Origin of the sequence: Pseudomonas auratipiscis (assembly GCF_036324085.1) — a bacterium.
Classification (GTDB): Bacteria; Pseudomonadota; Gammaproteobacteria; order Pseudomonadales; family Pseudomonadaceae; genus Aquipseudomonas; species Aquipseudomonas auratipiscis.
In genome coordinates this window covers 1-56661 of the sequence record NZ_JAZDCU010000009.1, presented here as the reverse complement: position 1 = coordinate 56661, position 56661 = coordinate 1, and the positions used below count along the sequence as shown (strand labels likewise).

At 59.0% G+C, this 56661-nt stretch carries 51 protein-coding genes and 5 pseudogenes (1 of these 56 only partly in view); 23 read left to right on the top strand and 33 right to left on the bottom strand.

All coding sequences use genetic code 11. The annotated features are described in order from the left end of the window. The 4 genes from cysB to V0R60_RS14370 form a co-directional block, all read right to left on the bottom strand. Nucleotides 1-755, bottom strand: the 5' portion of a protein-coding gene (gene cysB / locus V0R60_RS14385; RefSeq protein ID WP_038609205.1) for an HTH-type transcriptional regulator CysB. The gene continues 220 nt to the left of window position 1, outside the view; 755 of the gene's 975 nt are visible here — the first part of the coding sequence; its start codon is at nt 753-755; the stop codon falls past the left edge of the window. A 124-nt stretch (nt 756-879) separates the two neighbouring features. Beyond that, nucleotides 880-1377, bottom strand: coding sequence for a universal stress protein (locus V0R60_RS14380; protein ID WP_136475385.1), 498 nt, complete (start codon nt 1375-1377; stop codon nt 880-882). A gap of 93 nt (nt 1378-1470) precedes the next feature. After that, entirely contained in the window at nt 1471-2379 is a 909-nt protein-coding gene (locus tag V0R60_RS14375; RefSeq protein WP_136475384.1) for a 5'-nucleotidase, read from the bottom strand. A 19-nt stretch (nt 2380-2398) separates the two neighbouring features. Continuing rightward, nucleotides 2399-3355, bottom strand: a complete 957-nt coding sequence (locus V0R60_RS14370) for a putative 2-dehydropantoate 2-reductase (protein ID WP_136475383.1) — start codon at nt 3353-3355, stop codon at nt 2399-2401. Between the two features lie 116 nt (nt 3356-3471). On the opposite strand from V0R60_RS14370, the gene V0R60_RS14365 reads away from it, so the two are divergent. Both V0R60_RS14365 and V0R60_RS14360 read left to right on the top strand, forming a co-directional pair. Next, a complete protein-coding gene (locus tag V0R60_RS14365; protein ID WP_330079415.1) occupies nt 3472-3918 on the top strand; it encodes a PilZ domain-containing protein in 447 nt (148 codons plus the stop codon). Between the two features lie 169 nt (nt 3919-4087). Next, nucleotides 4088-5164, top strand: coding sequence for a 3-deoxy-7-phosphoheptulonate synthase (locus tag V0R60_RS14360; protein WP_330079414.1), 1077 nt, complete (start codon nt 4088-4090; stop codon nt 5162-5164). A gap of 84 nt (nt 5165-5248) precedes the next feature. Here the strand turns inward: V0R60_RS14360 and V0R60_RS14355 are convergent, their stop codons facing one another. Continuing rightward, entirely contained in the window at nt 5249-5530 is a 282-nt protein-coding gene (locus tag V0R60_RS14355; RefSeq protein ID WP_136475380.1) for a GNAT family N-acetyltransferase, read from the bottom strand. A gap of 507 nt (nt 5531-6037) precedes the next feature. Here V0R60_RS14355 and oprI point away from each other — a divergent pair. After that, nucleotides 6038-6289: an outer membrane lipoprotei OprI gene (gene oprI, locus V0R60_RS14350; RefSeq protein WP_003259780.1), complete on the top strand. Its 252-nt coding sequence runs from the start codon at nt 6038-6040 to the stop codon at nt 6287-6289. A gap of 130 nt (nt 6290-6419) precedes the next feature. Here the strand turns inward: oprI and V0R60_RS14345 are convergent, their stop codons facing one another. The 3 genes from V0R60_RS14345 to V0R60_RS14335 form a co-directional block, all read right to left on the bottom strand. After that, the gene (locus V0R60_RS14345; RefSeq protein WP_203476604.1) at nt 6420-7391 is read right to left on the bottom strand and encodes a L,D-transpeptidase family protein; all 972 of its coding nucleotides are present in this window, start codon (nt 7389-7391) and stop codon (nt 6420-6422) included. 121 nt (nt 7392-7512) lie between these two features. Further along, on the bottom strand, nt 7513-7794 hold the full coding sequence (locus V0R60_RS14340; protein ID WP_136475378.1) for a hypothetical protein: 282 nt from the start codon (nt 7792-7794) through the stop codon (nt 7513-7515). 56 nt (nt 7795-7850) lie between these two features. Continuing rightward, nucleotides 7851-8456, bottom strand: a complete 606-nt coding sequence (locus V0R60_RS14335) for an arylesterase (RefSeq protein WP_136475377.1) — start codon at nt 8454-8456, stop codon at nt 7851-7853. Nucleotides 8457-8466: 10 nt separating this feature from the next. On the opposite strand from V0R60_RS14335, the gene V0R60_RS14330 reads away from it, so the two are divergent. Both V0R60_RS14330 and V0R60_RS14325 read left to right on the top strand, forming a co-directional pair. Continuing rightward, the gene (locus V0R60_RS14330; RefSeq protein ID WP_136475376.1) at nt 8467-9150 is read left to right on the top strand and encodes an ABC transporter ATP-binding protein; all 684 of its coding nucleotides are present in this window, start codon (nt 8467-8469) and stop codon (nt 9148-9150) included. Next, entirely contained in the window at nt 9150-11660 is a 2511-nt protein-coding gene (locus V0R60_RS14325) for an ABC transporter permease (protein WP_330079413.1), read from the top strand. Before V0R60_RS14330 ends, V0R60_RS14325 begins: the two co-directional genes overlap by 1 nt. On the opposite strand, the gene greB is transcribed toward V0R60_RS14325, so the two are convergent. From greB to V0R60_RS14310, 3 genes are all read right to left on the bottom strand, one after another. After that, nucleotides 11661-12134, bottom strand: a complete 474-nt coding sequence (greB, locus tag V0R60_RS14320) for a transcription elongation factor GreB (RefSeq protein WP_136475374.1) — start codon at nt 12132-12134, stop codon at nt 11661-11663. Between the two features lie 61 nt (nt 12135-12195). Beyond that, entirely contained in the window at nt 12196-12504 is a 309-nt protein-coding gene (locus tag V0R60_RS14315) for a hypothetical protein (RefSeq protein ID WP_136475373.1), read from the bottom strand. 218 nt (nt 12505-12722) lie between these two features. Beyond that, nucleotides 12723-14132 carry an MltF family protein gene (locus tag V0R60_RS14310; RefSeq protein WP_136478902.1) on the bottom strand — a complete coding sequence of 470 codons (1410 nt, stop codon included), beginning with the start codon at nt 14130-14132 and terminating at the stop codon, nt 12723-12725. A 158-nt stretch (nt 14133-14290) separates the two neighbouring features. Here V0R60_RS14310 and V0R60_RS14305 point away from each other — a divergent pair, with 158 nt between their 5' ends. The 3 genes from V0R60_RS14305 (at nt 14291) to V0R60_RS14295 (ending at nt 17103) form a co-directional block, all read left to right on the top strand. After that, nucleotides 14291-15097 carry a TatD family hydrolase gene (locus tag V0R60_RS14305; RefSeq protein WP_330079412.1) on the top strand — a complete coding sequence of 269 codons (807 nt, stop codon included), beginning with the start codon at nt 14291-14293 and terminating at the stop codon, nt 15095-15097. Nucleotides 15098-15186: 89 nt separating this feature from the next. Beyond that, nucleotides 15187-16665 (top strand): methyl-accepting chemotaxis protein, encoded by a 1479-nt coding sequence (locus V0R60_RS14300; protein ID WP_330079411.1) that lies wholly within the window; start codon nt 15187-15189, stop codon nt 16663-16665. A 75-nt stretch (nt 16666-16740) separates the two neighbouring features. Beyond that, entirely contained in the window at nt 16741-17103 is a 363-nt protein-coding gene (locus V0R60_RS14295) for an Mpo1-like protein (RefSeq protein WP_136475370.1), read from the top strand. A 17-nt stretch (nt 17104-17120) separates the two neighbouring features. On the opposite strand, the gene V0R60_RS14290 is transcribed toward V0R60_RS14295, so the two are convergent. The 3 genes from V0R60_RS14290 to V0R60_RS14280 form a co-directional block, all read right to left on the bottom strand. After that, entirely contained in the window at nt 17121-17921 is an 801-nt protein-coding gene (locus tag V0R60_RS14290) for an acyl-CoA thioesterase (protein WP_330079410.1), read from the bottom strand. 81 nt (nt 17922-18002) lie between these two features. Beyond that, a complete protein-coding gene (locus V0R60_RS14285; protein ID WP_330079409.1) occupies nt 18003-18770 on the bottom strand; it encodes a CHAD domain-containing protein in 768 nt (255 codons plus the stop codon). Between the two features lie 14 nt (nt 18771-18784). Continuing rightward, the gene (locus tag V0R60_RS14280; protein ID WP_136475367.1) at nt 18785-19063 is read right to left on the bottom strand and encodes a hypothetical protein; all 279 of its coding nucleotides are present in this window, start codon (nt 19061-19063) and stop codon (nt 18785-18787) included. A gap of 157 nt (nt 19064-19220) precedes the next feature. Here V0R60_RS14280 and V0R60_RS14275 point away from each other — a divergent pair, with 157 nt between their 5' ends. Continuing rightward, nucleotides 19221-20261, top strand: coding sequence for a patatin-like phospholipase family protein (locus V0R60_RS14275; RefSeq protein ID WP_330079408.1), 1041 nt, complete (start codon nt 19221-19223; stop codon nt 20259-20261). Between the two features lie 16 nt (nt 20262-20277). Here V0R60_RS14275 and V0R60_RS14270 read toward each other — a convergent pair whose 3' ends face one another. The 7 genes from V0R60_RS14270 to V0R60_RS14240 form a co-directional block, all read right to left on the bottom strand. Beyond that, complete coding sequence (locus tag V0R60_RS14270; RefSeq protein ID WP_330079407.1) at nt 20278-20970, bottom strand: response regulator; 693 nt, start codon at nt 20968-20970, stop codon at nt 20278-20280. Further along, nucleotides 20967-23627: a sensor histidine kinase KdpD gene (locus tag V0R60_RS14265; RefSeq protein WP_330079406.1), complete on the bottom strand. Its 2661-nt coding sequence runs from the start codon at nt 23625-23627 to the stop codon at nt 20967-20969. Before V0R60_RS14265 ends, V0R60_RS14270 begins: the two co-directional genes overlap by 4 nt. 9 nt (nt 23628-23636) lie before the next feature. Further along, nucleotides 23637-24197 (bottom strand): potassium-transporting ATPase subunit KdpC, encoded by a 561-nt coding sequence (gene kdpC, locus V0R60_RS14260; protein ID WP_136475363.1) that lies wholly within the window; start codon nt 24195-24197, stop codon nt 23637-23639. A 16-nt stretch (nt 24198-24213) separates the two neighbouring features. Beyond that, on the bottom strand, nt 24214-26268 hold the full coding sequence (gene kdpB, locus V0R60_RS14255; protein WP_330079405.1) for a potassium-transporting ATPase subunit KdpB: 2055 nt from the start codon (nt 26266-26268) through the stop codon (nt 24214-24216). 10 nt (nt 26269-26278) lie between these two features. Then, entirely contained in the window at nt 26279-27973 is a 1695-nt protein-coding gene (gene kdpA / locus V0R60_RS14250; RefSeq protein ID WP_330079404.1) for a potassium-transporting ATPase subunit KdpA, read from the bottom strand. Between the two features lie 8 nt (nt 27974-27981). Further along, complete coding sequence (gene kdpF, locus V0R60_RS14245; protein WP_136475360.1) at nt 27982-28071, bottom strand: K(+)-transporting ATPase subunit F; 90 nt, start codon at nt 28069-28071, stop codon at nt 27982-27984. Nucleotides 28072-28186: 115 nt separating this feature from the next. Next, on the bottom strand, nt 28187-29884 hold the full coding sequence (locus V0R60_RS14240; RefSeq protein WP_136475359.1) for a putative bifunctional diguanylate cyclase/phosphodiesterase: 1698 nt from the start codon (nt 29882-29884) through the stop codon (nt 28187-28189). A gap of 465 nt (nt 29885-30349) precedes the next feature. Between V0R60_RS14240 and V0R60_RS14235 the strand changes: the two genes are divergently transcribed. From V0R60_RS14235 to V0R60_RS14220, 4 genes are all read left to right on the top strand, one after another. Then, a complete protein-coding gene (locus V0R60_RS14235; protein WP_330079403.1) occupies nt 30350-31660 on the top strand; it encodes a C4-dicarboxylate transporter DctA in 1311 nt (436 codons plus the stop codon). Nucleotides 31661-31729: 69 nt separating this feature from the next. Next, nucleotides 31730-32434, top strand: coding sequence for a FadR/GntR family transcriptional regulator (locus V0R60_RS14230; RefSeq protein ID WP_330079402.1), 705 nt, complete (start codon nt 31730-31732; stop codon nt 32432-32434). Nucleotides 32435-32450: 16 nt separating this feature from the next. Further along, nucleotides 32451-33149: a GntR family transcriptional regulator gene (locus tag V0R60_RS14225; RefSeq protein ID WP_330079401.1), complete on the top strand. Its 699-nt coding sequence runs from the start codon at nt 32451-32453 to the stop codon at nt 33147-33149. A 109-nt stretch (nt 33150-33258) separates the two neighbouring features. Then, nucleotides 33259-34302, top strand: coding sequence for a hypothetical protein (locus tag V0R60_RS14220; protein WP_330079400.1), 1044 nt, complete (start codon nt 33259-33261; stop codon nt 34300-34302). A 6-nt stretch (nt 34303-34308) separates the two neighbouring features. On the opposite strand, the gene V0R60_RS14215 is transcribed toward V0R60_RS14220, so the two are convergent. Next, a complete protein-coding gene (locus V0R60_RS14215; protein ID WP_203543149.1) occupies nt 34309-34755 on the bottom strand; it encodes a PACE efflux transporter in 447 nt (148 codons plus the stop codon). A 125-nt stretch (nt 34756-34880) separates the two neighbouring features. Here V0R60_RS14215 and V0R60_RS14210 point away from each other — a divergent pair, with 125 nt between their 5' ends. From V0R60_RS14210 to V0R60_RS27005, 3 genes and pseudogenes are all read left to right on the top strand, one after another. Beyond that, nucleotides 34881-35762 carry a LysR family transcriptional regulator gene (locus tag V0R60_RS14210; protein WP_136475354.1) on the top strand — a complete coding sequence of 294 codons (882 nt, stop codon included), beginning with the start codon at nt 34881-34883 and terminating at the stop codon, nt 35760-35762. A gap of 159 nt (nt 35763-35921) precedes the next feature. Then, nucleotides 35922-36953: pseudogene (locus tag V0R60_RS27010) on the top strand (HAMP domain-containing protein); the annotation flags it as partial. A gap of 69 nt (nt 36954-37022) precedes the next feature. Then, a complete protein-coding gene (locus tag V0R60_RS27005; RefSeq protein ID WP_371922314.1) occupies nt 37023-37808 on the top strand; it encodes a methyl-accepting chemotaxis protein in 786 nt (261 codons plus the stop codon). Nucleotides 37809-37856: 48 nt separating this feature from the next. Here V0R60_RS27005 and V0R60_RS14200 read toward each other — a convergent pair whose 3' ends face one another. The 3 genes from V0R60_RS14200 to V0R60_RS14190 all read right to left on the bottom strand — a co-directional run bounded on the left by V0R60_RS14200 (nt 37857) and on the right by V0R60_RS14190 (nt 40523). Continuing rightward, complete coding sequence (locus V0R60_RS14200) at nt 37857-38921, bottom strand: YkvI family membrane protein (RefSeq protein ID WP_330079398.1); 1065 nt, start codon at nt 38919-38921, stop codon at nt 37857-37859. 75 nt (nt 38922-38996) lie between these two features. Next, nucleotides 38997-39374 (bottom strand): RidA family protein, encoded by a 378-nt coding sequence (locus V0R60_RS14195; protein ID WP_136475351.1) that lies wholly within the window; start codon nt 39372-39374, stop codon nt 38997-38999. An 18-nt stretch (nt 39375-39392) separates the two neighbouring features. Next, nucleotides 39393-40523, bottom strand: a complete 1131-nt coding sequence (locus V0R60_RS14190) for an NAD(P)/FAD-dependent oxidoreductase (protein ID WP_330079397.1) — start codon at nt 40521-40523, stop codon at nt 39393-39395. A gap of 126 nt (nt 40524-40649) precedes the next feature. Between V0R60_RS14190 and V0R60_RS14185 the strand changes: the two genes are divergently transcribed. Both V0R60_RS14185 and V0R60_RS14180 read left to right on the top strand, forming a co-directional pair. Then, the gene (locus tag V0R60_RS14185; protein WP_203476665.1) at nt 40650-41270 is read left to right on the top strand and encodes a helix-turn-helix domain-containing protein; all 621 of its coding nucleotides are present in this window, start codon (nt 40650-40652) and stop codon (nt 41268-41270) included. A gap of 143 nt (nt 41271-41413) precedes the next feature. Beyond that, on the top strand, nt 41414-42199 hold the full coding sequence (locus V0R60_RS14180; protein WP_330079396.1) for a sulfite exporter TauE/SafE family protein: 786 nt from the start codon (nt 41414-41416) through the stop codon (nt 42197-42199). Nucleotides 42200-42221: 22 nt separating this feature from the next. On the opposite strand, the gene V0R60_RS14175 is transcribed toward V0R60_RS14180, so the two are convergent. The 5 genes and pseudogenes from V0R60_RS14175 to V0R60_RS14160 all read right to left on the bottom strand — a co-directional run bounded on the left by V0R60_RS14175 (nt 42222) and on the right by V0R60_RS14160 (nt 47344). Further along, nucleotides 42222-43202: a hypothetical protein gene (locus V0R60_RS14175; RefSeq protein WP_330079395.1), complete on the bottom strand. Its 981-nt coding sequence runs from the start codon at nt 43200-43202 to the stop codon at nt 42222-42224. 139 nt (nt 43203-43341) lie between these two features. Next, nucleotides 43342-44289, bottom strand: a pseudogene (locus V0R60_RS27000) (methyl-accepting chemotaxis protein); the annotation flags it as partial. A 312-nt stretch (nt 44290-44601) separates the two neighbouring features. After that, nucleotides 44602-44907, bottom strand: a pseudogene (locus V0R60_RS26995) (PAS domain-containing protein); the annotation flags it as partial. Nucleotides 44908-45026: 119 nt separating this feature from the next. Then, nucleotides 45027-45995 (bottom strand): LysR substrate-binding domain-containing protein, encoded by a 969-nt coding sequence (locus V0R60_RS14165; protein ID WP_136475346.1) that lies wholly within the window; start codon nt 45993-45995, stop codon nt 45027-45029. Nucleotides 45996-46825: 830 nt separating this feature from the next. Further along, complete coding sequence (locus V0R60_RS14160; protein ID WP_136475345.1) at nt 46826-47344, bottom strand: Hcp family type VI secretion system effector; 519 nt, start codon at nt 47342-47344, stop codon at nt 46826-46828. 716 nt (nt 47345-48060) lie between these two features. On the opposite strand from V0R60_RS14160, the gene V0R60_RS14155 reads away from it, so the two are divergent. The 5 genes from V0R60_RS14155 to V0R60_RS14135 all read left to right on the top strand — a co-directional run bounded on the left by V0R60_RS14155 (nt 48061) and on the right by V0R60_RS14135 (nt 53851). After that, complete coding sequence (locus V0R60_RS14155) at nt 48061-48546, top strand: sigma-70 family RNA polymerase sigma factor (RefSeq protein WP_136478900.1); 486 nt, start codon at nt 48061-48063, stop codon at nt 48544-48546. After that, complete coding sequence (locus V0R60_RS14150) at nt 48543-49484, top strand: FecR domain-containing protein (protein ID WP_136475344.1); 942 nt, start codon at nt 48543-48545, stop codon at nt 49482-49484. Before V0R60_RS14155 ends, V0R60_RS14150 begins: the two co-directional genes overlap by 4 nt. Nucleotides 49485-49570: 86 nt before the next feature. Next, a complete protein-coding gene (locus V0R60_RS14145) occupies nt 49571-52039 on the top strand; it encodes a TonB-dependent siderophore receptor (protein ID WP_330079393.1) in 2469 nt (822 codons plus the stop codon). A 510-nt stretch (nt 52040-52549) separates the two neighbouring features. Continuing rightward, complete coding sequence (locus V0R60_RS14140; RefSeq protein ID WP_330079392.1) at nt 52550-53038, top strand: DUF2199 domain-containing protein; 489 nt, start codon at nt 52550-52552, stop codon at nt 53036-53038. 321 nt (nt 53039-53359) lie between these two features. Continuing rightward, a complete protein-coding gene (locus tag V0R60_RS14135; RefSeq protein ID WP_136475341.1) occupies nt 53360-53851 on the top strand; it encodes a GNAT family N-acetyltransferase in 492 nt (163 codons plus the stop codon). A gap of 337 nt (nt 53852-54188) precedes the next feature. On the opposite strand, the gene V0R60_RS14130 is transcribed toward V0R60_RS14135, so the two are convergent. From V0R60_RS14130 to V0R60_RS14120, 3 genes and pseudogenes are all read right to left on the bottom strand, one after another. Beyond that, nucleotides 54189-54722 (bottom strand): GNAT family N-acetyltransferase, encoded by a 534-nt coding sequence (locus V0R60_RS14130; protein ID WP_168198445.1) that lies wholly within the window; start codon nt 54720-54722, stop codon nt 54189-54191. Nucleotides 54723-55610: 888 nt separating this feature from the next. Further along, nucleotides 55611-56106 (bottom strand): annotated as a pseudogene (locus V0R60_RS14125) (DNA adenine methylase); the annotation flags it as partial. A gap of 52 nt (nt 56107-56158) precedes the next feature. Beyond that, nucleotides 56159-56455: pseudogene (locus tag V0R60_RS14120) on the bottom strand (site-specific integrase); the annotation flags it as partial. Nucleotides 56456-56661: the final 206 nt, after the last annotated feature.

Sequence of the window (56661 nt, the reverse complement as noted above, 5' to 3'; positions counted from 1 at the left end):
AGCTTGGTATCGACTGCCATCTTGGCCACGATACCCACGCCCAGGCCCAGGCGTACGTAAGTTTTGATGACGTCGGCGTCAGCAGCGGTGAACACCACTTTTGGCGTCAGGCCGCGATGGCTGAAGGCCTCATCGAGCTTGGAACGACCGGTGAAACCAAACACATAGGTAACGATCGGGTATTCGGCCAGGGCTTCCAAGGTCAGCTTTGGCAGCTTGGTCAGCGGGTGTCCCTGCGGCACCACCACACAACGATTCCAGCGATAGCACGGCATCATCACCAGGTCACCGAACAGTTCCAGCGCTTCGGTGGCAATGGCGAAATCCACGGTGCCGTCGGCAGCCATCTCGGCAATCTGCATCGGTGAGCCCTGATGCATGTGCAGGGCCACTTCCGGGTATTGCTTGATGAAACTGCTGATCACGGGCGGCAGTGCATAACGCGCCTGCGTGTGGGTGGTTGCGATCGACAGCGTGCCCTTTTTCTCGTTGGAGAATTCCTGGGCAATCTGCTTGATGCTCTCGACTTTGCGCAGGATTTCACCTGCGGTGGTGATAATCCGCTCACCTGCCGGCGTCACCCGGGTCAGGTGCTTGCCGCTGCGCGCGAACACTTCAACGCCCAATTCGTCCTCGAGCAGGCGGATCTGCTTGCTGATGCCCGGCTGGGACGTATACAGGCTCTGCGCTGTCGCGGAGACGTTGAGGTCGTGGTGCGCCACTTCCCAGATGTAGCGCAATTGTTGAAGCTTCATATGTATCCCTCAAATCAGCTGGGCGTCACCGGCAGCAGCGACGATTTATAACTATATTAGTGGTTTGAAGAATAAATCTAGAACTATTTTAACAGTCTAGTAGGAATCCACCGACAAGGCTGCGTTATGCCTTCCGACGCCCCAAGTGCTGGGCCAAGGGCACCATGTACACCGGTACCGGCGACAACTGCAGCAAGCGCACAGCGGTGCGCCCCAAGGGAATATCGACCCCCGCCCCCTGGCTATGACTGCCAAAGATCAGTAAATCAACGTTCAAACGCTGAGCTTGCTCCAGAATCACTTGAGCAGGATCGCCCTGACGCACACGCACTGCCTTGATCAAGGCCAGATCCGCTTCTTCGCCCAATTCATCGCGAAAATTTTCCAGTACCTGCTGCTCGATATTGGCCATGACCGTGTTCACCCCCTGGCTGTGCAACTGATCCAGGGTGCGCTCGTCCAGGTAGCTTTGTAGCAGCGATTCAGCAAACTGCCCCATCGGTTCGACGGCATGGATGACATAGAGCTCTGCATTGAATGTACGCGCCAACGCCAGCGCGTGTTGCATGACAAAAGGCGCGTATACACCGAGGTCAGTGGCATACAGCATGGAACGGATCATTCGACCTCCTCGACTGCCGCGGGGGCAGAGCAAGCTTCAGCTTAGCAGCGCGCCGCCCACGCGCTGCTCCGTCCGGCGCTCGGCCCAAACGGCCTAGCCCAAGCTCGGTTCGTTGCTGATGCCATGAGGCACATGACCTGTTGCCACCACACTGCGCGCCCGCTCGCAGTGACCGGCCTGATCATCGAAGAACACATCGGCGGCGAAGGCTTCAAGGAACGCCGACTTGTCCAGGCCACCCAAAAACAGCGACTCGTCCAGGCGGATATCCCACTCGCGCAATGTCCGAATCACCCGCTCGTGGGCCGGTGCCGAGCGTGCCGTGACCAAGGCGGTACGAATCGGGCATGCGCCTTCTGGGAACTCCTTCTGCAGCAGGTTGAGTGCGGCGAGAAATGGCTTGAATGGACCACCGCGCAGCGGCTCGCGGGCCGATTGCCGCTCGCTGGCCTGAAAGGCCTCCAACCCACCCAACTGATAGACACGCTCGGATTCGTCGGAGAACAGCACGGCATCTCCGTCGAAGGCGATGCGCAACTCATCGCTGGCGGCTCGACGCGCACCTCCTGACAGGATGGTCGCTGCAGCGAACCCGGCGTCGAGGGCGCTGCGAACATCATCGGCATCGGTGGAAAGAAACAGGTGGCAACCAAAAGCCGCCAGATACGGATAGGGACTGCGCCCTCCAACAAAGGCTGCACGGTAGATACCCAGACCGTGGTGTTCAATTGAGTTGAAAACGCGCAGGCCCGTGTCGGCACTGTTGCGCGACACCAGAACGACTTCGACGCGAGGCTGGCCAAGATGAGCATTGAGCCCCAACAACTTCTGCACCAACGGAAAAGCATCACCGGGTTCCAGCACTTCGTCTTCGTGCTCGATCTGATACTGGCGGTAAGCCTCCACTCCTTGCGCCAGGTACAAACGGTGGCTCTCACTGAGGTCGAACAGCGCCCGCGAGGAGATCGCCACCACCAGTTTGTCGCCAAGACTCTTGCCCATGTGCTGTCCTCTGAACGCGCTAGTGCGCCGGCAGATTATGTCGATCGATGAAAGCCAATGCCTGATACAGGCTCTCTATACGCGGCAGGCTGCAGCCGGCTGCGCGTGCCTGCCTCAACGGCTCGGCGTAGATAGCCGCAAGTTCCAGGGGCCGCTGATGGGAAAAATCGTGGTACATACTGGGCCAGTAATCAGGCATCTGTTCAGTCATTGCGAACAGATGCTCAGCATAGCCTTCGGGCAACGCGTGACCACAGCTATGCGCCCCCTGCACGACCTCCGCCATCAACGCACGAATCAATTCCCGGCCCTGCTCGTCGGCCATCAGCGCCGAGGTACTGGCCCTGAGCAACACGGACAAGCCGTTGTAAGGCACATTCCACACTAACTTCTGCCAACGCGCCTGGGCCAGATTCGCCATCGCCTGAGCCTCGATACCCGCTGCACGGAACAGCTCGGCACACGCCTCGACAACACCCTGACGTTCAGCAGCATTGACCTGTGGGCCACTGTGATAGCCCAAGTGCACAGCGCCGAAAGCCTGGTGACGAACGACCCCCGGCGCCTCTCGATTGGCGCAAACAAAGCACAGGCCACCAAGTAGGTGCAGGTCGCCAGGCAATAGCGGACGCAGGGACTCTTCTACTGCCAGACCGTTCTGCAACAGCACGACCTTGCAATCGCTGGCTGCGGCCTTGGCGATCAGTGGCGCAAGCTCGGCGTTGCTGGTGGCCTTGGCGCCCACCAGCAACCAGTCGCACGCAGGCATATCCGCGGCGTCGGCGTAGGCCTGCAGCGGCATCTGTATCACCCCGTGTACCGCGCTTTCAACGCGCATGCCGTGAGCGCTGACCGCTGCGAATTCGCTACGCAGGAGAAAATGCACATCGAACCCGGCCCGGGCCAACATCACGCCGTAGAAACCGCCAATGGCACCGGTACCGAGGATGCCAATACGCGGACTGCTGGTGTTCATCCTGCCTCCTTCAACCGTTCATTTTCTGTTCAATTTTTTTACACACAAATCAAGCGCTTTACGATCTTTCACTATACTCAGGCGAACAAGGTCAAAAAATCGACATGGAGTCGATCATGCGCGGATTCCTGCCCCACCCGGACGATGTCCCGGTCGAACTGTCCCTGCGGCCCTCGCCCAGCCTGTTCCGCCAGCGCTTGCACACTATCAGCCTGGGCGGTATCGCCTGCAATCATCCTCGCGCCTACCGGCGCGGCATGGCTATCGAAATGATCATTCCCTCCCTGGGTGACTCGGCACGCTTTTCCGGCTACGTGGCCTGGTGCCAGAAGCAGCAAGACGGTTACCGAGTCGGCATTGCCTTCATCGATGAACAAGCCTTGTTCGGCGCCAGAATGAGCGAACAGGTTTGCCAGATACAGCACCTTTACCAACAGCACACCCGCGAACAAACCACCCCGCCCGACCTCGAAGCACTCGCTCAACAATGGGTCAGCCTGCACGCTGGCGAGTTCTCCGAAGCCAATCTGGAAGCCACCTACACCCGGCAGATTCTTGTTTAACGCGAAAAACCCCGCCCCTACGGGCTTTTACACGCAGGAAAGCAGGCTCTGCCCATTGTCGAGCCACCGTGTAACGCGCTAAGGTTCTGCTCCCCGCTGCGTACAATCTTGCTGCTCCGCCGCACGGGGATCGCTGGCGGCCGGCACCCGTGACCTGACGAGTAACACGATGGCTGATTTACCGATCGATGACCTAAACGTTGCCTCCAACGAGACCTTGATCACCCCAGATCAGCTCAAGAAGGAAATTCCCCTGAGCGCTGCGGCGCTCAAGACCGTAACTGCGGGCCGCGAAGTGGTGCGCAATATCCTCGATGGCAAGGATCACCGCCTGTTCGTGGTTATCGGCCCTTGCTCGATCCACGACATCAAGGCGGCGCATGAGTACGCCGAGCGCCTCAAGGTTCTCGCTGCTGAGGTGTCCGACACCTTGTACCTGGTCATGCGTGTGTACTTCGAAAAACCACGCACAACGGTCGGCTGGAAAGGCTTGATCAACGATCCTTACCTGGACGACTCGTTCAAGATCCAGGATGGCCTGCACATTGGTCGCCAACTGTTGCTGGACCTGGCAGAGATGGGCCTGCCCACTGCTACCGAGGCCCTTGACCCGATCTCCCCGCAATATCTGCAAGACTTGATCAGTTGGTCGGCGATCGGCGCACGCACCACCGAATCCCAGACTCACCGCGAAATGGCTTCGGGCCTGTCTTCGGCCGTAGGCTTCAAGAATGGCACCGATGGCGGCCTTACCGTCGCGATCAACGCCCTGCAGTCGGTCTCCAGCCCACATCGTTTCCTGGGTATCAACCAGGAAGGTGGCGTATCCATTGTTACCACCAAGGGCAACGCCTATGGTCACGTGGTATTGCGCGGTGGCAATGGCAAGCCGAACTACGATTCGGTCAGCGTCGCTCTGTGCGAACAAGCACTGGCCAAAGCCAAGATCAAACCCAACATCATGGTCGACTGCAGCCACGCCAATTCCAACAAGGACCCGGCACTGCAACCGCTGGTGATGGAGAACGTTGCCAACCAGATCCTCGAAGGCAACCAGTCGATTATCGGCCTGATGGTCGAGAGTCATCTGAACTGGGGCTGCCAGGCAATTCCGAAGGACCTCAACGACCTGCAGTACGGTGTATCGATCACCGACGCCTGCATCGACTGGGATGCCACCGAGAAAACCCTACGTAGCATGCATACCAAGCTCAAGGACGTCCTGCCCAAGCGCGACCGCGCCTGACAGACACACACAAAAACGCCGGGCAATGCCCGGCGTTTTTGTGTGTGTGCGTTAAATGACAGCTGCGGCTGCCCTTCGCGATTCTCAGGCCTTGGTGGAGTGACGCTGCTGACGCTCCATGTAGCGCTCAACATACGAGCATGACGGAATCACGGTGTAACCCATGTCTTCGGCATACTGCAGCGCCTTTTCGGTCAGCGCAGCAGCAATACCCCTGCCCCGCAACGCATTGGGAACAAAGGTGCGGTAAATATCCAGGGTTTGCTTACCCAAGTCCATGTAGGTCAGGTAAGCACGATGACCGTCCACATTGGTCTCGAACTGATGACCAGCCTGGTCATGGTGGATGGACAACGCCTCGCTCATCATTACTCCTCGCGGGTCTTGTAATCTGACCCTACCTTACCGATGTTTGTCCGGCGAAGGAACCTCTACGCCACCCCGTGCCCGTTTGGACAGCAAGAACAGCCTGGTCGTTCTCTGGTAAAAGAGCACGTACAAATAGTAGGCGCCCAAGGCCCGTATGCTCAAGGCATCTGGTCATAAATTTCATGTACTTCTAGCCAGTGGACCAGGCAGCGGGCAGCGGCCTGAACAGTTGCCGGATGTTGTAATGCTAAGACGTTTGATGACACTTAAAGTCACCGCTAGTTCAACAAAAAAACACACTTGCTACACTTGAATACAGCCGCTACGGCGGCGCCTTCACGGTTTTTTTTCAAAAACTGGGTAGGCCCCAGGACAGGCGTATTTTTTTGCAGTTCTTGCGCTCTGTCAGTTTACTTACTACAAGTAATGGGTACTATGTACACCGGCTAGTTTCTCTTTTCTGAGAGATGGCTATTTAATAGAAAGTCCTTGAAGGGGAACACGATGAACAACGTTCTGAAATTTTCTGCTCTGGCTCTGGCCGCAGTTCTGGCTACCGGTTGCAGCAGCGTATCCAAAGAAACCGAAGCTCGTCTGACCGCTACCGAAGACGCAGCTGCTCGTGCACAAGCTCGCGCTGACGAAGCCTACCGCAAAGCTGACGACGCTCTGGCTGCTGCTCAAAAAGCACAACAGACCGCTGACGAAGCTAACGAGCGCGCTCTGCGTATGCTGGACAAAGCCAGCCGTAAGTAATTATCCCTCGGGATTTTTATTTGGAGCCGACCCACTTGTGGGTCGGCTTTTTTATTGCCGACAAGAAAGTAAGCCGATAGAAACGACGAGGCCTGCACAATGGCAGGCCTCGGGTGCGAACTCTTGCAGGTTATTGCATGTCTAGCGGCACGCTAGAAACCATAGGCTGCTGACCTGTGGTTGGTACGGCGATTTCTACCGGCATGCCGTCTTCCGCAGCAACCACGTCGCGCACCATGTCCCAGTTCATGCGCAGGTTGTTAGCCAGGTCTTCGCGCTTGAGCAATGTGTTGATTACCGCAGTGTGCTTGTCGACTACCGATGGATCACCCTTGTCATCCAGCGGCGTGTGCGCCTCGAGGTAGACCTTGCCCGCGCTGACACCGAACTTGTACGGCTCGTTGATAATGCGCACCGCGACACCCACCGGCGCCATTTTGGCCAACTCCAGCACGTTGTTGTTGAACATGCGGAAGCAACCGTGGCTGGTGCGCATGCCAATACCGAACTTCTTGTTCGAACCATGGATCAGGTAGCCCGGTACGCCCAACGTAAACTTGAACGGGCCTAACGGGTTGTCCGGGCCTGCCGGCACTACTGTAGGCAGAATGTCACCGTCTTCTGCGTGTTCCTTGCGGATGGACGCCGGTGGTGTCCAGGTCGGGTTCGGCGTTTTGGCCGTGACCTTGGTGTTGGCAATCGGCGAACCCCAGCCTTCACGGCCGATACCCAACGGATAGGTGTGCACTACGTTTTGCCCTTTCGGGTAGTAGTACAGGCGGTATTCGGCCAGGTTGATGACAATGCCTTCACGCGGGCCCGGCGGCAGGATGAAGCGGGTTGGCAGGATGATCTCGGTGCCAGCGCCAGGTAGCCAGGGGTCGACCCCCGGGTTGGCGGCGATCATTTCCAGGTAGCCCAGGTCGTTGGCAGTGCCGATATCGGCGAAGGTGTCTTCGTACTTGGCTTTTATCACCTGAACCTGGCCAATGACGTCCTCGCCTGGAGGAGGCAAGGGAAACTCCAGCGCGGCAACGGGACCTGCCGCCAGCAGGGCGGCCAGGGACAGGCAACGGGTGACGGCGGGAAAGCGCGGCAACATCCGGGAAATCCTTCGCAAATTCATTGAGGTCAAGAGAGCGATTGTACACCGCCCCCAGCACAATCGGGAGTCATCCCGGACGCAGAAGGCGATGCAGGGGATGAAAGGCTGTTTTGAGCTATTACAGCTGCGGCCAGATCGGCCGGGTTCCACGACGCTGGGCATCGAGAATCGCCCGACACAACGAGCACAGGCGCTGATCGCGGTAGATCGCGCGCTCGACCGCCGACCAGCGCGGCTGCGCCGGCAGCAAGGTGCCACACAGGGTGCGGTCGGCCGAACCTCCCAGCTCAAGCTGACGGGCCACCAGGTGAACGCGGATCTCCTGGCAGGCGAACAGGTCAAGCTGTTCGTCAGGCTCGATCAATTGATAGGCAAACAGGGACCAGGCGGGACGCGGCATCGGGGGCTCCAAATCGGGGGCGCCACATTAGCCGAAAGCCGGTCAGTATAAAAGCGTCAAAGCAGCGGTTTTAGCTGCGGCCAGGCATTTTCCAACAAACGGGCCTGGGCACTCTGCCCTGGATGAATGCCATCCGCCTGCATCAGTTCGGGCACTCCGCCCACGCCTTCGAGGAAAAATGGCACCAGGGGCACCTTTTTTTCACTCTGCAAGTCGGTGAAGACCTGCGCAAAGGCCTCGGTGTAGCGTTTGCCGTAATTAGGCGGCAAACGCATACCCAACAAGAGTACCTTGGCACCTGATTGGCGAGCGCTGTCGATCATCGAGGCAAGATTTTGTTGCAATTGTTTAGGCAACTGTCCACGCAAGCCATCGTTGCCCCCCAGCTCCAATACCACCAGCGTCGGCTTGTGCTCTGCAAGCAGCGCCGGCAGCCGCGCCTGGCCGCCTGCGCTGGTATCCCCACTGATCGAAGCGTTGATCACTTTTGCATCAAAACCCTCGGATTTCAGGCGTTGTTCCAGCAAAGCAACCCAACCTTGGCGGGTATCCAGGCCGAAAGCGGCACTGATACTATCGCCAACAATCAGCACGGTACCCGCTGCTGCGCCCTGCGCCATGCACATCAAGGCCAGGCCAGCACTCAATAACCACACTCGCATCGGATTCTCCATGGGCCCCAGCATTCTCACTGCGCGGAACCTTAGCAAAGTGGTTCCCAGCGCGGAAGGCGACCTGACCATCCTGCACGAACTTTCACTGGAATTGAAACAAGGCGACAGCCTCGCCATCGTCGGAGCCTCGGGTTCGGGAAAATCGACACTACTGGGCCTGCTGGCTGGCCTGGACTTGCCCAGTGCCGGCTCCGTCACCCTCGCAGGGCAAGACCTCGGCCAACTGGACGAAGACCAGCGGGCCCGGGTACGGGCCGAACATGTAGGGTTTGTGTTCCAGTCGTTCCAACTGCTCGACAGCCTCAATGCCTTGGAAAACGTCATGCTACCCCTGGAACTCGACGGTCGCCGCGATGCACGTGAGCATGCTCGCAGCCTGCTCGAACGGGTCGGCCTGGGCCAGCGCCTGAGCCATTCGCCGCGCCAGTTGTCCGGTGGCGAGCAGCAACGCGTTGCCATTGCCCGGGCCTTTGCCGCCGAACCTGCAGTCCTGTTCGCCGATGAACCCACCGGTAACCTCGACAGCCACACCGGCGAACGAATCAGTGACCTGCTGTTCGAGCTGAACAAGGAGCGTGGTACCACCTTGGTACTGGTCACCCATGACGAGCGGCTGGCCCAGCGCTGCCGTCGCCTGATCCGCCTGGACGCCGGCCATCTGGTCGCGCCGTTGGAGCCCTGATGGCCCGCCTGCCGTTGTTCCGTTTATTTGCCCTGGCCTTGCGTCAGCTCCTGCGCGACGCCCGTGCAGGTGAACTGCGGGTATTGTTTTTCGCTCTGCTGGTAGCAGTCGCCGCCAGTACAGCCATCGGCTACTTCGGTGCGCGCCTCAACGGCGCCATGCTGCTACGCGCCACCGAGTTTCTTGGCGCCGACCTGGTACTGCAAGGCAGCTCGCCAGCCCAGGCCGAACAGATAACCAGCGGCAAATCCGTAGGCCTGTCGCATGCTCAGGTTGTCGAATTTTCCAGCGTGATTGCCACCGACAACGGCATCCAGTTATCCAGCGTCAAGGCCGCCGACAACGCCTACCCCCTGCGCGGCGAGTTACACAGCGCCGCCGAGCCCTATGCCAGCGAAATCAGCGGCGGCGGTCCCGCCCCTGGTGAAGCCTGGGTGGAGCCGCGTCTGCTGGCCGCGCTGAACCTGAACATCGGCGACACTATCGATGTTGGCATGAAAACCCTGCGCATGAGCCGGGTGCTGACTTTTGAACCTGACCGTGCTGGCAACTTCTACAGCCTGACGCCGCGCGTGTTGATCAACCTTGCCGACCTCGATGCCACGGGCGTGGTGCAACCAGGCAGTCGTGTCACTTACCGTGACCTCTGGCGCGGCGAGTCCGAGGCCTTGGCCAGTTACCGGAACAGTGTCAGCAAAACCCTGGCACCCAACCAGCGACTGCAAGACGCTCGCGACGGCAACCGGCAGATCGGCGGCGCGCTGGGCAAGGCCGAGCGCTATCTGAACATGGCCAGTCTGGTCGCGGTGCTGCTGGCCGGGGTAGCGGTGGCCTTGTCGGCCAGTCGCTTTGCCGCTCGTCGATTTGATGCCAGTGCCCTGCTGCGCTGCCTGGGGCTGTCACGACGCCAGGCCCTGAGCCTGTTCTGTCTGCAATTGGCAATACTCGGAAGCCTCGCGGCCCTGGGGGGCGCTGTGCTTGGCTGGCTGGCCCAACTGGGTCTATTCAAGCTACTGCAAGGCTTGATGCCCGCACAAATTCCGCCCGGAGGCCTGGCGCCGGCATTGGCCGGAGTCGCCACTGGACTGGTCGCCTTGGCAGGCTTTGCCTTACCGCCTCTGGCTGCACTGGGTCGGGTACCGCCGCTGCGGGTGCTGCGCCGCGATCTGCTACCGGTTCCGCCGAGCAGTTGGCTGGTTTACGGTGCAGCGCTGTTGGCACTGGCCCTGATTATGTGGCGCTTGAGCCTGGACCTTTTGCTGACCTTCGCCTTGCTCGGTGGTGGCCTGGTCGCCGCAGTGCTACTGGGTGGCTTGTTATTGCTTGGCCTGCGCAGCCTTCGACGCCTGCTTGCCGGCGCGCCCTTGGCCTGGCGCCTGGGCCTGGGTCAACTGTTGCGCCACCCACTGGCAGCCGCCGGACAATCCCTGGCCTTCGGCCTGATCCTGCTGGCCATGGCGCTGATCGCACTGCTGCGCGCCGAATTGCTCGACACCTGGCAAAACCAGCTTCCCAAGGACGCGCCGAATTATTTCGCACTGAATATCCTGCCCGACGACAAGAATACTTTCGCTCAGCGCTTGCATGAGTTCACTACCCAGGCTGCCCCTCTCTTTCCCGTAATTCCGGGGCGCCTGACCGAAATCAACGGCCAGGCCGTGCAGCAGATCGTCAGCAAGGAATCCACCGGTGACCGCGCAGTGCAACGCGACCTGAGCCTGACCTGGGCAGCCGAGCTGCCACAGGGCAACGCCCTGAGCGAAGGCCAGTGGTGGCAGGCCAGCCCCGCTATCGACAGTGACCTTCCTGGGGTGTCGGTGGAAGCCGAACTGGCCCAGAGCCTGAAGCTGAAAATGGGCGACCAGCTCACGTTCAGTATTGGCGGCCAGCAACGCCAGGCAGTGGTCAGCAGCTTGCGCACGGTCAACTGGGACAGCTTCCAGCCCAACTTCTACATGATCTTCCAACCCGGCACCCTGCAAGACCTGCCCACTACCTACCTGACCAGTTTCTTCCTCGCGCCGGGTCATGATCAGCAGGTGGTAGCCCTGTCGCGGGCGTTCCCGGCAGTCACAATCCTGCAGGTTGATGCATTGCTCGAACAATTACGCAGCATTCTCGCCCAGGTCACGCTGGCGGTTGAGTATGTGCTGTTGTTCGTGCTTGCCGCAGGGCTGGCCGTGTTGTTTGCCGGACTGCAAGCCACGCTGGACGAGCGCATTCGCCAAGGTGCACTGCTGCGCGCCCTCGGTGCTGGGCGCAGCCTGTTGATCAAGGCGCGGCGTATCGAGTTCGGTCTACTGGGCGCAGCCAGCGGATTGTTGGCGGCGATCGGCTGCGAATTGATTACCCTGCTGCTATATCGCTACGCCTTCGACCTGAGCTGGAGCCCGCATCCATGGCTACTGCTGTTGCCAGTGATCGGTGCGCTGCTGATTGGCGGCGCCGGGGTGTACGGCACTCGTCGTGCGCTCAATGCCAGTCCGTTGGCCGTGTTGCGCGAAGGGTGATCACTTCTCGTAATCGATGGCGTTGATCCACCAACACATTTCTCCGGAAGGGGTCTGGACCACGACTTCGTCGCCGACCTCCTTCTTCAACAATGCCCGGGCCATGGGCGAGTCAATCGAGATGTAGTCCATGCGCCCGTAAATCTCGTCATAGCCGACGATTCGAAAACGCTTGGTCTGGCCTTCTTCGTTCTCGATCTCGACCCAGGCGCCAAAAAACACCCGCCCCTCCTGCTCTGGCGAATACTCCACCACTCGCATGTCTTCCAGGCGCTTGCGCAGGTAGCGCACACGCCGGTCGATTTCTCGCAACAGTTTTTTGTTGTACTGGTAATCGGCGTTTTCACTACGGTCGCCCAGCGATGCCGCCCAGGTCACTTTCTGGGTGATATCCGGGCGCTTGACCCGCCATAGATGGTCCAGCTCCTGCTTCAGGGCTTCATGACCTTCCTTTGTGATGATTTGGGTGCTCAACGATTCTCTCGCTTGTAGGTGAAGGATCGACCCCGCACCGATGCTGCGGCGAAGTTCGGACTCAACCGCGGGTGATCAAGCCTTGCCGCGCAACGCGGGTCAGGTGAGCGATCACCTCGGCGGCGTCTTCGGCACTTGGCGACTGAATTACAGCCAAGTCGAAGCGGTCGCTGGCAAACTGGTCGAGGGAAGCGCGGGTATCGGCGAACTGGATCAAAAATGCAGTGGCGCTGCCTTTGCGGCGCGGCCAACCATCGAGAAAGCGAAGAAGTGTAGGCTGATGGCTACCGCCCAGCAGGATGCGCGGCACGCGAGTGGCCTGGCTAGCAGGCAGAGGGGTCAAACAGACACTGGTACGTGGACAACTCATGGAGTATTTCTCCGCCTCGCAGATCCCGCTGGGCTGCGGTGGGAGGCGTCACCGAACCAGCGCTTTAGCGGTATTTGGTGAAACCTTTTTGGTTCCTCCTGCGCCCCGCAAGTAGCTGTTTAAATCGGCGCAAGTCAGCATCCTAGAGAAGCTGCGGGCAGAATGTCAACCCGGATAAAGCGTCCCCAGTGATCTGCACGCATACGGACAGACGCCAATCACTTGCGCCGTTGTTGCTCAAGCGACAGCCGCTCGCGATCAAATGCCAGGAAATATTTGTTCACGCTGTTCACATAACTGACCGGCCCCATCCCCACCTGCTCCATGGCGATACGCTCGGTCTGGAAAAACCACTGGTTGCCGTTGAGCCCACGCCTGCGAGCTTCGGCACGCATGGCTTGAACCCGCTCCGGCCCCAGGTTGTAGGCAGCCAGGGTGAACGCCATGCGCTCACGCTCGTTGAGCTGGTTGCTGGAAAAGAACTTGCGCCGAATCAGTGCCATGTACCGCGCGCTGGCCTGCACATTACCGTCGACATTGCTGATATTGCTCACACCCACCCGCTGGGCCGCACTCGAGGTAATCTGCATCAACCCATGGGTTCCCCCGGCACCTCGGGCCGCGGGGTTCAACGAGGACTCCTTGAAGGCTACGGCAGCCAGGTTCAACCAATCGATATTCTGCTCGCTGGCATGGCGTTGCAACACTGGACGCAACGCTTCCAGGCGTTTGCGATCCTTGCGCGCCAGCGGGTTGTGAACCCGGTACAGGCGCCGGTAGATACGCTCAAAAGCCGCGTCCTGGTTCGCCGGTGGTCGATAGCCTTGGAGGAAGCGGTCAACACTGGCGTGCAGCATTACCGCATCGCGTCGCACATACCAGCGCATGGCCTCGGGAGCGGCTACCTGCACTTTGCGATCGATACGCAGCTTGGGCATGACCCTGGCCCAGCGTTCGGCAATCGGCTGTTCGACCACCGTTAGATGAAAAATGCCGGCTTGAACCATCTCGAGTACATCTTCCACCGCCAACGTAGGATCGACCCATTCGATTTTGATCGGCGGCAACTTGCGTAAGGCCAGCTTCTGGTTGATCTCATGCAAGGTATCTCCGGCGGCGCTGGCACTGGTCAGGGCCAAGGTTCGGCCAGACAACTGTTCGACCCGCTGGAAACTGCGCTCCCCCTTGCGTCCGACCAACACCATCTGAACGTTATCCACCACCGGATCGCTGGCGACCAGCCCGCGTGTGGAAGTCGGATCGAGCAACTCGCCCGGCGCCGCTAAGTCGGCCTCACCACGCTGCAATGCAGCCAACAACTGCTCCTTGGCTCGGGGGATGATTTTCAGGCGAATTTCCTGACCATCGCGTGCGCGAGCGTTAAGGTAATGCTCCAAGGCACGCAGGCGATGGTATTCAACCCCCACCGACTCGCCTTTGACTTCACCGGAACTATTGCGACTCTGATTGACCAGTACCTTGAGCACCCGGCTGCTGCGAATCTGTGCAAGGTCTCGAACCTGGGTCTTGACCGTCGACTGTTGTGGCCCGGGCAAACGCGCACTCGCAGGCCCTGCCTGCAGCAGCCCTAGGCTAAGCACAATCAACAGAAACAGCGCTCGGGTCATCCGATGCAAGGTCCGCGCGTGTGGGGTTGGCGCCATAGTGTGCGGTCGTTCCATGACAATTGACCGCAAAAGACCACGACAACTCATTGAAGTTCTTCGATTTATCGAAATCCTTCGAGCTTTGCTATGCTGGCCGGCCACCGGCCTGAGGTAGCACCATGCAACTCATCGACATCGGCGTCAATCTGACCAACCCAAGTTTTGCCGACAAGCACCAAGCGATTCTCGATCGTGCCCAAGCCGCCGGTGTGGTGCAAATGCTGGTCACAGGCACCAGCCTTGAGGGTAGCGAGCAAGCGTTGGAACTGTGCCTGGCGCTGGATGAAAGCGGCCAGCGCTTGTTCAGCACCGCCGGGGTACATCCCCATGACGCCAGTAGCTGGAACGCTGCTAGCGCGCCCAACTTGCGCGCTTTGCTGGTGCAACCGCGCGTGCGTGCAGTGGGTGAATGCGGGCTCGACTTCAACCGTGACTTTTCGCCGCGCCCTCAACAAGAAAAAGCCCTGGAGGAGCAACTGGCCCTGGCGGCCGAACTGCAGATGCCGGTGTTTCTCCATGAGCGCGATGCCAGCGAGCGGCTGTTGGCAATCCTCAAAGACTATCGCGACCGCCTGCCCGCCGCGGTCGTGCACTGTTTCACCGGCGAACGCAGCGCCCTGTTCGGCTACCTGGATCTTGATCTGCACATAGGCATCACTGGCTGGATCTGCGATGAACGTCGCGGCACCCACTTGCACCCGTTGGTCAGCAGTATCCCCGAAGGCCGTCTGATGCTGGAGAGTGATGCCCCCTACCTGCTGCCACGCAGCCTGCGACCAAAGCCCAAGAGCGGCCGCAACGAACCGGCATTCCTCACGGAAGTATTGCGCGAAGTTGCGCTGCATCGTGGCGAAAGCCCCGAGCGACTTGCCGCTCATACTAGTGCTTGCGCCCGCAGTTTCTTTGGCTTGCCCGTGATTATTTGACGCATATCAACACACAACCTGTGCGCTGCGGCACAATGATGGCACCTTGCCAATAATGTTTGTTTCCGCTCAATCAGAGAAGACCTTCCATGGGTGCCTGGCTTAGCAATATCTCCTTGAAATACAAGTTCTGGGCCGTCAACGCAGTGGCCTTCGTAACGACGTTGTTCGTGGTGCTGTATGCCGTACATCTTGAGCAGCAGGCCCGGGCACAGGAAGCCCAGGTCAGAGCCGAATCGCAGGCCCAATTGCTGGCTGCCTGGCCTGCAGGCCAAGCCCTGCCGCACAACCCCTTGTGGTTGCAGTACGCCCCTGGGCAAGCGCCGTCCTTTGCCGATGAAAACCTTGAGGCCCTGGCCAATGCCCAGGGTTGGGTAGAACTGCACGGCCTGGCACTGACTGGCACCAACCCAGTGAGCGGCGCCCAGGTCATCAGCCGCGAAGGCCAACAGATCGCTGTCCTTGCGCCCTCCCCCAGCCTGCTACAGGTGTTTACCGACCGTTTCGCCAATTACGCGATCTGCGTCCTGATCCTGATGCTGGCCATGCTCTGCGCCTCGCAGTTGCTGATCCGCTTCTTGCTCAGCCAGCTCAACACCCTCAAGGATGTGATGCTGCATGTGGAAAAGACCGGCGACCTCTCGGCGCGGGTCCCCTTGTCCTGCGGCGATGAAGTCGGCCAGATGGCCAGCGCATTCAATGCCATGCAGACCACCTACCACCGCGTGGTCAACACCGTTGCGCGTACGGCTGCACAGCTCGATTCAGGTGCTGCGCGCCTGGCCTCGAGCATGAACGATGTACGCCACGGGATGCTCGGGCAGCAGAGCGAAACCGATCAGGCCGCCACTGCTATCAACGAAATGACCGCCACCGTTTACCACATTGCCCAACACGCCGGTGCGACCCGGGACTTGTCGCAGACTGCCGACACGCTGGCTGGCAGTGGCCAGGAAGTGGTCAGCCGGGTGCAGACTTCGATCTCAGGATTGTCCAGTGGTGTACAGCAAACAGCCGAGATGATTCGCCAACTGGCCAAGGATAGCCAGAAGATCAATGGTGTAGTCAGCGTCATCCACAGCATTGCCGAACAGACCAACCTGCTGGCCCTCAACGCGGCTATCGAAGCCGCCCGCGCCGGTGACCTGGGCCGCGGCTTTGCCGTTGTCGCCGACGAAGTGCGCAACCTGGCCAAGCGCGTGCAGGCCTCCACCGACGAAATCACCACCATGGTTTCAGCGCTGCAGGCAGGCACCCGCGATGCCGTGGACTTCATGCAGGAAAGCTCATTCAAGGCTGACGATTGCGTGCAACAGGCTCAGGAGGCAGGGGCCGCCCTGGCCGAGATCACCAGCGCCGTGGCGCAGATGCGTGAAAGCAATACCCAGATTGCAGTCGCCGCCGAGCAACAAAGTCAGGTAGCAGAAGAAATGAATCGCGCGGTGGTGAGCATTCGTGACGTCACCGAGGAGACCGTGCAACAGACCGTCGATTCGGCCACCACCAGCAGCGAGCTGGCCACCCTCGCTGGCGAGCTCAACAAGGCCATTGGCCAACTAAAGCTATAAGCCTCATAGCTGGCGCTCATTGGCCCCCTTGCGGGGGCCGCACTATTCTTCAGGCATAACCCTGAGGATTTGCCCATGAGCAAACGCTTACCCAATCTGCACGCCTGGCAATGGCGCGGCTATCACCACAACCACCGCAACCCGACCAACCTGGTGCTGCATTTGATCGCCGTGCCGTTGTTCATCCTGGGTGTGCTGCTGGTGCTGTCCGGATTGTTCTCCCTGGACCTCGCGCAACTGGCCGTCGGCATTATCGCCTTGATCGCGGCCCTTGGCCTGCAACGCCAGGGCCATCGCCTCGAAAAACAACAGCCGGAGCCCTTCAGCAGCCGTAAGGATGCCGTCGGGCGACTGCTGGTCGAGCAGTTCATTACTTTTCCGCGCTTCGTCCTTAGCGGTGCATGGTGGCGCGCCTGGCGGGACCGCCATCGCCACTGAAGGTTTGCATGCAAGGCTCAGGCAAAGACGGTCACTGTCTGCCGGCTGATGGCCAGTAATTCGCCCTTGTCGGTCCACAGGGCCGACGCTGCATGGCCGTAACCATCGCGGGCATGTTCTGTTTGCACGCAGTATTTGCACCAGTCCAGGGTGGTCAGGCTCGGCACTGGCTGAACGAACTCGATGGTCCATGTCAGGGTGCTGCCTGCCGCTGGCCGTTTCAGGTGCGAGAGCAAGGTCGGTGGCCAGGCATCTACCAATGCCAGCAGGTGCGCTTCACTCAAGGTTTCGTCACCACCTTCGTCGCGCAACCTCACCCATCCGCCCATGCTGCGCGAGTGGTTGTTGCTGAAAGGAATACCGCCAATCGCCCAGCGCAGCGATACATGCTGCATGAACTCGGGAGTTATTCCCTTGATGTAAGGGAGTTCGGTCGCGGACTCGTCCACACTGCGCATTTCCACAGCAGGCAATGCTGCAACGTCGACCACTGACTCACGCCCGCCACCAAAACTGCCCTGCATCAGGGTGACTACCTGACCGTTCTGCATGGCACGGCCGAGCAGCGAACTGACTGCCTTGCCTTCGCGCAGCAGTTCCACCTCGAAACTGATCGGCACATCCGGCTCGGCGGGCCCGACAAAGGTGATAGCCAGGGAGCGCACCGGACGTCCAGGTGATGTCTTGGCACGCATGGTTTCGTATAGCAGTGCCGCCATCAAACCGCCAAAACAGGCACGCCCCTGCGCCCAGCTGGCAGGAATGGAGACTGCCTGGGGATGCAGACGGACTGCCTTGAGTAATTGCGAGAAATTCATGCCGACTTCATCCGTGGGAAAAATCCGATCTTAACCAGCACAGCCGGCAGCGACAGCCCGCATTTCGGCCATATAAGCGGCTTATCGCTGCTTAAGCACCACGAGTAAGCGTTCCAGCGTCACATCAGCCCGTTGTTCGGCGTCGTGCAACTGTGCCTGCCAGTGATCGACACAAGGCCTGAGGTCATGCTGCTGGTCGGCTTGCAACAGCCATTGCAAATGGTCATGCCAACTGCCCAAATCGCTTTGCGCGGCTTTGAGCAAGCGCCGCAGGCGGCGCCCGGCGTGCTCCAGTTGCGGATAGGCTTGCGCGCCATAGCGCACGCGCTTGATCAGCAGACGCAGACGGTGTCGATCGTGGGCCGGGTCCTGCAACGCCTCGCCGAGCTTGTCCCACTGTTTCTCCAGGCGCTTGTCGATACGCCGGTGCAAGCGGCGGATCAAACCCTCGCGCTCAGCTGCCCGCAGAAAAATCGGAAAGGCGTCGATAATTGCCAGCAAACGCCCCAACTCGGCACTCTCGGCAACGCTGGCAAAAGTTGCCTGACGATGCACCAGGCGCGTCTGTGCCGCCACCATCTGCTCGCGTTCGAGCAACTGCGCCGCAAGTACCTCGCGATCACGCAACGGAGTCGTCAGATTGCCCAGCGCTTTTGCCGCCCCTTCAAGCTGCTCGACGCCGGGCAGCTCACGCAATGGTCGCAGCAAGCTGCGCAAACGCCGAGTGGCGATGCGCAGGTCGTGCAACGCTTCGCCGTCGGTGTCAGCCGCCAGACGCGCCTGACAGCTGAGCAAACGAATCTGCAAGGCCAGTACCTGGGCAATCACATGGTCGAGCATGACCGACATGGTGTTCTCCTTAGTCAGCGACCCGCGCGCGATTCACGAATATAGAAACGGGCCTTTTCCGCCTTGTTGCTGCATCCTTCAAAGGCTTCGAACTGCTGCTGGGTCTTGGCTCCGGTCAACAATGACAACGCCTTGGAATAGCTGACTGTTCCGGCGAAACCTTCAGCCTTGGCCAGGTCCAGTTCCTTCCAGGCCGAATCCAACTGATTGGCGCAACTATCGCGATAGGCAGTCTTGCCAGCGCAGCCGGTCAGGACCAGAGCAATCAGAGGCAGGCAAATCCAGGCTTTCATCGGTAATACCTCAAAATAAATACACAAAGTGGCGTGTTCGACGACCAGAAAGAACAAAAGTGCCCTGCAAAGCGTAGCGCAGCGCTAATGACGATTGAAGCACAGACACGAAAGGGCGCATTGTTAGACCATCGACGCAGTCAAGCCGGGAACCATCATGAGTAAACGCGTGGCATTGGTACTGGGCTCGGGCGGAGCCCGAGGGTATGCGCATATCGGCGTGATCGAGGAGTTGGAACGACGGGGCTATGACATCGCCTGCGTGGCCGGCTGTTCGATGGGCGCGGTGATTGGCGGCATTTATGCTGCCGGCAAGCTGGATGAGTATCGCAACTGGATCGAAAGCCTGGATTACCTGGATGTGCTGCGTTTGGTGGATGTGAGCTTTCGCCTGGGCGCCATTCGCGGGGAAAAGGTGTTTGGCCAGATTCGCAAAATTGTCGGTGAAATTAACATCGAAGAGCTGCGCATTCCTTACACAGCAGTAGCTGCAGACCTCACCAACCAGCAGGAAATCTGGTTTCAGGAAGGCTGCCTGCATCAGGCCATGCGTGCTTCGGCAGCAATCCCCAGCCTGTTCACCCCGGTGGTGCAAGGTAACCGTATGTTGGTCGACGGCGGAATTCTCAACCCCTTGCCAATCATTCCGGTGGTTTCCAGCCACTGCGACCTGATCATTGCGGTGAACCTCAACTCGACCAACCAGAAACAGTATCAATTGCCGGTGATCGAACGGCCGGCCGCCTTCAAGTTGCGGTTTGATAACCTGATCAGCTCTCTGGGCTCACACCTGCCGTTCCGACGCAAACAAGCTGAACAACTGATGCGCATCCAACAAGAGTTCGAGCCCCAGGCGGTGCATGTTCCCAACCCCTGGCTCAGTGATGCAGCCGATCCTGAAGCCCAGCAACCGGCTGCAGCGCCGGAAACGGACGGTGCACCGAAATCAGCGACGGGGTCGTTCATCATCGACAACGTCGGCCCTGCTTCACTGCTGGACTTGATCAACCAGAGCTTCGAGGTCATGCAAACTTCGTTGGCGCAATACAAGATTGCCGGTTATCCACCGGATGTGTTGATCAACGTGCCCAAGCGGGTATGTCGCTTCTTCGAGTTTTACAAGGCGCCGGAGTTGATCGCCCTGGGGCGGGAGATTGCTCGCGATACGTTGGATAACTATGAGGCGGAGCGGCGCTGAGCGTAATCCATCCAATTCACTCAGGCCCCACCAACCGATACCCCACACCCGGCTCGGTGATGATAAAGCGCGGCGCTGTCGGATCATCACCTAGCTTTTGCCGCACATGCGCCACGACAATGCGCAGGTAATGACTGTCATCTACATGGGTAGGTCCCCAGATATCCTTGAGCAGTTGCTGCTGGGTGATCACCCGCCCAGGGTGCGTAGCCAGTTGCGCCAGCAGCGCGTATTCCTTGCGAGTCAGGGCAACTTCAACCCCATCCAGGGTCACCTTGCGAAAGGCCAGGTCGACCGTCAGCGGACCAAAACTCGGTGCCACATCGGTGGCCGTGGCCTGCGGCGCCTGGCGCAACAGTGCACGCACCCGTGCCAAAAACTCCTGGATGCCGAACGGTTTGGTCACGTAGTCGTTGGCTCCGTTATCCAGTGCCTCGACTTTCTGCACCTCACTGGCACGTACCGACAACACCAGAACCGGCACCGCACTCCATTCACGCAATTCGCGCAGTACCTGCTGGCCATCCATGTCGGGCAGGCCCAGATCCAGCACCACCAGGTCCGGCCGGGTGAGTGCCGCCTGGGCCAGGCCTTCGGCGCCGGTGGCGGCCTCCAGCACTTTATAGCCTTGAGAATTCAGGCTGATGCGCAAGAACTTGCGAATCTGTGGTTCATCGTCGATGACCAGAAGGGTTGCTATCTGGCTCATAAGGCTTCGCTTTCAGGCTCGGGCTGCGCGGGGAGCGGCAAGCATAAAGTGATGCAGGTGCCGTGGCCATCGATGCCCTCGCCCACCTGAATTCGCCCACCGTGCGCCCCGATCATGCCCTGGCAAATCGCCAGACCAAGACCCGTGCCTTGCCCGCCGCGATCCCCCCGCGCGGCGGTATAGAACATGTCGAAAATTTTCTCGCGATCCGCTGGCGGAATACCAGGCCCTTCGTCACTGACGGCAAAACTCAACTGTTCATCGTCAGCCGATACGCGCAACTGCAAGCGCCCATCAGTGGGCGAGAAACGCGCCGCATTCTCCAGCACATTGACCAGCGCCTGCTCAATCAGCGCAGCATGGACAAACAGCAACGGCAAGCCGTCCGGCACTTCGGTGGAAACCTGCAGCGGTGTCAGTAGCACTCGCAAGCGGTTAAGGGCACTGCCGACAATGTCGGTTGGCGCCACCCAGTCGCGGGCCAGTTTCAATCCGCCATGTCCCAGGCGTGTCATATCCAGCAGGTTCTGGATGTAACGGTCCAGGCGCTCGGCTTCGTTGCGCGTACCTTCAAGCAACTCCTGGCGGTCGGCTGCAGGGATCGCTTCGCCCAGGGCCAGCAGGCTGTCAATGCTGCCGCGCATGGCGGTGAGCGGCGTGCGCAGGTCATGGGAAACCGAGGCCAGCAATGCGCTGCGCAATTGCTCTGTTTCACCGTGCAGGCGCGCGGCCTCAAGTTGTTCAGCCAGGCGTGCGCGGGCCAGGGCCTGGGCCAGAGGCTGGCTGAGCGCCTTGAGCAGGCGCCGGCGTTGCGGGGTAAGGCTCTGGCCCTGACGCGGACGCACACCGATCAGCGCCAGCGGCTGCTCTTCGACAGAAAGCGGCCACCACCACCAACGCCCATTGGGCAAGGTATCGCTGCCAAGGCCCGCGGCCTGATCATGCTGCCAGGCCCAATCGGCGGCAGCCCGCTCGTTATCGTTGAATTGCACGTTGCTGGCCGTGGCAACCTGCAGGCGTCCTTCGACATCCCGTTCAAGCAGGCACACCTGCAAATCGTTCCAGCCATCGAGGTGTTGCCCGGCGGCGTTGAACACGGCCTGTCGGTCAGTGGCGGCAGTCAGTTTGCGCGTCAGGTCGAGCAGTTGGTTGGTCTGCTCCTGGGTTTCACGCAGCGCCTGCAATTGCCGGCGCTGACGTGCGGCCAGGTTACCGGTGAGTGCTGCCATCAACAGGAAAAACAGCGACGTCAGCACGTCCTCTTCACGCTGGATGCTGAAGGAAAAATTCGGCGGAATGAACAGAAAGTCATAGGTCAGGAACGACATGACTGCACAGGCCAAGGCCGGGCCCAGGCTGCTGCGAACAGCCACCAGGAGCACCGCGGCAAGAAACACCAAGGAGATATTGGGCAATGCCAACACCGTGGATACGCCCCAGGCGAGGCCCGCTGCCAGCAAGGTTGCAATCAGCGCCAACAGGTAATGACGCCAGACCCAGACCTTCTTAACCGCCGCATTTTGCGGCTCAGGCCGGTCGTCACGGTCGAGTACGTTGATTTCCAGGCCATGGGCTTCACGCAACAAGCGCGTGGCCACACCGGCACCGAACAACCGCCGCCGCAGGCGATCACGGGACTGGCCGACCAATACCAGGTTGGCGCGCCGCTCAAGGGCATGCTGGATCAATGTTCTGGCCACTTCACCCGCACGCAGCAGCACCACTTCACCGCCCAGACGCTCCGCCAATTGCTGGGCTGCCTGCAAACGCTGGCGAGCGGCTTCGTCGCGCAACTTGCCATTGTCGACATGCACCATGCTCCAGGGCAGGTGGCGGCGCTGGGCCACCCGGCAGGCATGGCGCACCAAGCGCTCGGCCTGGACATCACCATCGACCCCGACCAGCAAGCGACCGCGCAAAGAGGGTGCATCCTGGCCGAGCTGGCGATAACCGTGGGCAAGGTCGGCATCCACCTGTGCCGCTGCGGTCTGCATCGCCAACTCACGCAACGCCGTAAGGTTGGTCTGGCTGAAAAACGCATCGATTGCCGCCCTTGCCTGTTCGGGCACGTACACCTTGCCCTCGCGCAAACGCTCAAGCAATTCCCGTGGTGGCAGATCGATCAGAACCAATTCAAAGGCTTCCTGCAACACCCAGTCCGGCAGGGTTTCACGGACCTGCACGCCGGTAATACCGCGCACTTGGTCGTTGAGACTTTCAAGGTGCTGGACGTTGACCGTGGTGTAGACGTCTATGCCCGCAGCCAACAGCTCCTGCACATCCTGCCAGCGCTTGGCGTGGCGGCTGCCGGGGGCGTTGCTGTGGGCCAACTCGTCGACCAGCGCCAGTTGTGGCGAGGCCTTGAGCAAGCCATCGAGGTCCATCTCTTCCAACTGCACGCCGCGATACTCGCAACGCAGCAGGGGCTGCTGCGCCAACCCGGCAAGCAAGGATTCGGTTTCAGCGCGGCCATGGGTTTCAACTACCCCCGCCAGCACCTGCACACCTTGGCGTACCTGGGCATGGGCGGCCTGGAGCATGGCGTAGGTCTTGCCTACTCCCGGCGCGGCACCGAGGAACACCTTGAGCCTGCCGCGCCCTTCGCGCGGCAGCCCGGCCAACAACGCATCAGCGCGTTCGGAGTTGCTATCGCTCACTGCCTATCCTTACTTTGACGTCGGGGCCAGCCGTTCTAAGCTGGCATTCAGAGCCAGTACATTGACCACCGGTGGTCCGATCAATGGCTGCAGGGTGGACTGCTCGGCCAACGCTTGCAAGGCCTCGACACTGAGTTGACGCGCCGCTGCTACCCGCGGCAGTTGATAAGCGATGGCGGCGGGCGACAAGTGCGGGTCCAGGCCGCTGCCGGAGGTCGTCAGCAGATCCAGCGGCACCGCACCCTGCGCCGCTACATACAGCTGCGCAGCACGTTGATTGATGCGCTCGGCCAGCGCTGGATTGCTCGGTGCCAGGTTACTGGCGCCACTGGCGACCGTTGCATAATCGGCAGCAGAAGGTCGTGAGTGAAACCAGGCATCGCCCTCGAACGCCTGGGCAATCAACAGCGAGCCGCGCACATTGCCCTGGTCATCACGCAGCAGGCTGCCATTGGCCTGCTCGGGAAAGGCAACTTGTGCCACCCCGGTGACCACCAGCGGATACACCACTCCGGTGATCAGGGTCATCAGCAGAATCAGGCTCAAGGCCGGACGTACGTAAGTTGTCATGGTCGTCTCCCTGGTATCAGACCAGATGCAAAGCAGTGAGCAGCATGTCGATCAACTTGATCCCGGCAAACGGCACGATCAGCCCGCCCAACCCGTAGATCAGCAGGTTGCGGCGCAGCAGGTGTGCGGCACTGGCGGCTTGCACCCGTACCCCACGCAAGGCCAGCGGAATCAGTACCACGATGATCAAGGCGTTGAAGACAATCGCCGAAACGATCGCACTTTGCGGGCTGCTCAGTTGCATGAGGTTGAGCACACCCAATTGCGGATAGAGTGCCGCAAACAGTGCCGGCAGAATGGCGAAGTACTTGGCCACGTCGTTGGCAATGGAAAAGGTCGTCAGGGCACCACGAGTCACCAGCAACTCCTTGCCAACCTGAACCACGTCCAGCAGCTTGGTCGGATCGCTGTCCAGGTCAACCATGTTGGCAGCTTCGCGGGCCGCCTGGGTGCCGTCGTTCATGGCCATGCCGACATCGGCCTGCGCAAGCGCGGGGGCGTCATTGGCGCCGTCACCGCACATGGCAACCAGCCGCCCGTCGTTCTGCTCCTGGCGAATGCGCGCCAGTTTTTTCTCGGGCGTAGCTTCGGCCAGGACGTCATCGACACCTGCCTCGGCAGCAATTGCAGCCGCCGTCAGCGGGTTGTCCCCGGTAACCATCACGGTACGAATGCCCAGTTTGCGCAGTTCGGCAAAACGTTCGCGAATTCCCGGCTTGACCACATCCTTGAGGTGAATCGCGCCCAGCAGGTGCTTGTCGACACATACCAGCAACGGGGTACCGCCACTCTGGGCGATCTTGTCCACTTCACGCGACAAGGACGCGGGCATTTCCAGACGCTGCATACCAACGAACGCCAGCACCGAATCGACTGCGCCCTTGCGAAACCGTCGCTGCTGATAATCCACACCCGACAACCGGGTTTCAGCGCTGAACGCCACTGGCGTCAGTTGATTTGCACATGGCTCGGCAAAATCATGCGCCTGGCGCAGGAACTCGACGATCGACTTGCCCTCGGCGGTATCGTCCGCCAGCGACGCCAGCAAGGCGCCCTCGCCCAACTCCCTGGAAGTCACACCGGGAGCGGCGTGCAAGGCACTGCAACGACGATTGCCGAAGGTGATGGTGCCGGTCTTGTCGAGCATCAGCACATGTACGTCTCCGGCCGCTTCCACGGCGCGGCCAGAACGGGCGATAACATTGAGACGCACCAGGCGATCCATGCCGGCGATACCAATGGCCGACAACAGGCCACCGATGGTGGTGGGGATCAAGGTGACCAACAGCGCCACCAGAAACACCAGGGGGATACTGCCGCCGGCAAAATGGGCGAAGGGTTGCAGCGTGACCACCACGACCAGGAAAATCATGCTCAAACCGATCAGCAGGATATCCAGGGCAATTTCGTTGGGCGTCTTCTGGCGCCTGGCGCCTTCGACCAGGGCGATCATGCGGTCCAGGGTCGACTCGCCGGGGTTGCTGGTGATGCGGATCAGCAGCCAGTCGGAAACCAGGCGCGTGTTACCGGTTACCGCCGAACGATCACCACCCGACTCTCGAATCACTGGCGCCGACTCACCCGTGATCGCCGCTTCGTTCACCGCAGCAATGCCTTCGAGTACTTCACCGTCGCCGGGAATCATCTCGCCTGCCAACACCTTGACCACATCATCCTTGCGCAGGCTGCTCGCCGGCACCACCTCGAAACTGCGCGAGGCATTGCGCCGCCTGGCATTGAGACCTTGGCTACCGGCTTTGAGACTGTCGGCGCGCGCCTTGCCACGTCCCTCTGCCAGGGCTTCGGCAAAATTGGCAAACAACACGGTGAACCACAGCCACACGGCGATTTGCACCGCCACCGCCACAGGCACCTGGCTGTCGGGAACCAGGCACAGCAAGGTGGTGAATATCGCAGTCAACTCCACCACCAGCATTACGGGTGAGCGCTTGAGCTGACGTGGGTCGAGCTTGACGAAAGCCTGTACCAACGCCGGACGCCACAGTGCCGCAAAGGTAGTCGGCGGCATGGCGGCCGGAGCGGCTTTCACTTCAGGAATGGGCATATTCATCATTCGTTCCTCAGAAACCCAGGCTCAGGTGTTCGGTGACAGGGCCAAGGGCCAGGGCCGGCAGGAATGTCAGGCCACCCACCAATACGATGGTGACCACCAGCAACGTGGCGAACAACGGGCCATGAGTCGGAAAGCTGTTCTCACCCTGCGGCGCGGCTTTCTTCATCGCCAGGCTGCCCGCCAGCGCCAGCACTGGGAGGATGTAGCCGAAGCGGCCAATCAGCATGCCCAGGCCCAACATCAGGTTGTGGAAGGTGGTGTTGGCACCGAAGCCGGCGAAGGCTGACCCGTTGTTGGCACTGGCCGAGGTGTAGGCGTAAAGCAACTGACTGAAGCCATGCGCACCAGGATTGCTGATCGCGGCGGCAGGGCCTGGCAGGCTCGCCGCCAAGGCTCCCAGCACCAGCACACCGACCGGCATTACCAGCAAGGTTGCCACCAGCAGTTGCACTTCTCGGGCCTGGAGTTTCTTGCCCAGATACTCCGGTGTGCGACCAATCATCAAGCCTGCCAGGAACACCGCGATCAACACATTGAGCAACATGCCGTAGAGCCCGGCACCGACGCCACCGAAGATCACTTCACCGACCATCATGTTGACCAACGCGACCATGCCGCTGACCGGGTTGAGACTGTCGTGCATGTTGTTCACCGAGCCGTTGGAGGCTGCGGTTGTAGTCACCGTCCAGAGCACACTGGCGGTGGTAGCAAAGCGGCTTTCCTTGCCCTCGAGCGGTGCTGTCTGCTCTACCTGCGGGTTGTTCACGCTCGGATTGGCCTGGTACTCCGACCACAGTGCAGTACCGCCACCAATCAGAAACAATGCCAACATGCAGGCAATGATTGCCCGGCTCTGACGCAGATCCTTGACGTAATGACCGAATGTGAACACCAGTGCCGCGGGAATCAGGATGATCGAGGCCATCTCGAGCAAGTTGCTCCAGGCCGTCGGGTTCTCGAAGGGGTGCGCGGAGTTGACGCCGAAGAAACCACCGCCATTGGTACCCAATTGCTTGATTGCAATTTGACTGGCCGCAGGGCCGAGCGGAACTGTCTGGTCAGCGCCTTGCAGGGTCAGGGCCTGGATGTAGTGACCGAAGGTTTGCGGCACGCCCTGCCATACCAGCAGCAACGCCAACAGCAGGCACAGCGGCAGCAAGCCGTAGAGCGTGGCACGGGTCATGTCGACCCAGAAGTTGCCCAGTGTCAGGGCCGAGCGCCGCGCAATACCACGGCACAACGCGACCAGCACGGCCAACCCTGTGGCAGCACTGACAAAGTTCTGCACCGTCAGCCCCATCATCTGGCTCAGGTAGCTGACCGAGGCTTCGCCACTGTAGGCCTGCCAATTGGTGTTGGTGACAAAGCTCACTGCGGTGTTGAACGCCAGCGTCCATTCCTGGCCTGGCAAGTGTTGCGGGTTGAGCGGCAGGTAGCCCTGGAGCAGCAACACCGAAAAAACCAGAACGAAACCGGCCAGGTTGAATGCAAGCAAGGCCAGGGTGTACTGCTTCCAGCTTTGCTCGACCTGCATGTCGACCCCGGCCAATCGATAACATCCCCGCTCAAGCGGCCCCAGTACCGGGGATAGCCAGGTGCGCTGACCTTCCATCACCTTGTAGTAAAAACGCCCGAGCCAAGGCGCCGGGACCAGCACCAGCGCGAAGAACGCCAGCAGCAACGCGTAATCGTAACTGTGCATGGCGGCTCCTATCCCCGGTCGGCGCGCAGCAGCGCGACCATCAGGTAGATCATCAACGCCACTGCCAGCAGCAGTGCCACCCCATCCAGAATGCTCATCGCAACTCTCCGTCCTTACGGCACTTCGCCGCTGACGGTCATTCTCGGTAGCGCTGCTGTAAAGGTGCGAGACCAGAGCCCTGGCCAGATCATAAAGAATGCGTAAAGAACGCTATCAGTGCCCCGCCAATGCCAGCCACTGTGGCGGCTGCACGTAGCCGGCGGCCCAGTCGATAACGGCTTCTGCCGGCATGGGCCGGGCAATACCATAGCCTTGGGCGACATCACAGCCCAGTCCCATCAACAGTTGCCCGTGCTCGATGGTCTCCAGACCCTCAGCGACCACCTCGCGCCCGAACGCCCTGGCCAGACCAATCACTGCCCGCGTCAGAGCAAGATCGTCATGGTCGTTGAGGATGTCGCGAACAAAGGATTTATCGATCTTGATAGTACGCGTCGGCAGGCGCTTGAGATAACTCAGGGACGAATAGCCAGTACCGAAATCATCCAGAGAGAACTGCACACCCAGTCGCTGACAGGCCTCAAGACACTGGCTCACACGCTGAATATTCTCGATCGCCACCGATTCGACAATTTCCAGATCGAGCATCTGCGGCGCTACGGTTGGGTGACGCCCCAGCAATATTGTCAGGCGCTCGACAAAGTCACTGCGCTGAACGTGCCGCGCCGCGATGTTGATGCTCACCGGCCAAACGTGCCCGGCCTGCTGCCAGCGCTGCATTTGCGCCATGGCCTGGGTGATTACCCATTCGCCGATGTCGACAATCAGGTCCGTCTGCTCTATCAGTGGCAAAAAATCGGCCGGCGCGACCAAACCCTTGATCGGATGCTGCCAGCGCAGCAAGGCCTCGAAACCGAGAACCTGGCCGCTGCGCATGTTGACCTTGGGTTGGTAATGCAGGCAAAGCTCGCCCTTGATCAAGGCCTGACGCACCCGAGCCACGGTCTGGTGGGTAGCCTTGACCTCACGATCCAGCGACACATCGAACAAGTGGTAGCGATTACGTCCACTCTGCTTGGCGACATACAGCGCCTGATCGGCATGCCGTACCAGAGTGTCAGCGTCTTCGTTGTCGAGGGGAAACAGCGTCACCCCGATGCTGGCGCTGACACTCACCTCACGATCCTTGATCGAATACGGCGCTGCAACCGCCTTGAGAACTCGCTGCAAGGCCAGGTGCAATTGCCCGGAGTCCTGCACAGCACGCAAAATAAGCACGAACTCGTCACCCGAAAGGCGCGCTACTTCGTCGCCACCGCGCAAGATGCCCTTCAGGCGGTTGGCGACCTCGACCAGCAACAAGTCGCCGCAGGCATGGCCATAGCCATCATTGACCGCCTTGAAACCATCCAGATCGAGCATGCACACAGCCAGGGCGATGTCCTTGCTTCGGGAGAACTCCAGCGCCTGATTCAGCAAGTCCGAAAGGTATGCACGATTGGGCAGCCCGGTCAGCACGTCATGCCCCACCCGCCACTGCAGCGTATGCAGCAACTGGCGTTTCTCGGTCACGTCGAAGCGGATGGACACGTACTTGCGCACCCGGCCACTGGCAGGATCGATCAGCGGCACCATGGTGCTGTCGACCCAGTACAGCGAACCATCCTTGGCGCGGTTGCAGATTTCGCCCTTCCACATCCTGCCGGCAACCAGCGCAGTCCACATACCCTCGAAAAAAGCCGGGTCGTGCAGGCCGGAGTTGAGGATGCGGTGATTGGCCCCCAGCAGTTCATCGCGACTGTAGCCCGAGATACTGCAGAACTGCTCGTTGACGTAAGTGATCCTGCCACTCAAGTCGGTTTCGGAAAAAATCGCGGCTGCATCAACAGCCGTGCGGTAATTATCGTCCATGAAAATCTCGTACCAGTGGGTAAGCGATTGCAGCGCTCGACCAGCACTGATTCTTTAGTTCGAAGCAGCCGTCTACGCCGGGTGGTTAACGTAGACGGTTGGTAATAACCACACGAATTACATCACATTTCATGAGCAAATGTGACGAAATCAGCTGCGACCAAATGCTTATGGATTTAAACAACCAATTGATTTTCAACAAAAATTTACTGACCAAACAGTCAAATAGATAACACACCCCGACATTTAGGCCTAGTAAGCGCTGACGACCCTACGCGCTGAAGCACTCGAACCGGTCTGACCAGTTGTTGCTACCTTTCATCCAAAGACCTCTTGCAAAGGCCGAAAACCCGCGCATACACTGACTACGCACTGGACATACCGGTAAGACCACAATAATTAAGTCCTCCGCTCTTTCGCCCCTTCCAGGCATCGAAGCAAGGACACCGATCAGAGATCCCTCCCATGCTCAAATGGTGCTCGCGTTCGATCTTCCTCCAAGTAGTGCTCGGCCTGGTGCTAGGCGTCGCCTGTGGCCTCAGCTTTCCCGAAGTGTCCCTACAGTTGAAACCCTTGGGCGACGGCTTTATCAAGCTGATAAAAATGCTCATTGGACTGATCGTGTTCTGCGTTGTAGTCAGCGGTATTTCCGGTGCAGGCGACCTGAAGAAGGTTGGCCGCATCGGCCTTAAATCGGTCATCTATTTCGAGATCCTCACCACCATTGCCCTGGTCATCGGCCTGGTGTTTGCCTTTACCTCCGGAATCGGCAGTGGCGCCAACATCCACCTCGATCAACTCTCCACCGCTGAGGCTGGCAACCTGGCTGATCGCGGCCAGCACATCCACGGCACCGCGGCGTTTCTCATGGACCTGATCCCGACGTCGGTGATCGGTGCCTTCGCAGACAACAACATCCTGCAAGTGCTGCTGTTCTCGGTACTGTTCGGCAGCGCCTTGAACCTGGTAGGTGAAGCCGCCTCGGGCATCTCGCGACTGATCAACGAGCTGAGCCATGTGATCTTTCGCATCATGGGCATGATCGTGCGCCTGGCGCCGATCGGCGTGTTCGGTGCCATCGCGTTCACCACCAGCAAATATGGCCTCGAATCGCTGCAGCACCTGGGTGGCCTGGTCGCTTTGTTCTACCTGACCTGCACAGGTTTTGTGCTGCTGATTCTGGGTACCGTGATGCGCCTGTCGGGCCTGCGTATCCTGCCGTTCATCAAGTACCTGCGCGAAGAGTTGACCATTGTCCTGGGCACCGCATCCTCGGACGCCGTACTGCCGCAAATCATGCGCAAGCTGGAGCACCTGGGGATTGGCAATTCCACTGTCGGCCTGGTGATACCGACCGGTTACTCCTTCAACCTTGATGGCTTCTCGATCTACCTGACGTTGGCTATTGTCTTTATTGCCAACGCTACCGGCACGCCGCTGGCAATGACCGACCTGCTGACCATTTTGCTGGTATCGCTGATCACCTCCAAAGGTGCCCACGGTATTCCGGGCTCGGCGCTGGTGATTCTGGCGGCAACGCTAACCGCCATTCCTGCGATTCCGGTGGTGGGTCTGGTGCTGGTGCTGGCCGTTGACTGGTTCATGGGGATCGGCCGGGCGCTGACCAACCTGATCGGCAACTGCGTGGCCACCGTAGCCATCGGCCGCTGGGAAGGTGATATCGACATGGAGCGGGCCAATAATGTGCTGGCCGGTAAACAGGGTTTTGGTTTTTCCCAACGCAAGACACCCCACGCCCACCAACAAGAGTTCTGAGTGAAGTGGCCGGCACCAAGGGTGCCGGCCACAGGAGCAAACCATGCAAGTGTTCTCATGGAGTGAACAGTGATTACTTCATCGACAGTAGTGAATTCGGTAGTGGAAAAACTTCGCCAGGCCCTGGCCCGTGGTCAATGGCGCTCCGGCGACATGCTCCCGGGCCAGCGCGAGTTGGCCGAACAATTGGGCATCAGTCGTCCCAGCCTGCGTGAAGCGGTAACCGTCCTGGAGACCCTCGGCCTGGTGCGTTCGATGCCTGGTAAAGGTGTGTTGGTGCTGGACGCCGAGATGGCCGAAAGTGCCGCGCCGCAGTCCGCGGTGGCAGAAGCCAGCCTCGAGGATGTTCTGCAACTGCGCTATACCCTGGAGCCGTTCATCGTCGGCTTGGTGGCCCAGTCTGTGAGCAGCAAGGAAATTGGCCAGCTACGCCTGACCCTGATGGACATGCGCGAAGCCCTCGAGGCGCAAGACAGCGAAGCCGGGGTCAATGCCTACATCGCCTTCCATGAAGAGCTGTTCACCCTCACTGCCAACCCGATATTCCAGAGTGTGGTGCAACAAACCAGTAATGCCCTCAAGCAAAGTGCTGCGGTGTTGCGCAACTCTCCCGAGCACCTGGCGGCGCGCCTGGAGGAAAACGAAGCAGTGGTACGCGCCATTCGCAACAAGAACAGCGCCCAGGCCAGCGCGCAAATGCGCCACCACATACTCCAGGAAGGTCGGCGCATGGGTATCGAACTGAATATCCCGGACGAACATCCGGTCATCTGACCCCAGGAGAGCATTGATGAACACCAGCGCCCAAGCGTCTGTGACCGCCCTGCCTGTCCTGCTTGCCCACGGCGAAGTGCGCCTGTCAGCCGAGCAGATCTATCCGCGCCTGTTCGATGCGATTCTTGAACAGCGCCTGGCACCGGGCAGTGCCTTGCCCGAACAGGCACTGGGTGAAGCGTTCGGCGTCAGCCGCACGGTGATTCGCCGGGTGTTGGGCCGCTTGTGCGATCAACAGGTAATCGTCCAGCGCCCCAGCCATACCGCCCGTCTGGCCGCGCCTGACCCACAACAGGCGCGACAAATCCTCAGCGCCCGACGCCTGGCCGAAACCACGTTGATCACCCTGGCGGCACAACGCTCGCGACCGGCCAAGATCCGTCAATTGCGCGAACTGGTCGCCCGTGAACGCCAGCACCATGAGCAAGGCCAGCGCTGCACGGCCATTCGCCTGGGCGGTGAATTCCACCTGAAACTGGCGGAGATCGCCAACAATGCCCCACTGACCCGCTTTCTCAATGGCTTGGTACCACAGACCTCATTGATCATCGCCCAATACGAAACGCGTCCCTGCAGTCACTGCGCCTGGCAAGAACATGTGGCCATCATCGATGCTCTGGAGCAGGGTGATGCCAGTGCTGCCCTGACCCTCATGCACGAGCATCTGGACCATATCGAAGCCAAACTCGATCTGCAGTCTGTGGTTGGCGACTGAAATGCGCACGCTGTTCGTCTATCCCCGGCTGCGGCTCGCGCCTGCACCTCGGCAACTGCCTATACTGAAAAATATTGAGAGATAATCCTGTCGCAAGGGGGTAGCGCTTGTGACCCCCCGTGCCCTTCTCTTTCTGTTGGTGATTCTGCTTGCACTAAGCGGTTGCGCCTCGCGACAAAAGCCCGTCGAACCTCCCCCGGTGCAACTGAGCCGTGCCATCTGGGAGCAGATCGACCGGGAAATCATCCAGGCCTCCCTGGCCAGTACCAGTTCAGTCAACGACTATGCCCGACGCTCCATGCGCGTATGGAGGGATCGCGTGCAGCAGTTCACCGAAAGCGAGTTCATTCCCTGGTTCACTGGTTACTGGACCCAGCAGTGGCTGACCATGAAAGTCGCTTGGTACAAAATGAACAGTGGCGATGGTAAAGACCCGCCAGAGAAGCGCCTGGCGCTTTATCTGCAAGAGCAGTATCACCGCCAGGTGCTCGATCAGGTGGCCAAGGAAATCGACCCAGAAGGGATTCGTGATCGCGCCATGGAGCTGTATATCCAGCTTCTGGGCCAGCAATTGCAGCAAATTGCCCAGCGTTATCGCGCACCGGCGCAGCAGTTTAATCTGCGCCTGACGCGGATCCAGGCGATTAACCTCGGGCCGCCGGCCGCGCGCAATGCCTCGCTCTACCAGTTGCTTTTCAGCAAACCGCTTGCCGAGCAACCCGCTTATGCCGCCTTGGTCGGGCATATGCACAGTACAGTGCGCGCTGGCACCCAACGCTCGGATGTCGGCCTATCCTCGGTGGCCCAACAGGCCAGTGAAAAACTCGGCGCAACCCTGGCGCCGCGCGGTATCGCCAGCGCAGTGGCAACGGCGGTTGGCCGCGTTGCCGGCTCACTGATCTCAGTGGCCGCGGCGGGCTATGGCGTCATCACCCACAATCAGGAACAGCCCGCCATGATCGAACAGTTGCGGGTGATCCTCAATGTTGCGCTCAATGAGGAATGGCGAGAGCTGATGGACAACCGCAAGACTGGCGCCATGGCCGGGGTGTATTACTTGTCCGGCGAGATCGAGGAAGGCCTGCTCGGCACCCGGCGTATGGGCATTGAACCCGACAGCGGTTCGCTACGTATTGTGCTGCCGGCGCCGTAACCGGCCTCAAGCGACAGCGCGATTGTCATTTACCGCCTGAGCAGAGGTCGGCAGGCCAAAAATGCGATCGAACAGCCAGTTGTACACAAAGGTGTAGCAAGGAATCAGAATGATGAAAGCCAGGTCCACCAGGAAGGCTTCGACCAGACTCATGTCCAGCCACCAGGCAATCAGCGGGATCAGGTAAACCACTAATGTCAGCTGAAAACCGATGGCATGCGCCACGCGCCGGGCAACGCTGCGCCCACGCTTTACCTGACGGCTTTCCCAATACTCGAACAGCGTGTTGTAGATGAAGTTCCAGGCCATGGCGATGGTGGTGATCATCACCGCCAGCGGGCCGGTATTGCTTGGCGCCGTATCCGACAAATAGGCCAGGCCCAAGGTCGACATGCACAGGCCAATTGCTTCATAAGCGCTCACATAGACCAGTTTGCGTTTCACCCCTTGCACGTTACCACCTCAATTTCGTCATCAAACGCAGCCCATCCGGGTTGCAGAGGCGCGCAAGAGTGCGTCAATATTTCTGATAGAAAAAGTCAGCAGCTATCAATTTTACTGACAACAGGAAGTACCCTTTGAATTTCTCCAGTGACAACATCGAGCTTTTCCTTGCCGTACTTGATCGTGGCTCGTTCTCTGCCGCTGCGCGTGCCTTGGGCCGGGTGCCCTCGGCCATAAGCATGGCGATTGGCAACCTGGAGGCGGAATTGGGCTATCCGCTGTTCGAACGCACGCATCGAGAAACCCGTCCGACCGCCCTGGCCCAAGCCCTCGAACCCCATGCACGCATGATCGCTGGGCAACTGGAGCTGCTGCAGGTACATGCCCTTGAGCTGTCTCTGGGATTGGAGAGCACGCTGGCAATCAGCGTGGTCCCGGACATCGATCACCGTCCACTACTGACCGCGATCAAAGCCGTCAGCGAACGCTACCCATTACTGGACATCGAAATCCTCAACGCCCCACAGGAGCAGGCCCTACAGTTGCTGCAGCAGGGGCGAGTCAGTTTGTGCCTGGCTTTTGCCGGATTGACCGTCGATCCGCAGCAACGCTTCCAGAATATCGGCATGGAGTCATTGGTGGCAGTTATCTCGCCGCAGCACCCTGCCCTTGCGCACCACCCCCGGCAAATTGCCTACCTCGAAGACTTGGTCAATGTCCGGCAAATCCTGATAGCCAGCCACGATCTGCCGATCACCGATACACGCGCACTGATCGGCAAAGCCCAGTGGCGCACCGATAGTTTGAGCATGGCCTTGGAGATGGTAGAGGCGGGCCTGGGCTGGGGCGATTTTCCGTTGTCACGGGTTGCTCCGCTCCTCAAGGCCGGACGCTTGCTGCGCCTGGATTTCAACAACACCCGCAACGAACTGCAACTGCCCGTGCATGCCTTTTGGCGGCAAAGCCACCCCCTGCAGAAAGCGGCGCAAGAACTGGTCAGGATGCTCGGCGCATAAGGGTTTACCCGGCACCACTGGCAGAATAAACCTGACGTTCCCCTGCGGCATTCTGACTTTCAATTTTTCCAGACTGCGGCCGATAGCCTCATCGACAGGTACGAGCAACGCCAAAAGCACCGCTCGGCACTCCTCCTTACTGGCTAAAGGTCTCGCAACATGAACCTGAAATTTCGCCACAAGATCCTGCTGTGCGCCTGCGGCGTCGTGGTTCTGGCATTTGCTTTGTTCACCCTCTACAACGACTACCTGCAACGCAACACCATCCGGCAGAACATCGAGTCATCGGTCAAACAGGCCGGTGCATTGACCGCCAGCAGCGTGCAGAACTGGATGAGCGGCCGCATCCTGGTGCTGGAAAACCTGGCCCAGAACGTTGCCCATCAGGGTGCCAACGCCGACTTCGCCGGCCTTGTCGACCAGCGTTCGTTCACCAGCAACTTCCAGTTCACCTACGTCGGCCAGGCCAACGGTGTATTCACCCAACGTCCGGACGCAAAAATGCCTGACGGCTACGACCCACGCCAGCGCCCCTGGTACTCCGCTGCTGTGGCCGCCAACCAGACAATGCTGACGCCACCCTACATGGCCGCGGTCGGTGGTTTGGTCGTAACGATTGCCATGCCGGTGAAAAGCAACGCCAGCGGTGAACTGCTCGGCGTAGTCGGCGGCGACCTGAGTCTGGCGAGTCTGGTCGATATCATCAACGCGGTGGACTTCGGTGGCATCGGCCACGCGTTCCTGGCTGATCGCAATGGCCAGGTTATCGTCAGCCCGAACAAAGACCAGGTGATGAAAAACCTCAAGGACATCTACCCTGGCAGCAACCTGCAAGTGGCACCAGGTATTCACGACGTGAACCTGGGCGGCGAAGCGCGAATCATCTCGTTCGCGCCGGTCAGCGGCCTGCCTTCCGCCGACTGGTACATCGGCCTGTCTATCGACAAGGACAAAGCCTACGTCGCCCTCAGCCAGTTCCGCACATCTGCCATCATTGCCATGCTCATTGCCGTTGCCGCTATTGCTGGCCTGCTGAGCCTGCTGATTCCGGTGCTGATGCGTCCGCTGACCACCATGGGCCGCGCCATGAAGGACATCGCCCAAGGAGAAGGTGACCTGACCCGCCGCCTGGTAGTGGAAAACAAGGACGAATTCGGCGAACTGGCGAGTGCGTTCAACCAGTTCGTCGAGCGTATTCATGCCTCGATTGCCGAAGTGTCGTCGGCCACCCGCCAGGTGCATGACCTTTCGGAGCGCGTGATGAGTGCGTCCAACGCCTCGATTGTCGGTTCCGAAGAACAAAGCATGCGCACCAACAGCGTGGCCGCTGCCATCAACGAACTCGGTGCGGCTACCCAGGAAATCGCGCGCAACGCCGCCGATGCCTCGCAACACGCCAGCGGTGCCAGCGAACAAGCCAACGACGGTCGCCAGGTGGTGCAGGAAACCATCGCCGCGATGACCTCACTGTCGCAGAAAATCAGCGAATCCTGCGAACAGATCGAAACCCTCAATGCCAGCACCGACGACATCGGGCAGATTCTCGATGTGATCAAGGGTATCTCCCAGCAGACCAACCTGCTGGCCCTCAACGCGGCGATCGAAGCTGCCCGTGCCGGCGAAGCCGGCCGCGGTTTTGCCGTGGTCGCCGATGAGGTTCGCAACCTGGCCCACCGCACCCAGGAGTCGGCCGAGGAGATTCACAAAATGATCACCACCCTGCAGGTCGGTTCCCGCGAGGCGGTGCATAACATGAACGCCAGCCAGGTCTCGAGCGAGGAAAGCGTATCGGTTGCCAACCAGGCCGGTGAACGCCTGAGCAGCGTTACTCAGCGTATTGGCGAAATCGACGGCATGAACCAGTCGGTGGCCGCCGCGACCGAAGAGCAGACTGCCGTGGTCGAAAGCCTGAACCTGGACATCACCCAAATCAACGTGTTGAACCAGCAAGGCGTGGCCAACCTCAATGACACCCTGCTTCACTGCGATGCCCTGGCCCAACAGGCAGGTCGCCTCAAGCAATTGGTCGACAGCTTCAAAATTTAAAGCCAACACCTGGCGAGGGCTTGCACAGCCCTCGCCAGGCGTCTGTCGCTACACCGCTACGGCGCGCTTGACCCTGCCCAGGCGTATCCAACCGATCAACACCGCCAGCATGACCACAAAGCCCAGGTAACCGAAGAGCGGATAAACCTGGCCGACCAGGCTGATGAAGCCGATCAGGCTACAGACAAACGCAGCCACCCCTGCACCCACAGCCCCCACTTGAAAACTGCGAGTGCCTGCGGGCAACAGCCGCGCCAGAAACGAATAGAGCATGCCCACAGCGGTATTGACGATCATGCCGAAGATGATCACGCACATGATCACGCCAAGCGTTGGGGACAGCTCGCTGGCGATCGACAGCATCGGCATTGGCAAGTCGGCTACGGTATCCAGGCGCGCGAGCAGCCCGGCGCTCATTACCAGCATCAGTGCGCCCAGCCCTGCACCGCCGAGAATGCCGCCCCAGATAGCGGTTTTCTCCATACGTGCCGAGCCGCCAAGAATCGCCAGCATTGGCGCCCCGGCGACTACGTTGTAAGACACATAAAGGAAAGCCCCTAACAACCAATGGCTGGCGCCTGCCTCCTGCTTGCTGGCGATCTGGTCCAGCGCGGTGAAACTCAAGTCGCGAGTGAGCACCGCGTATAGCGCGATCGCAGTGGCAGCCAGAATCAGGAAAGGCGTAACCGCACCAATCAGCACGATGACCTTTTGCACATCAAGGCACACCACCGCTACCACCAGCAGGGTGACCAGCACACTGCCGGTCAGCGCCGGAATCCCAAACTGCTGCTCGAGCAAGGCGCCGCCCCCGGCGAGCATCACCACGGTGACCCCGAACATGAAGAAAGTAATCAGCAGATCGACGAACAGCCCCAGGTAGAGGCCGCAGATGGCATACACCACATCCTTGTGCGACGTGGCTTGCAGGCGATTGCCCAACCCGGCCAGGGCCATGCCGAGGAACGTGAACAGCGCCGCACTGACCAGCGTGCCGAGCAACCCCCAGAGACCGAAATTGACGAAAAACAGCAACAGTTCTCGCCCGGAGGCGAAACCTGCACCCACGATGACGCCAATAAAGGCGCCTGCAATTTTCAGCTGATCTTTCATCTCGAACCCTCTGGCATCTATGGCCCTGGCCGGGCCTTGTTGTTTTTTCCCAGTACCACGCAGGCAGGTGTGATCTCAGTCGTGGCCGATCCAGGCCTGCACTTCGATCTCCACATCAACCCCCAGGGCAAGCCCGGCGCTGACCGTCGAGCGCACGGGATAGCCGTTGGCAAAGAAGCTTTTGTAGACCTCGTTGAAGCCGGCGAAATGTGCCATGTCCGACAGCCATACCGTGGCCTTGATCACCTGATCAAAACCGACGCCGCATTCGGCCAGGGTTTCACCAATACGCTCCAGCGTGGCCTGGGTCTGGGTCTGGATATCACCCTTGACCACCTCGCCTTGGGCATTCATTGGAATCTGGCCGGAGAGAAACAGAAAGCCGCCGACCTTTACCGCTTTAGAGAACGGGAATGGCAAGTGGCTGGGGATACGCTGGATAGTCGAGCTCATGGAAATGTCCTTGGATGATTAACGGAAACGGGCTGGCGACAAGCGTTTTGGCTCGACGCCCTCACGGTGCAAGGCAGCAGGAAGGGGCTGGCCGAGCAACAACGCACAGGCCAACTGCGAAACGCCCGCCGCCGACTGAATGCCATAGCCGCCCTGGGCGGCCAGCCAGAAAAACGCAGGATTGTGCGGGTCGGCGCCGATCACCAGATCACCATCGGCCACGAATGAGCGCAGCCCGGCCCAGGTGTGGCTGGGGCGCCGGATAGTCAGGGTGGTCAAGGCTTCGATGTTGTAGATGCCGATTGCCACATCCAGTTCTTCAGGCATTACGTCCTGGGGTTGGACCGGATCGGCATTGGCAGGAGAACCGAGCAATTGCCCGGCGTCGGGTTTGAAATAGAAGCTCTCGTCCACCCCGATAACAGCCGGCCATTGCGCAAATTCATGCGCCTGCGGTCCTTCAAAGGTAAAGGCGCTGCGCCGGCACGGTTGCAGGCCAACGGTTGGCACGTCGCACAGCGTGGCAACCTGATCGGCCCAGGCGCCCGCGGCGTTGACCAACTGCCGAGCCTGGATAACGCTGCCGTCAGCCAGGTGCACGTGCCACAGACCGTCGGCAAAGCAGCCTGCTACCAGTTCGGCGTTGCAGCGCAACTCACCACCGGCCTGACGAAAGCCACGCAAAAAACCCTGATGCAGGGCATGCACGTCAAGGTCCATCGCCCCCGGCTCATGAATCGCACCCGCCAGCGCGTCGCTGCGCAGGCTTGGCACCATTGCCAAGGCGGCCTCGGGATCAAGCAAGCGCACCTCGGTGCCGTTGGCCAGGTTCTGCGCGTAGCTGTTCGCTAGCAGCGCCTGCTGTTCGAGGCTGGCGACATACAGACAGCCGCGCGGCTCAAGCAAATGATGTTCACAGAAGCCTTCCGGCGGCGACTCATAGAACGCCCGGCTGGCACGCGTCAAGGCCTGGATCTGCGGGGTGCCATAGGCTTCCATGAACATCGCCGCCGAACGCCCGGTGGAGTGATAGCCCGGCTGCGCTTCACGCTCCAGCAACAGCACCCGCTGCTGGCCAGCCAGCCGGTAGCCCAGGGAAGCACCCGCTATACCGGCACCAATGATCACGCTGTCGAATAGTTGCGTCATAACCTTGCCATTGCCTGGTAAAGAATCCGAAATTATCACTTATGAGAATTCTAATATATGAGAATTTAGAAATACGCAAGCGGCCACGGTAAGATGCCCATCCGCGATGCCTGACCGAGATACTTGATGAGTGACCGCTCCCCTGCTGCTAACCGCCCCGGTGCACAGCCGCCGATTGACCGTACCGAAGTTGGTGCGCGCCTGCGCACGGTACGCAAAAGCCAGCAACTGACCCTCAAGCAATTATCGGAACGCTCCGGGGTGCCCGTATCGACCCTGTCGAAAATGGAACTGGCCCAGGTTTCAGTGAGTTACGAGAAACTCGCGGCGGCGGCGCGGGCCTTGAACGTCGATATCGCCCAGTTGTTCCGCTCATCCGAAGCGGGCGATGTGCCAACCTCCACCACCGTGGTGGTTCACTCGCTGCCTACCGCACCGGGCTACAGCACCGGGACCTACGATTACCACCTGATTGCTGGCGAATTTCCCGAACGTCTGATGACCCCGATGTACGCTCGCATCATTGCCCGCGAACTTCAGCAGTTCGATGAATTCATCCGCCACCCTGGGCAGGAATTTGCCCTGGTACTCAGCGGTCGCGTAAGAATCGTTTTCGAGACTGGAGAAGCCGTGAGCATCGGCGCCCAAGAGACCGCCTACTTCAACAGCAACGTAGGCCACATCTACCTTTCGGAGAGCGAAGATGGCGGCGATGCGCAAGTGATGGTGGTCATGACCGACCGTTAACGCGGTCATCCCATTGCCGCGAATGCGGGTCGAGCCCGCATGCAGCGGTTATAACCTAATAACGAACTAGTCTATTTGGCTATAAAAAAACCTTTATGCTGGCTCACATCCGATCACGGGCATGTTGGGCGTTTAGATAAATGATGGATGTAGGTTCTTTCGGCTTTACCATTGCAGGCCTCGTCGTAGGATTCATCGTCGGCATGACCGGCGTCGGCGGCGGCTCACTCATGACCCCCATCCTCCTTTGGTTCGGCATCAGCCCAGCCACCGCCGTGGGCACCGACCTGCTCTATGCCGCCATCACCAAAGCCAGCGGCGTCTGGGTGCATAGCAAACACAAAAACATCGACTGGAAAATCACCGGTTGGCTGACCTTGGGCAGCGTCCCTGCTGCAGCCGCCACACTGTGGTTTCTCAGCACGCTGAACACCGACACCAAAGCCGCAAACGCCGTGATCAAACAAGGCCTGGCCGTGGTCCTGGTCCTCACCGCGCTGGCCATCCTGTTCAAAAGCAAACTGCAAGCCTTTGCCAGCAAACATGCCGGCGACCGCTATCACCTCAGCGGCACCAGCCTCAACCTGCTTACGGTGATCACCGGCGTGATTCTCGGTGTGATGGTCTCGCTGACCTCCATCGGCGCTGGTGCGCTGGGTACCGTGGCGTTGTTCCTGCTTTATCCCTACCTGGTCACCCGCCGCCTGGTCGGCACCGAAATCGCCCATGCCGTACCCCTGACCCTGGTTGCAGGCCTGGGCCATGCCAGCATGGGCAATATGGACTGGTCGCTGCTGGGCTACCTGCTGCTGGGCTCACTGCCGGGCATCTACCTGGGCAGCCACCTGACCGGACGCATTTCCGACAGCGTTCTGCGCCCTTGCCTGGCCGGTATGCTGCTGATGATCGGATATAAACTGGCGTTTTGAACCGACAAACCAGCGATGTCGGTCAAAAGTAGGCATCGCTGGCCCTGGCCTGCCTAATTCGTTGATCTCGCGTGGCCGCCACCTGCTCGACCGACTGCAGTGAGCACGCCTGCTCCTTATAGCGATAACCGTCCTCTACGGGTCGAGCGACCGCTACCCCTCCTTTGGCCAACAGCGCCAGCCGTGTGCCAACCGGCAACCCGGTCATCGCGCAGTCTTCAGGCCCGAGGTGAAAGGATGCATACACCAATGACTCGTGCAAAACCGACCGCAGCTTGCTGTTAACCACTTCGGAAAACACCAGAAGGATCACGGCGGTATAGATCACTCCGATCACACACGCTGCATGCAACCACTGACGTCGGTGCCAACCTGAGCCAGGAACGAAGAGGTTCCAGCAAATAGCGGTGGCGCGATTACGCCTCACTTGCTGCCTGAACACCGGCGCCGTCATACCGAACACCAAGGCGCCGATAAACATCGCCACGGGCAGTAGCAAACTCGTAGCCAAGTACCAGATGTAAACCAGATAAATGAATGTCAGGGTTTTCTGTGCACCGGGAAACTGCCCAGGCTCGATGCGCGTCTGCCCGAGGATGAAGGCGTCCGCTTCTGCGCTGGCGACCAGCCCCGCCGCTACCGTCAGCAATGCGGCCAGCACCATCAACCAGCCCTTGTGGCGAGCATAGCGCTCTACCAGCCGCAGCAAGCGCACAGCCAATACGATCGACCCCAGGCTGAGCAGCACAAACAGCCATTTCGCCAACATCTTGTCGACAGTGCTGCCCAGCCACTGAAACATCATCATGACCTGCAAGACAATCGCACAGGTCATGACCAGTGCGGCCAGGTACTCATCGACGCCACATTCTTGCATACTGAAGTTCAGCTTCCAGCGAAAGTGACGGTTCTGGGTACGGATGAACAACGCCCGATGAATACTCCGATCCAACCAATAGACGCCCGCTGCAAAGAGCACATAGAGCGCGACATATCCCCACATCAGCCTCGGTTCCCCTTCCTGCCAGCGCAACGCGCCATAGCACACGAAGGGGTCATCCTAGATCAAAGCTAATCCGCCGTCTGAACGCAGTGACACCAACCTCAGGGCAATTTCGTATCGACAGATGTGCTGAAAGCGACTATCGATTGAACCTGTCCACCAAGGCGTACATTTCATGCGCAGTCTGTTGCAACGCTCGACCGAGGGTAGCGGAGCTGGCGGCGATGCCAACGTTCTGCTCCGACACCTGGGCAATGGTGGTGATTTGTCGACTGATGTCTTCGGCAACGTGCGCCTGTTGTTCGGAAGCGGCTGCCATCTGTTCTGTCATCTGATGGATACGCTCCACCGCCGTGCCGATACCGTCCAGGGCGTTTTGCGTGGCAATCACCTGATCGACCCCGGCGTGGGCCTCGTCACTGCCTTGACGGGCAATATCCACCGCCTGATTGGCCGCGCTGTGCAATGACTGAATAATGCTCTGGATCGTCTCGGTCGACTCTTGGGTCTTGAATGCCAGGGCCCGCACTTCGTCGGCAACGACGGCGAAACCACGCCCCTGCTCGCCGGCCCTGGCCGCCTCGATCGCAGCGTTGAGGGCCAAAAGGTTGGTCTGGTCGGCGATCTGTCGAATCATGTTCGAGGCGATCTGGATCGACTGGGTTTCCCCCGCGAAGTGCTCTACCGACTGGCTGATCTGATTAACCGTCTGCTGCAAGGTCTCGATGACCAGGCGCGTCTTGCCTGCCTCCTGTGAACCAACCTGAGTCAGCTGGTTGACGTCCTCGGCTTCGCGGGCCGTGTCGTGAATATGGGTCGACACCTCGGCAATCGAGGCAGCCATTTGAGTCATGGCGGTGGCGGCCATGTCCGTTTCGTCACGCTGACGTTGCAGCGACACCTCTGACGCCTGGGCCAACTGGCCACTCTCGGCGGCCATGGTTTCGGTCTGATTGGCGTAGTCTCCCGAGCGGCTCAGCGCCGTGCGACCTTTGGCCTGCTCGCTGATCAGCGCCATCATCAATTGCGCCAAAGGGCCCTGCTGATCGGTGTAGGTGCGGGCGATCAACTCGCTGTCGAAACTCTCGGCGGTCAAACGCCGGGCTTGTGCGAACTTATGCTGCATGCGCCAATGAGCCGCTATCTGCATACCGATAAAACCACAGGCCAGCACCGCAATAGCCGCCCAGCTGTCCAGATAAACCACGGCGGCAATGGCCGGCACGCCCAGCGCAATCGGCGCCAGTCCATGCTCCAGTGCAGTTGCAGCAAAGCGCTTGAAATTCCAACTGCGTTTACCTGTACGCATGCGTTCATACAGCGCAGAGGCACGTTCGATATCGGCTCGCTGCGGCTTGACTCGCACCGATTCGTAACCCACCACTATCGCGCCATCGAGGATCGGGGTGACGTAGGCACTGACCCAATAGTGATCGCCGTTGCGGCAGCGATTCTTGACAATGCCCATCCAGCTTTTACCGTCCTTCAAATACGACCACATGTGAGCGAAGACTGATTCTGGCATGTCCGGGTGACGCACAATGTTATGCGCACTGCCAATCAGCTCCTCGCGACTGAAGCCGCTGATGGCCACGAATTCGTCGTTGCAATAAGTAAGGTTGCCGTGCAGGTCGGTGGCGGATATCAGCCGCTGTTCGTTCTGGAAAATGACTTCCTGCTGGGTGACCGGCAGATTGGTTCTCATACGCTGGTATCCGTTTGTGCTTGGATCAATTCAGGTGCAATTACCCTCATTGTAGGTATGGCCATTAGCCATTCCTCATCAATAGAGAGGACACTGCTATAACGATAAGGAATAGCGGGTTAGACAGCCTGTGCTTCATTCGCAGCCATCTGATTGGTCAAGGTCAGGCACTCTTTGAACAGCCTGGCGGCGGGGTCGAGATTGCGATTGGCAGCATAAAAGCAGCCGATACTGCCAAAGCTCATCGGCTTGCCCAGATCAAACGCCTTGAGCTTGCCGCCATGGGCCAACTGCTGAGCGGTTTGCAGGGAAAAGAAGCTGATCGTCTGCTGATCCTGGATCAATTCGTAGTTAGTCAGGGCAGCAACCGACTCGATGACGTTGACCGGCGGGCCAAGGTCGAGCTCTTCGAACAAGCGATCGACCGTGCGCCGCAGCAGGCCACTTCGCGGAGGCAGAATCCAGGGAAAAGGATGCAAGTCAGCCAGGCTCAGCGGTTGGCTGCTGCGATGTAATGGATGCTCGGCGCCGGCCACCACACACAACCCTTCTTCGCCCAACACATCCACCTTCAGCCGCGTCTCGTACTCATGCCGGTGCCAATCATCGGGAATTCGACCCACGACAATATCCAGTTCACCGGCCAGCAAACTGGAGAACAATTGATCCATATGCCCGACACGGACGGTCACCAGTACACCGGGCGCACTCTCCTTGAGCAGCCGCAGCGTATGAGGCACCAGCAAAGCGGAGGAAGAAGTCAACGAGCCGACCATGACCTGCCCCGTGGTTCCGCTGTGGTAAGCGTTGACCTCATCGGTCAGGCTGCGTAGCTCAGTGAGCATCGCATGGGCCCGACGCACCACCACCCCTCCCAATTCAGTGGCGCGCACACCGCGGTTGCCTCGCACCAGCAAGGCCGCGCCGAGGAAAGCTTCCAGTTCATGAATGATCTTGGTGACAGCCGGCTGGGTAAGATTCAATGCCTGGGCAGCGCCGACCAGCGAGCCACTGCGCAGCACCTGGTCGAAGACCACCAATTGATAAAGTTTGAGTTTTCGGGCGACAGAAACAACGGTTGACTTCATGGGTAAAACCTAATGACTATCGAGCGTTATCCGCGACTTGAAACGGTGCTCGATATACTGGGCGGCTCCCTATTATTTTATTAACCCCCACACCGAAAACATCAAGGCGGCGTGGGCATCAGCACTTCCTTTCATTTCAATATAGAGGGGGCACGAATGTAGAAATTGACCCAGATCATCGCTTTGAACGCGAAAAATATATATGCAAAGTGCTTATAAAAAACACAAAAATCATACACAATGGAATTCTCAGCGAATTGTAAATTCTAAAGTTTAATTCTGGAAATAAATATAATCGACACAGATATAAATAAATGGAATATCTGCGCTGTGGTTATTCAAAAAAACCAGGCTACCAGCGTGTCAGGCGGCCCTCTGCGTAGTTCCTTGGCTAATGAAGGCCCGCCGTCTTGCAGGCCTCGACAAAGGTTGCGCCTGCTCCGGTAACCTCGGGTGCCCTACTCGATGCCCCAACTCGGCCAGCAGGTACGGTATTTTCCAGAACACCAGCACGCGGTGGATGTACCAGAATCGCAATGGCCATGGGGTCATTCAATGGAGTAGGAAAAAATTCAGGATAAAATAATAAACCGTATAAAACGATAAGAACCGGGGCTATAAAAACTCGGCTTTGTCTTTACCTTTGTGTAATCCGAAAATCTTCAACTTAGCCGCGACAACCATGCCCCCTTAATCATTGCGAACAGAGCGAATGAGCAGTTTGAAATGCGCGATATGGCCGCCGCAATCATAGGCTTGTCCTTAAGCGCCATAAAGAATAAACGTATGGATCAGCCTGACGCCGATCCATACGCTGATATCGCTACGCCTTAGCCTGCGACGGGTGCACGCCAGTCATCGGAGCCAGAAGTGCCAGACACTTCGTGGGTCCAGGTGATTTTGCGGTAGGTGAAATGCACGTCTTCCAGATGAGTGAAGTGTGCGTTGGAAGGATCTTGACAGTTGTGCATGTAGTCTTTGATATCGACGATGATCGCGTCTTCCAGGAGGGTGGTGTAATAGTGCTCCTGGGTGCCGGCTGCCGAGGTACGGAACCACTGGATTTCGATTTTGGTCAGTCGCTCGCCGGAAGTCAGCGCCGCCAGCAGCAAAGGCGAAGCCTTGTCGAATACCTTGGTGATGACCACCGGCTTGTGTACACGCTGACCGGTTGGCTGGCCGGACTGCGGATCACGCGGAATGATCACTTCGTGCTGGAAACCCTGGACCATGACCTGGTCTTCGTGACCTTCCTGGTAGGTGTTACCAACAGAATCTGCGGTGAAGGCACCGGCGGTGATCAGGCCTTGTTTGGTACCCGTTACGGACATGTAGGCAGGTGTAGCCATTGTTGCTCTCCTTGCTGAAAAATGAAGGTCCCAGAGGTGTATTTCCCACTGAGGACATCATTTACCTGCCAAGGATCGTGCCAAATTAACCAAGAAGCCCAGAGAGCGGGCGTTTCATTGATGAAGCTTATTTACCAGGCCACGTTTCACCCGTAATTTAGGTAAAAAGTGCGCAACTTCTTGCGCATCAATGCGCAAGAAGTTGCGCAGTCGACTGTACGCCACGCAGCACAAGGCCTGTAGCAGTACAGTCGCCGTTTTGTTCACGTTTTGGTGTGCAAAAAGTTGCGCATAAAGGCTTAGCGCCATCGCCGGAAAAGAACGGACTCTCACACTGCAACATGCAACCAGAAAAGCGACGCTATTGGGCGTAGCGCAGAGGCAGCGCTGCGCGCATGTGCCCGACCGCAGAAACCCTGATTCCTGATAAACTGCCCACCTCGTTGTACACGCTCCGACTCGCGTCACAGTCGCATCAATACAGAAACCGCTAATGCCCCTAGATACTGCTTTCGACCCTCAGCCGACGTTCGCAAGGGGCTTAATTCGCCCAGACAGAGCTTGAAAGGTGTTTAGAGAAACCTCTGCGTCGGCACAGTATCACGGCGCAATTGCCATCACCTTAGCCATCCGAATACAATCGCGATTAATTCTTATCCGCATCGTTATTTTGTAAAAGGAAGATCCGGGTGTCTCGCGCCTCGCTGCACGATGAAATGCACTGCCTCTATCGCGATCACGCCGGCTGGCTGCAAGGCTGGCTACGCAAACGCTTGGGCGATCGGCAGCGTGCGGAGGACATTTCCCATGACACCTTCGTCCGCTTGATCGCCTCCACCGTGGCCCATCCATTACGCGAGCCACGCTGCTTTCTGGCGACCGTGGCCAAGCGGGTGATGGTTGATCATCTGCGTCGGCGTAGCCTGGAGCAGGCCTATCTGGAAGCCCTGGCGCAGGAACCGGAACTGCAGGAGTGCTCGCCGGAAAAGCGCCTGCTAATGCTGGAAACCCTGCTGCAACTTGACGCCATGCTCGACGGCCTCGGCCTCAAGGTGCGCCAGGCGTTTCTGTTCGCGCAACTGGAAGGCCTGAGCTATGCCGAGATCGCCCAGCGTCTGGATGTTTCCGTCAGTTCGGTGACCAAGTACATAGCCAAGGCCACCGAGCAGTGCCTGCTGTTCGCCCTGGATGCCGAAGGGTGAACAATCCCGCCGAACAACGCCTGGCGCTGCGTGATGCTGCCCAATGGCATGCGCGCCTCGGCGCCGCGCCGGATTGCCGGAGCACCCAGCAGCAATGGCAGCTCTGGCACCAACAGAACACCTTGCACCAATGGGCCTGGCAGCGCCTGGAAAATCTACAGGCTGAATTCCACGGTCTGCCGGGGCCGTTGGCGCGTCGCGCCATGGGCGGGAGTGTGCAGGCGACTCGGCGCACGCTGCTCAAGGGCCTTGTACTCGGCCTGGGCGTTTCCGGCCTGGCCTGGACGGGCTATCGGCAGACGCCGATCTGGCTCGCCGATCAACGCACCGCCACCGGCGAGCGACGCAGCCTGACCCTGCCGGACGGCACCCGGCTGACCCTCAATACCGCCAGCGCGGTGGATATCCGTTTCGACGCCGAACAGCGGCTGATCATCCTGCGTGCAGGTGAGATTCTCGTCCAGACGGCCAAGGATTCGCGCCCGTTCAAGGTGCGCAGCGCCCATGGCGAGATGCGCTCCTTGGGCACGCGTTTCAACGTGCGTCAGTATGAAGATCGCACCGCACTCAGTGTGCTGGAGCATGCCGTTGCCGTGCGCAACGCCCCGGGTCGTGAAGAAGTCCGTGTCGAGAGCGGCATGGGGCTCGACTTCGCCGCTGGCGCATTGGCCGCCCCGCACCCTATCGATACCAATCAGAGCGCCTGGAGCCAAGGGCGCCTGGTGATCGATGACTGGCGTCTGGATCGCACCCTGGCCGAATTGCAGCGCTACCGTCCTGGTGTTATCACGTGTGCCGATGAGGTCGCCGGCCTGCGTCTGTCCGGCACCTACCCGCTGGACGATACCGATCGCGCCTTGACCGTCATCGCCCAGGCGCTGCCGGTGCGCATCGAAACCCGTACGCGCTACTGGGTGAGCATCAAAGCGCGCAAGTGAAAATATTTTTCATTATCGATTGTCGGTTTTCCAACCTCGCTCGACCTCTCCTGCAAACCGCCTTACCGGTATTTGAAGGAGCCATTATGTCGCATATCCATCAGCACACCAGAAAGCCTCTGGCCATCGCTATCCTCGGCGCCACCCTGGCCCTGCACGCTGGCTTTATCCAGCCGCTGTTGAGCGACGCCAGCAAGGTCCATGCCGAAGAAGCTGTAAAGGCCTATGCCATTGCTGCTGGCACCCTGGGCTCGGTGCTCAGCCGTTTCGCCAACGAGGCGGGTGTAGTGTTGTCGTTCGATGCTGCGTTGACTAATGGCAAGAGCAGTCAGGGACTGCAGGGCAACTACAGCGTGGAGCAGGGGTTCGCGCAATTGCTCATGGGCAGTGGCTTGCAAGTGGTGCCAAGCGCAGGCGGCAACTACAGTCTTCAACCCGCTGGTGATGCGCTCACTCTCGCCCCCAGCACCGTTTCCGCTCCAGCGAACCTTGAAAGCGCCTGGGATCCGGTAGACGGCTACATTGCCCGCCGTACCGCCACGGGAACCAAGACAGACACCTCAATGCTGGAAGCCCCCCAGGCCATCTCGGTGGTGACCCGCGAGCAAATGGAGGATATGGGTGTACAGCGCCTTGACCAGGCGCTGCGCTACACCTCGGGTGTTCGCTCCGACGGCGGCGGCGCCAGCAACGCCGCCGACAACATCTTCCTGCGTGGCTACGCCATCTCGCTCACATACCGCGATGGTCTGCGTCTGCGGCCACTGGGCTTCTTCGGCATGTTCAGCGAAGAGCCGTACGGCATCGAGCGCATCGAGGTGCTCAAGGGCCCGAGCTCGATCCTCTACGGCCAGGCGGAGCCGGGCGGCATGATCAACTCGATTTCCAAGCGTCCCACCGACTATGACCGTGGCGAGACCGGTGTTTCCGTGGGTAATGGCCACCGTCGCCAGGCCAAGTTCGACGTGAGCGGCGCGCTGAACGACGAAAAGACCCTGATGTACCGCCTGGTCGGCCTAGGCCGTGAGGCCGATGGCCTGTACGACCACACCGATGACGATCGCGGTTACATCGCACCCAGCTTCACCTGGCGCCCCAACGACCAGACCCGCCTGACCGTATTGGCGTCGTACCAGAAGAACAAGGGGCTGGCCCCGACCACCATTCCCTGGGCCGCCGTCAACGGCTCCAGCCCCTACGGCAAGGTACCCATGGGCCGCTTCGTCGGCGAGCCGGACTTCGACTTCGAGGAAGTTGAAAGCACCTCGCTTGGCTATGAGTTCAGCCATGAGTTCAACGAAACGTGGACCGTGCGCCAGAACGTGCGCTGGGCCGATTTCGACAATCAGGAGAATTACCTGGCACGTTCCTTCGGTGCCAGTGCGACCGGTCTGATCACCGGCCCCGACGGGGTTCCCGGCGCCTCAATCAACCGCGAGTGGCAGATCCGCCACGCCTACGGCAGCCACTTGGCACTGGACAACCAGTTGCAGGCTAGCTTCGATACAGGCCCGATTGCTCACACCGCGCTGTTTGGTATCGATTACAGCTGGAGCAAGTCGGTGCGAAACGAGCGCTGGGGCCGTGCCACGCCGATCAACGTGTTCGATCCGTCCTACGGCAGCCCGGTTGACACCTCGGTTAACACCAGTTGGGTCAACAACCTGCAGCGCACCACCCAGATTGGCTACTACTTTCAGGATCAGCTCAAATGGGATCGCTGGGTGCTGACCGTGGGCGGTCGCGAGGATCGTGCACGTATCCGCACCGAAAATCGCTTCACCGACAGCGAAACGGCCGATCAGGACTGGCATGACTTCACTGGCCGTGCAGGCCTGGTTTACCTGTTCGACAGTGGCTTCGCGCCGTACGTCAGCTATAGCGAGTCGTTCAACCCGGTGGTCGGCTCCACCGGCCCAGCTCGTGGCAGCAAGCCTTTCGAGCCAGAAACCGCCAAGCAGTATGAGGTGGGCGTGCGCTACCAGCCGCCAGGCACGGATACCCAGATCACCTTGTCGGCGTACGACCTGACCAAACAAAACACGGCCACTACCGATCCGAACGACCTATTCAACAGCATCCAGACCGGCGAGATTCGCTCGAAGGGGATAGAGCTGGAAGCCATCACCACCGTAATGGACGACCTGAAACTGATCGGCTCGCTGTCCTATAGCGACGTAAAAGTGACCAAGAGCAACGACGGCAACGAAGACAAGCGCCCATACAAGGCTCCTGCCAAACTGGCCTCACTGTGGGCTGACTACGCCATCCCGTTCGACCCGCTGCAGGGCCTGAGCATCGGTCTTGGCGTGCGCTACACTGGCTGGACCTTTGGCGACAGCATGAACACCTTCAAGGTGCCGTCCTACACCCTGTATGACGCCGCCGTGCGTTACGACCTTGGCAAGCTCGACCCGAGCCTGCGAGGGGCCCAGGCCGCCGTCAACGTCAATAACCTGACCAACAAGTACTACGTCGCCACATGCTTCTTCTACCAGGCGTGCAACCTGGGCGAAGAACGCAGCGTAGTCGCCGAACTCTCATACAAGTGGTAACCCCCTGCGTCACCGATCCCCTGCCTGACGCAGGAGGCTCCTTGCCAGATGATCGTTCCCACGCTCCGCGTCACTAATGTCCGGGGAAAATTACTCATAGCCGAAGGCTTCCCGTAGCAATCCTGCATTGCACTTGGTTGCGCCTTCGCTCACCTGCTTTGATGATCGCTGCGGGCCGCTCGAATGGACTGTATGAATCGCCCTTGGTTTCGTAGATACCTACAAGCCTTAATAATGAGGCCCATTAGGAAGTTGTAGTAGTTTAATAATTAGGACACCCATTTAGGCGAGAATGCGTGCCATAGGGTGCCTCCTACGAAAGGCCACTATGGGTCGCCAACTGCCGCTCATGAATGGCTGTCTTCGGCCCAAAGCTGCCAGCTATTGATCAGCCCTCTGTGCATTGACCACGATTTCGACGCTTGGTCGTTATTTCGCAACGCCATCGAAGTGTTAGGCTGGCGCTACGCCGGCATCACCAAATCTAGGTGATCCAACAGGAGTTTTAAGATGATCTGCAATGAGTGCGGAAAGGAACACGCCAGCGATGACATTGAGCTTGTTTTCCTGCGCCCAGACCCGGTAGCAACCCTCTCTGCTGAAATTAGGGCTGCTGGAGTGCAAGAGAGCAGCGATCTGTGCATTCTCAAGGCCGAACGATTCTTTGTCCGAGCCACACTACCTCTGCCGGTTTTGCAGCGTGATGAGCCCTATAGCATTGGGGTATGGGTCGAACTCATTCAGCCAGATTTTGAACGTATCTACGAGCTGTGGGATAACCCCGATCAGTCATCTGAACCACCGTTTGCCGTATCCCTTGCCAACGCCATTCCGACTTTTGGAGACACCAACGGCCTCCATGCTCAGTTGCAACTGACAGGGCCGACTACCAGGCCCAAGGTATACCTGACCCTAAGCGATCATCCACTGGCAGTTGAGCAGACATCCGGAATTTCGATTCACAGAGCACATGAGTACAGTGTCCTAGCAAACGGATGACTACAACGTCTCGGCGTTTACAGCAGCACTTACTGATCGACCGGTTGAATCCACAACCCATAGCTGCCCTTCACGAAGGGCAGGAATTGGCCAAAAGCGGTCAAAAGCAATCATCCAACAATGTCGTCCCGGTCAACAGCTTCGGAGTGCTTAGCTACGCTCTAGGGCGTATATGCCATGACCAGCGTTGAAGTCGTAGCGTATCCGTTGAAGATCGGATGCGTGCGCCGCGATCGCTGTATGGCGCGTTTTTATTCAATCTGTGTCTAACATTCTCCTATTGACCGCCCTACCATCGGCCGCTCCGTCCAGGTGCATACGATGAAAGATATTCCCGGCAACATCGATTTTTCAGGCTTGACGGCCCGTCGGCTAGGGCCAAATGACTGTGAGATCATTTGTGTGCACCGTGAAACGATGTTCCTTGAGGCGGGAGGAGACCCATCGGAGTTGCGGGTGATGACTGAGCACTTCCGGCCCTGGTTGCACCAGCGCCTATTCGATGGCCGCTACTACGGTTTTGCGCTGATGGACATGGGGCAGCCTGTGGCGGCGATAGGTCTGATGAGTATCGACTGGCCACCTCATCCGTCCCATCCGGCCTTAGACCAGCGCGGCTATGTGCTAAATGTTTTCGTCGAACCTGTTTACCGGCGCCGGGGCCTGGCTTCAACCCTGATGAAGTTGGCTGAAGCCGAATTTGCGCAACGCGGAATGAGTTTTGCCGTGCTACACGCGACCAAGGCCGGCAAGCCGGTGTATGAAGGACTGGGCTGGGCGAATACATCTGAGATGGCGAAAACCGTTTCGTGATTTGACTGCCTATCTCAGAAGCCTGGTCGTCGATTTTAGCTGTTGATGAAAGGCTGCTTCGGGTCGGAAGCGGCCCATCCCTCAAGCGGCCCCTACCTCGTCCCCTCACTCCAGAATGCAGAATGTCCAGTGGCCAAGCCCCATGTGATGGATCGGACAGACTAGTCAAAAGCCGCCCCAAAACAAAGGGTTACAGGTCAAGCCCCGCTCCCCCGTACCAATGTTGTACCACCCTACCTGTAAGCATCATGCTATAGCCGTCCCCTTTCGACCTGGAGTCGATGGACTAGGCAACCAAAAGATGAAACTCGAGTCAGCTATACGACCGCAAGCGTCACTAAGGGGCACAAATACGGAGGCCCATCCTTAGGACAATCATTTGTGAGTACTCCAATTTCACTTGACGAGAAAATTCTTTACTTCCTATCTCTGAAAACCCCCACCTGAGATAGGCATTTCTTGCATTCACTGCAGACGCCATCACATCTAACCACACGTGTGTAAGTCCTAATTCATTCGCATGTTCCACTGCTGCGGACAGAAGGCGAAATCCCAGTCCCGACTTCTGGCTGCCAGGCAAAAGATAGATCCTTGAAATTTCCGCGCCGCGGCCTTCGTGCGTGATCGGATTTCTGGATTCGACCGTCATTGTTAAGAATCCCACCACGACCCCAGAAACCTCCGCGACCCAAAGCCTTGTGTCAGTTCGTCGTAGCAATATCAAAAATGCTGATGTGCTGAAGGTATCGAGCTGCTGGGCTAAGGCTACACAGTCGCTCCATAAGTAGTGATAGGCTGCTGCATAGGCAGCAGGACCAATCACACCTAACGCCTTTGCATCGTCCACACGCGCTCTGCGAATTTTTACCACTCCGTCCACTCCGGGGCCTCGCACAATTCAGATGGGTCGCCCGAGAGTTTACCCGCACAGTCATGCGCCCGCTTTTCTCGACTGCTGCCCGGCGTGCTGTGATTCGTTCGCTCTTCGCGAAGATTGTAGGGCCTGCCACGGGCAGGGATTTGTGGCAGACGACTCAAGAGAACAAGGGTGCTTGGAAGACTAGTCAGCCTTAAGGCACCCACCGTTGTGTGAGTGCGATGATCGGTCCGAGTGGAGCGAACGTGCCGCCGCCGATCTGTGCTGGCTGCGATAGCCCCCCTAACCTGCCCTTGAAGACCGCCCCACTCTCGGTATCTGCGTCAGATTCTGACCTTCAGTTCCCAACCTGGGGATTAACTTAGCGATCAGCGTTAGTTTATGACTTTCAATTCCTAACTTCGGGTTTAAGTTAGCATTCAGCGCTAGTTTCTGACTTTCAATCCCCAACCTCGGATCTAAGTTAGCATTGAGCGTTAGTTTCTGACTTTCAATTCCTAACCTCGGATTTAACTTAACCTCAAATCTCAATATTGGAATTTAAGTTTTTCCGATGTTTTTTTCGCGTCACCCCCATTGCACAAAAAAGCCAAAACCCTTGCAGGATAAGGCCTGCATGGAAGACCATGAAAAACCAAAGGTGTCCACGCGCAAAAAAAAACACAATAAGTCGATGTTTTACTTATTGACGAATTTACCGGTCAAGCACTAACGTATTAAACAGATTCACCACCACTCAACACAGCATCGTCAATTCAGACGGCGCCGAACCATTGCGAGAAAAAAAACATGCTCAGCAAACTAATCTTAATCGCCATCATCGACGCCATTGGTCTTACCCATTACATACTTGAGCTATACGCAGCAGGGCTACTCTGGTAACTAAAACAGCCCACCTAGCGAAGACGGAATCCACTTCATGACGACCAACTCACTGGTCACCTCGGCCTTTCCTTGGCGCTGGTTGGTGTTGCTGTAACGAATGTCCAGGTACTCGAAATGAAAGCCTTCGAAAGCACGTCGGATATCCAGGTGGTCGTTGATGCTGACCATCACCTTGCCCTTGCATCGCCGCATAAACTCAGCCATGCGCTCGTAGTTCTCGAAGGGAAAATCGCCTCCATACCCAGCGGTCTGCCAGTAGGGTGGGTCCATGTAGTGGAAGGTGTGCGCTCGATCATAGCGCTCGGCACACTCCAACTATGAGAGGTTTTCGACATAGGTCCCGGCGAGCAGTTGCCAAGCAGCCGAGAGGTTCCTCGATTCGCAGCAGGTTGATGGCCGGATCGGTTGTGGCGGTACCGACCGTCTGCCCGGTTACCTTGCCGCCGAACGCATGCTGCTGCAGGTAGAAAAACCGGGCAGCGCGCTGGATGTCAACCGGCGAAGACCATGGGCGTCACTCATTACGTGGGGTTCCACGTCATACCCCCAAGCGGCCGGACCTTGGCGCCCTCTACTAAGTACCTGTCAATCATTTCCCGTACGCTATGACCTTTTCTATTGGCCCGCTCAATCGCACCAGGCTCAGACAACTGGGTTTCCCGTCGCTTCGACCATGCCTGGGCAGCCTACTTACGGGCGAATGTCCGGTTCTCTTGGTAAACTAGCTTATCGTCACGATTGATACGAATCTGGACGGTGTAGCTGGTTGTGCCATCGACCTTTTTGCGTGCTCTGATCGTTGCCAAGTGAAATTGGTACACGTCGATTTTAGATTGGTACATTGCACCAAGCACTTGGTAAAAACGCCCCCCCGAACATCGATACAAAACACGTTGGACGAAATGCCTTTAGAAACCGCTGCAACCTCCGTAAATACTCGCCCTGAGCCATCCCGCCGCTTCAGCGTGGCGCCGATGATGGATCGGGTCGATTAACGGGAAAGGCCCAGTGTTTACGGGGCCAAAATGACGCTTGAAGATTTGCTAAA

What these genes read in the sequence shown, in the direction of transcription:
- V0R60_RS14380 (WP_136475385.1), bottom strand. Translation starts at nt 1,377, where the DNA reads ATGATCCGTTCCATGCTGTATGCCACTGACCTCGGTGTATACGCGCCT.
- V0R60_RS14375 (WP_136475384.1), bottom strand. Translation starts at nt 2,379, where the DNA reads ATGGGCAAGAGTCTTGGCGACAAACTGGTGGTGGCGATCTCCTCGCGG.
- V0R60_RS14370 (WP_136475383.1), bottom strand. Translation starts at nt 3,355, where the DNA reads ATGAACACCAGCAGTCCGCGTATTGGCATCCTCGGTACCGGTGCCATT.
- V0R60_RS14365 (WP_330079415.1), top strand. Translation starts at nt 3,472, where the DNA reads ATGCGCGGATTCCTGCCCCACCCGGACGATGTCCCGGTCGAACTGTCC.
- V0R60_RS14360 (WP_330079414.1), top strand. Translation starts at nt 4,088, where the DNA reads ATGGCTGATTTACCGATCGATGACCTAAACGTTGCCTCCAACGAGACC.
- V0R60_RS14355 (WP_136475380.1), bottom strand. Translation starts at nt 5,530, where the DNA reads ATGAGCGAGGCGTTGTCCATCCACCATGACCAGGCTGGTCATCAGTTC.
- oprI (WP_003259780.1), top strand. Translation starts at nt 6,038, where the DNA reads ATGAACAACGTTCTGAAATTTTCTGCTCTGGCTCTGGCCGCAGTTCTG.
- V0R60_RS14345 (WP_203476604.1), bottom strand. Translation starts at nt 7,391, where the DNA reads ATGTTGCCGCGCTTTCCCGCCGTCACCCGTTGCCTGTCCCTGGCCGCC.
- V0R60_RS14340 (WP_136475378.1), bottom strand. Translation starts at nt 7,794, where the DNA reads ATGCCGCGTCCCGCCTGGTCCCTGTTTGCCTATCAATTGATCGAGCCT.
- V0R60_RS14335 (WP_136475377.1), bottom strand. Translation starts at nt 8,456, where the DNA reads ATGCGAGTGTGGTTATTGAGTGCTGGCCTGGCCTTGATGTGCATGGCG.
- V0R60_RS14330 (WP_136475376.1), top strand. Translation starts at nt 8,467, where the DNA reads ATGGGCCCCAGCATTCTCACTGCGCGGAACCTTAGCAAAGTGGTTCCC.
- V0R60_RS14325 (WP_330079413.1), top strand. Translation starts at nt 9,150, where the DNA reads ATGGCCCGCCTGCCGTTGTTCCGTTTATTTGCCCTGGCCTTGCGTCAG.
- V0R60_RS14315 (WP_136475373.1), bottom strand. Translation starts at nt 12,504, where the DNA reads ATGAGTTGTCCACGTACCAGTGTCTGTTTGACCCCTCTGCCTGCTAGC.
- V0R60_RS14310 (WP_136478902.1), bottom strand. Translation starts at nt 14,132, where the DNA reads ATGACCCGAGCGCTGTTTCTGTTGATTGTGCTTAGCCTAGGGCTGCTG.
- V0R60_RS14305 (WP_330079412.1), top strand. Translation starts at nt 14,291, where the DNA reads ATGCAACTCATCGACATCGGCGTCAATCTGACCAACCCAAGTTTTGCC.
- V0R60_RS14300 (WP_330079411.1), top strand. Translation starts at nt 15,187, where the DNA reads ATGGGTGCCTGGCTTAGCAATATCTCCTTGAAATACAAGTTCTGGGCC.
- V0R60_RS14295 (WP_136475370.1), top strand. Translation starts at nt 16,741, where the DNA reads ATGAGCAAACGCTTACCCAATCTGCACGCCTGGCAATGGCGCGGCTAT.
- V0R60_RS14290 (WP_330079410.1), bottom strand. Translation starts at nt 17,921, where the DNA reads ATGAATTTCTCGCAATTACTCAAGGCAGTCCGTCTGCATCCCCAGGCA.
- V0R60_RS14285 (WP_330079409.1), bottom strand. Translation starts at nt 18,770, where the DNA reads ATGTCGGTCATGCTCGACCATGTGATTGCCCAGGTACTGGCCTTGCAG.
- V0R60_RS14280 (WP_136475367.1), bottom strand. Translation starts at nt 19,063, where the DNA reads ATGAAAGCCTGGATTTGCCTGCCTCTGATTGCTCTGGTCCTGACCGGC.
- V0R60_RS14275 (WP_330079408.1), top strand. Translation starts at nt 19,221, where the DNA reads ATGAGTAAACGCGTGGCATTGGTACTGGGCTCGGGCGGAGCCCGAGGG.
- V0R60_RS14270 (WP_330079407.1), bottom strand. Translation starts at nt 20,970, where the DNA reads ATGAGCCAGATAGCAACCCTTCTGGTCATCGACGATGAACCACAGATT.
- kdpC (WP_136475363.1), bottom strand. Translation starts at nt 24,197, where the DNA reads ATGACAACTTACGTACGTCCGGCCTTGAGCCTGATTCTGCTGATGACC.
- kdpB (WP_330079405.1), bottom strand. Translation starts at nt 26,268, where the DNA reads ATGAATATGCCCATTCCTGAAGTGAAAGCCGCTCCGGCCGCCATGCCG.
- kdpA (WP_330079404.1), bottom strand. Translation starts at nt 27,973, where the DNA reads ATGCACAGTTACGATTACGCGTTGCTGCTGGCGTTCTTCGCGCTGGTG.
- kdpF (WP_136475360.1), bottom strand. Translation starts at nt 28,071, where the DNA reads ATGAGCATTCTGGATGGGGTGGCACTGCTGCTGGCAGTGGCGTTGATG.
- V0R60_RS14240 (WP_136475359.1), bottom strand. Translation starts at nt 29,884, where the DNA reads ATGGACGATAATTACCGCACGGCTGTTGATGCAGCCGCGATTTTTTCC.
- V0R60_RS14235 (WP_330079403.1), top strand. Translation starts at nt 30,350, where the DNA reads ATGCTCAAATGGTGCTCGCGTTCGATCTTCCTCCAAGTAGTGCTCGGC.
- V0R60_RS14225 (WP_330079401.1), top strand. Translation starts at nt 32,451, where the DNA reads ATGAACACCAGCGCCCAAGCGTCTGTGACCGCCCTGCCTGTCCTGCTT.
- V0R60_RS27005 (WP_371922314.1), top strand. Translation starts at nt 37,023, where the DNA reads ATGAGTGCGTCCAACGCCTCGATTGTCGGTTCCGAAGAACAAAGCATG.
- V0R60_RS14200 (WP_330079398.1), bottom strand. Translation starts at nt 38,921, where the DNA reads ATGAAAGATCAGCTGAAAATTGCAGGCGCCTTTATTGGCGTCATCGTG.
- V0R60_RS14195 (WP_136475351.1), bottom strand. Translation starts at nt 39,374, where the DNA reads ATGAGCTCGACTATCCAGCGTATCCCCAGCCACTTGCCATTCCCGTTC.
- V0R60_RS14190 (WP_330079397.1), bottom strand. Translation starts at nt 40,523, where the DNA reads ATGACGCAACTATTCGACAGCGTGATCATTGGTGCCGGTATAGCGGGT.
- V0R60_RS14185 (WP_203476665.1), top strand. Translation starts at nt 40,650, where the DNA reads ATGAGTGACCGCTCCCCTGCTGCTAACCGCCCCGGTGCACAGCCGCCG.
- V0R60_RS14180 (WP_330079396.1), top strand. Translation starts at nt 41,414, where the DNA reads ATGGATGTAGGTTCTTTCGGCTTTACCATTGCAGGCCTCGTCGTAGGA.
- V0R60_RS14175 (WP_330079395.1), bottom strand. Translation starts at nt 43,202, where the DNA reads ATGTGGGGATATGTCGCGCTCTATGTGCTCTTTGCAGCGGGCGTCTAT.
- V0R60_RS14165 (WP_136475346.1), bottom strand. Translation starts at nt 45,995, where the DNA reads ATGAAGTCAACCGTTGTTTCTGTCGCCCGAAAACTCAAACTTTATCAA.
- V0R60_RS14160 (WP_136475345.1), bottom strand. Translation starts at nt 47,344, where the DNA reads ATGGCTACACCTGCCTACATGTCCGTAACGGGTACCAAACAAGGCCTG.
- V0R60_RS14155 (WP_136478900.1), top strand. Translation starts at nt 48,061, where the DNA reads ATGCACTGCCTCTATCGCGATCACGCCGGCTGGCTGCAAGGCTGGCTA.
- V0R60_RS14145 (WP_330079393.1), top strand. Translation starts at nt 49,571, where the DNA reads ATGTCGCATATCCATCAGCACACCAGAAAGCCTCTGGCCATCGCTATC.
- V0R60_RS14140 (WP_330079392.1), top strand. Translation starts at nt 52,550, where the DNA reads ATGATCTGCAATGAGTGCGGAAAGGAACACGCCAGCGATGACATTGAG.
- V0R60_RS14135 (WP_136475341.1), top strand. Translation starts at nt 53,360, where the DNA reads ATGAAAGATATTCCCGGCAACATCGATTTTTCAGGCTTGACGGCCCGT.